This is a genomic window from Acinetobacter sp. GFQ9D191M (assembly GCF_011174875.1).
Classification (GTDB): domain Bacteria; phylum Pseudomonadota; class Gammaproteobacteria; order Pseudomonadales; family Moraxellaceae; genus Acinetobacter.
The window spans coordinates 522-58,192 of the sequence record NZ_JAALGV010000077.1 but is presented as its reverse complement, the minus strand read 5'-3'; the positions used below and the strand labels follow the sequence as shown (position 1 = coordinate 58,192).

Annotated in this window: 45 protein-coding genes, 1 tRNA gene and 1 pseudogene (1 of these 47 only partly in view); 21 read left to right on the top strand and 26 right to left on the bottom strand. The window is 44.2% G+C overall.

What is annotated here, in order from left to right; genetic code table 11:
• From G5T77_RS12125 to G5T77_RS12105, 4 genes are all read left to right on the top strand, one after another.
• On the top strand, positions 1-91 hold the end of the coding sequence (locus G5T77_RS12125; protein ID WP_166134811.1) for a DUF2147 domain-containing protein. It extends 371 nt beyond the left edge of the window; only the last 91 of its 462 coding nucleotides appear in the window; its start codon lies beyond the left edge, outside the window; its stop codon occupies positions 89-91.
• 187 nt (positions 92-278) lie between these two features.
• The gene (locus G5T77_RS12120; protein WP_004781731.1) at positions 279-740 is read left to right on the top strand and encodes a DUF2147 domain-containing protein; all 462 of its coding nucleotides are present in this window, start codon (positions 279-281) and stop codon (positions 738-740) included.
• 511 nt (positions 741-1,251) lie between these two features.
• Positions 1,252-1,581 (top strand): chaperone modulator CbpM, encoded by a 330-nt coding sequence (locus G5T77_RS12110; RefSeq protein WP_004781729.1) that lies wholly within the window; start codon positions 1,252-1,254, stop codon positions 1,579-1,581.
• Positions 1,582-1,674: 93 nt separating this feature from the next.
• Positions 1,675-1,938 (top strand): YdcH family protein, encoded by a 264-nt coding sequence (locus tag G5T77_RS12105; protein ID WP_004781728.1) that lies wholly within the window; start codon positions 1,675-1,677, stop codon positions 1,936-1,938.
• A gap of 162 nt (positions 1,939-2,100) precedes the next feature.
• Here G5T77_RS12105 and pnp read toward each other — a convergent pair whose 3' ends face one another.
• The 5 genes from pnp to G5T77_RS12080 all read right to left on the bottom strand — a co-directional run bounded on the left by pnp (position 2,101) and on the right by G5T77_RS12080 (position 15,279).
• Complete coding sequence (gene pnp / locus G5T77_RS12100; RefSeq protein WP_171505581.1) at positions 2,101-4,188, bottom strand: polyribonucleotide nucleotidyltransferase; 2,088 nt, start codon at positions 4,186-4,188, stop codon at positions 2,101-2,103.
• Between the two features lie 249 nt (positions 4,189-4,437).
• Positions 4,438-4,707, bottom strand: a complete 270-nt coding sequence (rpsO, locus tag G5T77_RS12095) for a 30S ribosomal protein S15 (RefSeq protein ID WP_004637724.1) — start codon at positions 4,705-4,707, stop codon at positions 4,438-4,440.
• 893 nt (positions 4,708-5,600) lie between these two features.
• On the bottom strand, positions 5,601-7,373 hold the full coding sequence (gene recD, locus G5T77_RS12090; protein WP_166134808.1) for an exodeoxyribonuclease V subunit alpha: 1,773 nt from the start codon (positions 7,371-7,373) through the stop codon (positions 5,601-5,603).
• Between the two features lie 71 nt (positions 7,374-7,444).
• Entirely contained in the window at positions 7,445-11,569 is a 4,125-nt protein-coding gene (locus G5T77_RS12085; RefSeq protein WP_166134805.1) for a UvrD-helicase domain-containing protein, read from the bottom strand.
• Complete coding sequence (locus tag G5T77_RS12080; RefSeq protein ID WP_166134802.1) at positions 11,569-15,279, bottom strand: exodeoxyribonuclease V subunit gamma; 3,711 nt, start codon at positions 15,277-15,279, stop codon at positions 11,569-11,571. Before G5T77_RS12080 ends, G5T77_RS12085 begins: the two co-directional genes overlap by 1 nt.
• Positions 15,280-15,457: 178 nt before the next feature.
• Here G5T77_RS12080 and G5T77_RS12075 point away from each other — a divergent pair, with 178 nt between their 5' ends.
• Positions 15,458-15,961 (top strand): hypothetical protein, encoded by a 504-nt coding sequence (locus G5T77_RS12075; protein ID WP_159123426.1) that lies wholly within the window; start codon positions 15,458-15,460, stop codon positions 15,959-15,961.
• Positions 15,962-16,009: 48 nt separating this feature from the next.
• Here the strand turns inward: G5T77_RS12075 and G5T77_RS12070 are convergent, their stop codons facing one another.
• Positions 16,010-17,431, bottom strand: coding sequence for a phosphate--AMP phosphotransferase (locus tag G5T77_RS12070; protein ID WP_166134799.1), 1,422 nt, complete (start codon positions 17,429-17,431; stop codon positions 16,010-16,012).
• Positions 17,432-17,637: 206 nt separating this feature from the next.
• Between G5T77_RS12070 and G5T77_RS12065 the strand changes: the two genes are divergently transcribed.
• The 6 genes from G5T77_RS12065 (at position 17,638) to G5T77_RS12040 (ending at position 23,521) form a co-directional block, all read left to right on the top strand.
• Positions 17,638-18,342 carry a hypothetical protein gene (locus G5T77_RS12065; RefSeq protein ID WP_166134796.1) on the top strand — a complete coding sequence of 235 codons (705 nt, stop codon included), beginning with the start codon at positions 17,638-17,640 and terminating at the stop codon, positions 18,340-18,342.
• A gap of 260 nt (positions 18,343-18,602) precedes the next feature.
• The gene (gene ubiE / locus G5T77_RS12060; RefSeq protein ID WP_005232491.1) at positions 18,603-19,547 is read left to right on the top strand and encodes a bifunctional demethylmenaquinone methyltransferase/2-methoxy-6-polyprenyl-1,4-benzoquinol methylase UbiE; all 945 of its coding nucleotides are present in this window, start codon (positions 18,603-18,605) and stop codon (positions 19,545-19,547) included.
• Positions 19,548-19,561: 14 nt separating this feature from the next.
• Positions 19,562-20,275 carry a hypothetical protein gene (locus tag G5T77_RS12055; RefSeq protein ID WP_166134794.1) on the top strand — a complete coding sequence of 238 codons (714 nt, stop codon included), beginning with the start codon at positions 19,562-19,564 and terminating at the stop codon, positions 20,273-20,275.
• Positions 20,276-20,287: 12 nt separating this feature from the next.
• Positions 20,288-21,907, top strand: a complete 1,620-nt coding sequence (locus G5T77_RS12050; RefSeq protein WP_166134791.1) for an AarF/UbiB family protein — start codon at positions 20,288-20,290, stop codon at positions 21,905-21,907.
• Between the two features lie 158 nt (positions 21,908-22,065).
• A complete protein-coding gene (locus G5T77_RS12045; RefSeq protein ID WP_166134788.1) occupies positions 22,066-23,142 on the top strand; it encodes a patatin-like phospholipase family protein in 1,077 nt (358 codons plus the stop codon).
• Positions 23,143-23,203: 61 nt separating this feature from the next.
• Positions 23,204-23,521, top strand: coding sequence for a hypothetical protein (locus G5T77_RS12040; RefSeq protein WP_004781714.1), 318 nt, complete (start codon positions 23,204-23,206; stop codon positions 23,519-23,521).
• A 36-nt stretch (positions 23,522-23,557) separates the two neighbouring features.
• Here G5T77_RS12040 and G5T77_RS12035 read toward each other — a convergent pair whose 3' ends face one another.
• Together G5T77_RS12035 and G5T77_RS12030 are read right to left on the bottom strand one after the other, a co-directional pair.
• Positions 23,558-25,525 (bottom strand): DUF2075 domain-containing protein, encoded by a 1,968-nt coding sequence (locus tag G5T77_RS12035; RefSeq protein WP_166134785.1) that lies wholly within the window; start codon positions 25,523-25,525, stop codon positions 23,558-23,560.
• An 81-nt stretch (positions 25,526-25,606) separates the two neighbouring features.
• Complete coding sequence (locus tag G5T77_RS12030) at positions 25,607-27,958, bottom strand: Tex family protein (RefSeq protein ID WP_166134782.1); 2,352 nt, start codon at positions 27,956-27,958, stop codon at positions 25,607-25,609.
• 336 nt (positions 27,959-28,294) lie between these two features.
• On the opposite strand from G5T77_RS12030, the gene ompR reads away from it, so the two are divergent.
• From ompR to G5T77_RS12010, 4 genes are all read left to right on the top strand, one after another.
• Positions 28,295-29,059 carry a two-component system response regulator OmpR gene (gene ompR, locus G5T77_RS12025; RefSeq protein ID WP_004781707.1) on the top strand — a complete coding sequence of 255 codons (765 nt, stop codon included), beginning with the start codon at positions 28,295-28,297 and terminating at the stop codon, positions 29,057-29,059.
• Positions 29,060-29,369: 310 nt separating this feature from the next.
• Positions 29,370-30,830, top strand: coding sequence for an ATP-binding protein (locus G5T77_RS12020; RefSeq protein WP_166134779.1), 1,461 nt, complete (start codon positions 29,370-29,372; stop codon positions 30,828-30,830).
• Positions 30,831-31,035: 205 nt separating this feature from the next.
• Positions 31,036-32,553, top strand: a complete 1,518-nt coding sequence (locus G5T77_RS12015; RefSeq protein WP_004781704.1) for an acetyl-CoA hydrolase/transferase family protein — start codon at positions 31,036-31,038, stop codon at positions 32,551-32,553.
• Positions 32,554-32,754: 201 nt separating this feature from the next.
• On the top strand, positions 32,755-33,450 hold the full coding sequence (locus G5T77_RS12010) for a DsbA family oxidoreductase (RefSeq protein WP_005232505.1): 696 nt from the start codon (positions 32,755-32,757) through the stop codon (positions 33,448-33,450).
• Between the two features lie 60 nt (positions 33,451-33,510).
• Here G5T77_RS12010 and G5T77_RS12005 read toward each other — a convergent pair whose 3' ends face one another.
• The gene (locus tag G5T77_RS12005) at positions 33,511-33,711 is read right to left on the bottom strand and encodes a dodecin family protein (protein WP_005232506.1); all 201 of its coding nucleotides are present in this window, start codon (positions 33,709-33,711) and stop codon (positions 33,511-33,513) included.
• A 415-nt stretch (positions 33,712-34,126) separates the two neighbouring features.
• Between G5T77_RS12005 and G5T77_RS12000 the strand changes: the two genes are divergently transcribed.
• The 4 genes from G5T77_RS12000 (at position 34,127) to G5T77_RS11985 (ending at position 37,380) form a co-directional block, all read left to right on the top strand.
• Positions 34,127-34,294, top strand: coding sequence for a hypothetical protein (locus G5T77_RS12000; protein ID WP_166134776.1), 168 nt, complete (start codon positions 34,127-34,129; stop codon positions 34,292-34,294).
• Positions 34,295-34,550: 256 nt separating this feature from the next.
• On the top strand, positions 34,551-34,730 hold the full coding sequence (locus G5T77_RS11995; protein WP_004781696.1) for a hypothetical protein: 180 nt from the start codon (positions 34,551-34,553) through the stop codon (positions 34,728-34,730).
• Positions 34,731-34,739: 9 nt separating this feature from the next.
• Positions 34,740-36,158, top strand: coding sequence for a hypothetical protein (locus G5T77_RS11990; RefSeq protein ID WP_166134773.1), 1,419 nt, complete (start codon positions 34,740-34,742; stop codon positions 36,156-36,158).
• A gap of 94 nt (positions 36,159-36,252) precedes the next feature.
• Entirely contained in the window at positions 36,253-37,380 is a 1,128-nt protein-coding gene (locus G5T77_RS11985; RefSeq protein WP_159123437.1) for a hypothetical protein, read from the top strand.
• A gap of 70 nt (positions 37,381-37,450) precedes the next feature.
• Here the strand turns inward: G5T77_RS11985 and G5T77_RS11980 are convergent, their stop codons facing one another.
• The 6 genes from G5T77_RS11980 to G5T77_RS11955 form a co-directional block, all read right to left on the bottom strand.
• Positions 37,451-37,723, bottom strand: coding sequence for a hypothetical protein (locus tag G5T77_RS11980; RefSeq protein ID WP_166134770.1), 273 nt, complete (start codon positions 37,721-37,723; stop codon positions 37,451-37,453).
• 198 nt (positions 37,724-37,921) lie between these two features.
• Positions 37,922-39,841 (bottom strand): molecular chaperone HtpG, encoded by a 1,920-nt coding sequence (gene htpG / locus G5T77_RS11975; RefSeq protein ID WP_005232515.1) that lies wholly within the window; start codon positions 39,839-39,841, stop codon positions 37,922-37,924.
• Positions 39,842-39,995: 154 nt separating this feature from the next.
• Positions 39,996-40,340, bottom strand: coding sequence for a lysozyme inhibitor LprI family protein (locus G5T77_RS11970; protein WP_166134767.1), 345 nt, complete (start codon positions 40,338-40,340; stop codon positions 39,996-39,998).
• 174 nt (positions 40,341-40,514) lie between these two features.
• Complete coding sequence (locus G5T77_RS11965; protein ID WP_166134764.1) at positions 40,515-41,159, bottom strand: OmpW family outer membrane protein; 645 nt, start codon at positions 41,157-41,159, stop codon at positions 40,515-40,517.
• 335 nt (positions 41,160-41,494) lie between these two features.
• Positions 41,495-42,862, bottom strand: a complete 1,368-nt coding sequence (locus tag G5T77_RS11960; RefSeq protein ID WP_159123440.1) for a Na+/H+ antiporter NhaC family protein — start codon at positions 42,860-42,862, stop codon at positions 41,495-41,497.
• Positions 42,863-42,960: 98 nt separating this feature from the next.
• The gene (locus tag G5T77_RS11955; protein WP_166134761.1) at positions 42,961-43,842 is read right to left on the bottom strand and encodes an alpha/beta fold hydrolase; all 882 of its coding nucleotides are present in this window, start codon (positions 43,840-43,842) and stop codon (positions 42,961-42,963) included.
• Positions 43,843-43,959: 117 nt separating this feature from the next.
• Here G5T77_RS11955 and G5T77_RS11950 point away from each other — a divergent pair, with 117 nt between their 5' ends.
• Positions 43,960-44,454: a DUF4442 domain-containing protein gene (locus G5T77_RS11950; RefSeq protein WP_159123442.1), complete on the top strand. Its 495-nt coding sequence runs from the start codon at positions 43,960-43,962 to the stop codon at positions 44,452-44,454.
• Between the two features lie 67 nt (positions 44,455-44,521).
• On the opposite strand, the gene G5T77_RS11945 is transcribed toward G5T77_RS11950, so the two are convergent.
• The 3 genes from G5T77_RS11945 to rpoB all read right to left on the bottom strand — a co-directional run bounded on the left by G5T77_RS11945 (position 44,522) and on the right by rpoB (position 53,591).
• On the bottom strand, positions 44,522-44,887 hold the full coding sequence (locus G5T77_RS11945) for a DNA transfer protein p32 (RefSeq protein WP_034170980.1): 366 nt from the start codon (positions 44,885-44,887) through the stop codon (positions 44,522-44,524).
• Between the two features lie 259 nt (positions 44,888-45,146).
• Positions 45,147-49,346 carry a DNA-directed RNA polymerase subunit beta' gene (rpoC, locus tag G5T77_RS11940; protein WP_004781676.1) on the bottom strand — a complete coding sequence of 1,400 codons (4,200 nt, stop codon included), beginning with the start codon at positions 49,344-49,346 and terminating at the stop codon, positions 45,147-45,149.
• Between the two features lie 156 nt (positions 49,347-49,502).
• On the bottom strand, positions 49,503-53,591 hold the full coding sequence (gene rpoB / locus G5T77_RS11935) for a DNA-directed RNA polymerase subunit beta (protein ID WP_166134758.1): 4,089 nt from the start codon (positions 53,589-53,591) through the stop codon (positions 49,503-49,505).
• Here rpoB and G5T77_RS11930 point away from each other — a divergent pair.
• Positions 53,585-53,836, top strand: a complete 252-nt coding sequence (locus G5T77_RS11930; protein WP_034170979.1) for a hypothetical protein — start codon at positions 53,585-53,587, stop codon at positions 53,834-53,836. The genes rpoB and G5T77_RS11930 overlap by 7 nt on opposite strands.
• Positions 53,837-53,899: 63 nt before the next feature.
• Here the strand turns inward: G5T77_RS11930 and rplL are convergent, their stop codons facing one another.
• The 8 genes and pseudogenes from rplL to G5T77_RS11890 form a co-directional block, all read right to left on the bottom strand.
• Positions 53,900-54,268, bottom strand: a complete 369-nt coding sequence (rplL, locus tag G5T77_RS11925; protein WP_004781672.1) for a 50S ribosomal protein L7/L12 — start codon at positions 54,266-54,268, stop codon at positions 53,900-53,902.
• 48 nt (positions 54,269-54,316) lie between these two features.
• Positions 54,317-54,823, bottom strand: coding sequence for a 50S ribosomal protein L10 (gene rplJ / locus G5T77_RS11920; protein ID WP_004781671.1), 507 nt, complete (start codon positions 54,821-54,823; stop codon positions 54,317-54,319).
• Between the two features lie 305 nt (positions 54,824-55,128).
• Positions 55,129-55,824, bottom strand: coding sequence for a 50S ribosomal protein L1 (gene rplA, locus G5T77_RS11915; RefSeq protein ID WP_004781669.1), 696 nt, complete (start codon positions 55,822-55,824; stop codon positions 55,129-55,131).
• A gap of 3 nt (positions 55,825-55,827) precedes the next feature.
• Positions 55,828-56,256, bottom strand: a complete 429-nt coding sequence (rplK, locus tag G5T77_RS11910) for a 50S ribosomal protein L11 (RefSeq protein WP_004781668.1) — start codon at positions 56,254-56,256, stop codon at positions 55,828-55,830.
• Between the two features lie 117 nt (positions 56,257-56,373).
• The gene (gene nusG, locus G5T77_RS11905) at positions 56,374-56,907 is read right to left on the bottom strand and encodes a transcription termination/antitermination protein NusG (RefSeq protein ID WP_005232530.1); all 534 of its coding nucleotides are present in this window, start codon (positions 56,905-56,907) and stop codon (positions 56,374-56,376) included.
• 7 nt (positions 56,908-56,914) lie between these two features.
• A complete protein-coding gene (secE, locus tag G5T77_RS11900; RefSeq protein ID WP_034704481.1) occupies positions 56,915-57,355 on the bottom strand; it encodes a preprotein translocase subunit SecE in 441 nt (146 codons plus the stop codon).
• Positions 57,356-57,431: 76 nt separating this feature from the next.
• A tRNA-Trp gene (locus tag G5T77_RS11895) sits at positions 57,432-57,507 on the bottom strand.
• A 46-nt stretch (positions 57,508-57,553) separates the two neighbouring features.
• A pseudogene (locus G5T77_RS11890) lies at positions 57,554-57,671 on the bottom strand (elongation factor Tu); the annotation flags it as partial.

Here is a 57,671-nt window from a genome sequence, read left to right as displayed (position 1 = left end):
CCGCCTGAAAAATAATGGCAGGCATCTTGCCATTCATAGTCGTGCTGAAGGTGCACCGGTCGGACGCAATATGACCTGGATTAAAAACTAGTTTCGAATTCAGATTATTAAGAAAAGCTCCTTAGGAGCTTTTTTATTTTAGGTCATGTGATAATTCACATGTATTCATTAATTTTATGCCAATCTCATCACAATTTATACTATTGATTTTGTTACATTTTATAAATAAATTAGAGTAATAAGTCTAATACGAATAATCATTGATCAACAGGCATGTTATGAAGAAAATTTTAAGTCGCTTAATGATGGGGATCACATTGGCAACAGTAGCAGGTTTAAGCCTTGCTTCTGAAGATCCACTACTGGGAAAATGGAAGACTATCGATGATCAATCCGGTTATTCTCGTGCTGATGTCGAAATCCGCAAAAAACCAGATGGTAGCTATGAGGGAATTATCGTAGAAACCCGCAGCCTGCCAGGTGCAGAAAAACTGGGAATCTGTAGCAAATGTCCAGGACAGCTTAAGAATAAACCATTTATTGGCTTGCCATTTATCTGGGATTTTAAGGCAGACCCAAAAAAACCTCGCGAATTCCATGATGGCAAGGTACTTGATCCAATCAGCGGTAAAGTTTACAAAGGTAAAGCGCGTTTAAGCGCCAATGGGAAACGCCTAACCCTGCGTGGTTATGTAGGCGTTTCGGTTATCGGACGCAGTGTTACCTGGATAAAATACTAATTTTTGTCAGTTTTCCATGCCCCTGTTTCAGGGGCTTTTTTAATGGTTATGATTTGAAACAATTAAGTACAAATAAAAACTGTTTCCTTTAACCCAAACTCATAATAATGAATTGAAGACGGTTATTTTTTATTCACACAATGATCTATCTTCAGCTGCAATTCAATCTGCTAAGGACTCTGAAACGGAGTATTCATGCGACATGTATTCCTCAATTCATAGGTATGGGTAAATGTGTGTTGCAAACAGCGGATGGTTTGCAAATGACAGATAAAACTATAAAAACAGATGCCCGCCTAGATCTTTGTTTCCCTGATCAGACTGAGCTGTTCAGGTTCAAGCAGGATTTCCATAGGATAGGAGTTCCTCTTCTAGGCAGGATGCTGGTTCAACTAGCATCCCATACCGTTAGGGCACAGCGCAGCGGCCATAAAATATTATGGCATTCCCCTACTTCAGGACGACCTTCCTTTCTGAATGTCTCAAGCCTGGCTGTTTAAGGAGTAGAGCTATGACTACAATTCAATATAGAGAAAACTTTTCCAACGGTTATATCCCCTCTGAAATCATGGATGATCGTACCTTTGATTTGTTCCACTTTTCTGAAGCATGTGGCCAAAGTCCGGAATGGGTGATGCAACTCATTGAACATGGAATTTTACCGAACCGTTCTAAAACGCATCCTGGTACCTTCCTCGGGGAAGATATCACCCGTGCACAACGCGCTTACCGTTTGCAGCGTGATTTTGATGCTTCCTTTAGTGCCGTTGCCATGATGCTGGATCTCATTGATGAAGTGCAGGAATTACGTCGTGAGGTGAAACATCTGCATTTCAAGTAATGCCTTTTAATGTCCGGTCTGCTTGAGTTAGATCAATGCGGACTAGGGCATATTTTGCTTTTTTCTTTTATTTTTTGAGTGATAAATATCCCTATGAAAACCAAAGACTGCAATAAAAAGATCAAATATATGTTCCCAGAATACCGTGATTTAATTGTGCAATTACGTGAGGAAAATCCGTACTTTGCCCGACTGTTTGAGGAACATAGTGAATTGGACAAACAGATTAGTCAGCTTGAACTCGATCCAGTCAATCATATCAATGATGATATCGATGCGATTAAACGCAAAAAACTAAAACTGAAAGACGAGATTTATCGCATGCTGAAAAACTCTGAAGCCGATCCGCTTACCTAAATGAGAACAGCTTTCTCAACCAAGAATGTTTCAATATAAGGTTTAATCATCCGTTTTATCTACAATGTGATTATTAAATGATTTCGGTTCTTAAATAAAGAATCTGTCCAAATAAAAAAGCCCGCATGATGCAGGCTTTTTCAGACTTAAAAAGTCATCGAATTATGCTTGTTCGATGTCTTTCATGGTCAATTTAATACGACCACGGTTGTCAACGTCAGCAACTTGTACTTTCACTTCCTGACCTTCTTTCAATACGTCAGCCACGTTGGCAATACGTTCGTTAGAGATTTGAGAAATATGAAGCAGACCGTCAGTACCTGGCAGGATGTTCACGAATGCACCGAATTCAACGATACGAATCACTTTACCTGTGTAGATTGTGCCTGGCTCAACTTCAGCAGTCAGTGCCTGGATTTTTGCAATCGCAGCCTGTGCAGCAGCTTTAGTTTCACCAAATACGCGTACTGTACCGTTATCCTCGATGTCAATCGCAGCTTTAGTTTCTTCAGTGATTTGACGAATCGTTGCACCACCTTTACCAATCACGTCACGGATCTTGTCAGGGTTGATGTTGATCACTTGGAAAGTCGGCGCGTGCATAGAAATTTCTGGACGAGCACGTGAAATTACTTGGTTCATCGCGTTCAGGATGTGCATACGACCTGCATAAGCCTGGTTCAATGCAACTTCCATGATCTCTTCAGTAATACCTTCGATCTTGATGTCCATTTGCAGCGCAGTAATACCGTTGGCAGAACCCGCTACTTTAAAGTCCATATCACCAAGATGGTCTTCGTCACCCAAGATGTCAGAAAGAACTGCGAAACGTTCGCCTTCTTTCACCAGACCCATTGCGATACCCGCAACTGGTGCTTTAAGTGGAACACCGGCATCCATCAATGATAGAGAAGCACCACATACAGACGCCATTGAAGATGAACCATTAGATTCAGTAATGTCAGATACGATACGGATCACGTACGGGAAGCGGTCAGCTGCTGGAAGCACAGCTTGAACACCACGACGAGCCAGACGACCATGACCGATTTCACGACGTTTAGGACCAGACTCACGACCTGTTTCACCTACAGAATATGCAGGGAAGTTGTAGTGAAGCATGAAGTTATCAGTTTTAGTACCGGCCAGGGTATCTACCATCAACGCATCACGAGTATTACCCAGAGTAGTAGTTACCAATGCCTGAGTTTCACCACGTGTGAATAATGCAGAACCGTGAGCGCGGTCTAATACGCCAACCTGTACATCAAGGGCACGAACAGTTTTAGTATCACGACCATCAATACGTGGTTTACCAGACAGGATGTTGTCACGTACGGTACGGTATTTAAGATCTTCAAATAATTCGTTTACGTCATCAGCAAGACCAGTTTCGTCGCCTTCTGGAACGAACTGAGCGAGTGCTTCTGCTTGAAGTGCATCAAGTGCTGCATAACGGTCTTGTTTCACCGCAATGGTATATGCTTCAGAGATTTTCGCTTCGAATGCTTCTTTCAGTTTTGCACGAAGGTCTTCGTTTTTCTCAGGAGCCACCCAAGTTGATTCTTTCGCACCAGCTGCGGTCGCGAATTCTTTGATTGCTTGGATCGCGATTTGCATTTCATCATGACCGAACAATACTGCACCCAGCATTTGGTCTTCTGAAAGTTCTTTCGCTTCTGATTCAACCATCAGTACTGCAGATTCCGTACCTGCAACGACAAGATCAAGATCACTTTCTTTCAATTGTTCAAAGCTTGGGTTTAGAACGTATTCACCGTTGATCAGACCCACACGTGCCGCACCGATTGGACCACGGAATGGTGTACCTGCAATCGCAAGTGCTGCAGAAGTACCCAGCATTGCTGCAATGTCAGCTTCCATAGTCTTGTCAGAAGACACAACAGTCGCAGTCACCTGGATTTCGTTATAGTAACCTTCTGGGAACAATGGACGAATTGGACGGTCGATCAGACGTGAAATCAGCGTTTCAGCTTCAGATGCACGGCCTTCACGTTTACCGTAACCACCAGGAATACGGCCAGCTGCGTATTGTTTTTCTTGATAGTTAACAGTCAGTGGAAAAAAGTCTTGACCTGCTTTAGCAGTTGGTTGAGCAACAACAGCAACTAATACAGTTACGCCGCCCATGGTAATCAATACGGTATTGGCTTGACGCGCAACACGACCTGTTTCTAGGACAACCTGATGTTGGCCAAATTGGAATTCTTTACGAACAATATTAAACATCGACATGTTTTATTTTTTCCTGATTTTATTCTAGTGGAGACCCCTAAGGTTTGGCATTCACATCCAAATGGACGGGTAAATGACAAAGCTTAGAAGCCGACCTCACCAGAAATAAACACTATTTTTAAACACAAAGAAGGAGCGAACATTCGCCCCTTCCCCTGATCTAGCCAAAGGCTAAACCGACTTTAGTTTTCAGTAATAAAGCACAAGGCATGCAATAGACCCGAAAATAAAGTTTAAATCGAATTAACGACGTAAACCTAAAGCACCGATCAATGCAACATAACGACCGTGGTCTTTACCATTTAGGTAGTCAAGAAGCTTACGACGTTGGTTAACCATACGGATCAGACCGCGACGGCTATGGTGGTCGTGTTTGTGCTCTTTGAAGTGACCTTGTAAGTCATTGATTTGAGCAGTTAAAAGAGCTACTTGAACTTCTGGTGAACCAGTGTCGTTTTCAGCGCGAGCAAATTTAGCAATGATCTCTGCGCGATCTGCGTTTGTTAAAGCCATTCGATTTCTCCGAGATGCTTATATATCTTGATAAAAATCAAAGTAATGAGAATTCAATACATTGACTGCCGTGCATCACTACAGCAAGTTGCATATTTTAAGGGAAATTGCGTCAGATTGCAAAAATAGATCATGAATTTTGAGGGTGTCGGCTACCAGCTGCCTTGGATTATTTACTGATATGAATAAATTCCATATGGTTCAATTTACACATAATTTCAGGAATTGGACTTGATCTGGCTTATGAGTAGCTGTTTAGATAACTGCAGAAATTAACTGATCTTTTTATATTTAAAATATTTCTGGTCGCGCTTAGAAATAAATGATAAAAAAAAGCCCGAGTAAACTCGGGCTTTTTCGCGCTGTAGTTTCTTCTATTATTATTTTTTATTTATTGTTTTTTTAGTGCGTTTTACGCTTTATTATTTTCAAATCTTCCTGACTAAAAATAACTTCCTTGTGTGGTAGATTTTGCCATATTGTCGAAATGCTCATAGAGGCATTTATCCTCACTCGCTGTAAGCCATTGCGTACAAAATTGTCATCGAAATTTGCAAAATATTACACTTATATATCTTTTAATTACACTATTTACTTAAATTTACTTATTCTGCCAACTTAATTGAACTATAAGATTACGGCAAAATTCCATTAACGGCAGATATAAAAAAGCCTTGTAGTCTCTCCCAAAACTACAAGGCTTAGCGGCTGTAAGTTTCCTCTTTCACTTACTTCACTGTAAGTTCGCTGTCTGGTGACATTCTTGTTCTTATTATGCGATTTATACCCAACTTTCCGTGTTGAGTTCTTTTGTGTGACCAATCTTCTCAAAAACCGAGTAAAAGCTCCATGCGCCAATTTCCTGAATCCATGTAAGCATTTACCTACAACAATTATTTATTTTTTGCCAATAGATTGTTGCATTGTTCAAGTATTTTTTCGCTTAAGCCACTCTTTCGTGTGGTTCTGACGCATAGCGCTTGTGTAAACGCGTCGCGATCTACCAGTAAGCTCACAACTTTTTTGGCCCGGGTAATCGCTGTATAAATCAGTTCCTTACTCAGCAAATTTTTGGCCTGTTGATCGAGTACTACAGCCGTATGAGTAAATTCTGAACCTTGCGATTTATGAATCGTCAAAGCAAATGCCGTTTCGATACTTTTCGGTAAGCGGGTCGCCAGCACCCATTTTTCTAAGCTCGGGAAATACACTTCAAATTGTGACTGTCCTTCTTGTTCTCTCCAGAAACAGATGCCAATATCACCATTGGACAGACCCAGCTGATAATCGTTATAAGTCATCATCACTGGTCGACCGGTATACCAGTCGCCCTGTTTTAACTTGCCTACACTAGCCAGAAAACGCTGTTCAATCTGCTGATTGATTTTATTCAAACCCAGATCACCATGCCGGATTGCGGTGAGAATCCGGTAATGATCAAAGTGCTGAATTGCCTGCTGCACATATTGATCAAAATCAGCCTGATCCTGAGCCAGCTTGATCGCATCTGCATAAGCCTGATAGCCATACATCAGTTGACCATAATATTGGTCTAACTGGAGACCTGTAGTTGGGTTTATTTCTGGCAAATATTGCAGTTGCAGCTGGTCAATCTCTACCTGGTCCAGTGCAATTACTTGCAGCTCACTCGCAGCAACCACTTGCTGTTCAAACTGGTTTAAAACTGATGCTGGAACATGCTCCTGCTGGATAAAGTGTGCCATCGCACCAATTCGGGCGCCTGAGGCAAAACGGCGCGTCGTGATTAAATTGACCCGGTTATCTGCCAGAACAGAAGTCTGCTGCAAGTCTGCCAGTACAGTGCCGACATCCACGGAGGCCAGTTGGTCTGCATCGCCTAACAGAATTAAGCGGGCTGAATCTGGCACTGCAGCAAGGAGCATCTGTGACAGGCTTAAGTCCAGCATGGATGCTTCATCGACCACGATCACATCATAAGGCAAAGGCTGCTTGGCATGAAACCGGGGGCGTCCCAACCGCCCCAAGCCCAGTAAGCGGTGCAAAGTAACAGGTTGAACCTGCTTTAAAGTCTCCAGCTCAAAAGCTTGTAATTTTTCACTATGTAAAGCTTTCTGCAAGGCTTCCTGCATCCGCTGCGCCGCTTTACCCGTCGGAGCGGCCATCGCAATCCGGATATTAGGCAAGGCTTCATGCAGTACAGCAATCATATGTGCCAAGGTGTAGGTTTTACCAGTTCCTGGTCCACCGGTAATAATATTCAGCCCCTGCTTGGCGACCATTTCCAGCGCTTGCTTTTGCTGTGGATCTGTCAGGAGATTACGATCACGCTCATTTAAATCAACCGGCATGATGGCTTGAGACTTGATCCGGGCGATCTCTGTAGCGACTGCCTGCTCCAGCTGCCAGTAGCGGTATAAATACAACTGCTGGTTTTCAAAAATAAAAGGTGCAATGCCTTGAGCCTGCTGGCTACGATCCAATACCAAATGATGCAATAGAGCGGTTTGCTCGGCACTGGCCGGAATACAACTATTACCCTCCTGCATCGCTTCAAGGAGCTGCTGAATCAGCAATTTTGCGGCAGCATCAAAGGTCGCCGAACTGAACGGTGGCTGACATAGATAGTCAATCCAGGCCATTAAATGGGCTGATTGCTGAGACACGTGAATTTGCTCATTTTCCACACAGTTATCCTCAAAGTTATCCACAGGATAATCTTCTGTTTAAGCTCTTAAAATTTTATAAATCATCAAAATTATGCTGATTTTTTCTGCTCAAAATAGCCCAAAATTTCATCTAGTTTCAGAATAAATTCCAGACCAGGCTGCCAGTGATAAGCGCCTTGTTCAGCCTGACCATTCATACCGCGCAAATACAGATAAGTCGCCCCACCCAGATGCTGCTGCATGTCATATCCCTGCATGTTCACGCTTAGATAACGATGCAATGCCACCAGATATAAGGCCGCTTGCAGCCAGTAACTGAAGTGGGTCATATTCTGCTGGATGGCCTCGGCCGTGTAATGCTGCTGATCCGGCCCGAGAAAATTGCTTTTATAATCGGCAATATGATAACGCTGGCCATCAAAATAAACCAAATCGATAGAACCGGTCAGATAGCGTGCCGATTTTGCCTCATTAAAATCAGGCATGAGAATATCATGCTCGGCAAACAGTTGCTGGATCTGACGAATCTGTAACGGCACATCGGTTAAAGACAGGTAAAACGGGAATTCAGACAAATAAGTACCTTGCTGCAACTGCTCCAAGCTGAAGTCTTCCTGTAGGGGTGCAGCCAGAATTTCTTTGAGCCAGTCATGAACCCGATTGAGCAGAAGATCTTCAATCATCTCATCAATGAAATGATCGAATGCCTGCTGAAAAACGGTTTCTACATCCAGTTGCGCTGGTGTCTCAGCAGGCGTCATCTGCGCCATTTCCTGTTCGAAAAACTGGATAAAAGGTTCATCATCCAGTTCTGTAAAATAGCACTGAAACTGTCCTAAGAAGTTCAACCATTCAGAGTGATCGAATGTTTGAGCTGAACGGAAAAACTGTTGCCATTCCTGACGATAAACTTCACTCTGATCATGCAGGCGAATTCCGGTCAGGATTTTATAATTCAGGCTGGAGAGTACTTTTTGCATACTCTGCTGCAATTTCTCCGGCTGCATGTGACCTTGACGAGCCACCTGACTGAACAGGGTCTGTAAATTCACACAGGCCGTCTGATAGCCCGAAGTAAATGCCTGCTGTAACAATGAATGAACATGAAAGGCCTGATGAAATTTCTCTTTCAGTTCCTGCCAGATCTGTGGCGCTGTATTTTTAAAACGGCGACGGATTTCCAGATTCCAGTAACTGCGATCCTGAAAATCGATATGCTCAAAAATACTGTGCAGGAAGGTTCCGGCTACCGTGCCTTTTGGAAAATTTAGCTTGATCCAGTCCAGTGGCTGACTGGCTGCCTGCTGTTCCAGTTCCAGCAGATTCATTTCATCTGCGGCACTGTCTGAGCGTTCAGAAGCGATGACCAGATCATCCTGCAATATTGTCTGATGCGGGAGATGCTGTGACAGTGCAGTAAAACTGGTTTTGGTCCGCGGATAGAACTGTCGCTCCGGTAAAGGATGAGCCTGCATCTGTAACGGTGCTTCTGTCTGTTTTGCCACAATTCTAGGCGGCTCAGAAGCCAGAGGTGGTTCAAGCAGACTTAAGGCATGCTGAAAGACCGCCTCACCTTGTCCACGCCAGAACGCCAGACCTGAATCCGCTTGTCCGCTCTGATCTTGCAGCATGGCATAAACCCGGTGACTGGCCCGGGTCAGTGCCACATACCAAAGCCGGTGATTTTCTGCGGCATTCCGAGCCGCATTTTGCAAAATCGCCTGCTCATGCAAGTCCTTATGATTAACTGCAATCACCCGGGATTGTTCCAGTACATTTTCTGCAGCTGACAGGGAAAAGTTCAGATTTCCCTTATTTACATCAAAAGATGCATCGGCACCCAACAGGAACACGACTTTAAATTCCAGACCTTTGGAAGCATGGATGGTTAAGAGCTGTACCCCATGATCGCCAGAGAGTTTGCGCTCTTTTTCGTTGTCCTTGCCGGAAGGTGATTGCAACTGACGCAGATACCAGTGATACAGCTTTTGAGCACCCTGATAATATTCGCTTTGCTGGCACAGAATTTCGGTCAGATGACGTAAATTCACCACAACCCGTTCATTGTCCAGACTCTGACTTGCAACCAGATTAGTCCAGACCTGAAACAGGTTTAAGGCATAATTCCAGGCAGTCAGGAATCCTTTTTCAAACCACATTTCCCGGATGGCATCAAAGTCGGCAATATAACGACTCAGACCTTCACTCTGCTCTTGCAGTTCGATTAGCTTTTTCAGGTTAAAGCCTAATAAGCGGGTCAATAAGGCACGTTTGACTTTGGCCTCGTTAAAAGGCTCCATGATCGCGGTCAGAACAGCTGCAACATCCTGAGCCACCGGGCTGGCAAAGACGCTCTGCTTGGATTCCTTATAACAGGGAATACCCATGCGTTGCAGACGCTGCTTGACCTGTTCCAGCGCATAATGGCCAAAACTGAGGACTGCAATATCATCTGCTTTTAAGTGCTGAACGTTGTCGCCCTGCTGGAAATATAGTTGCTGCTGTTCAGACTGATTTAATAACTGGCGAATTTTCCAGACCACCTGATCGGCTTCAACGTCCTGTTCACCGAGCTGAATCCAGCGTAGTGGATACGGATTACTCAGCGTTTTATCGATTAAATCCGGATGTGGCCGGCTTCCCGCCTGAATCAGGGTGTAATGCACCTGTTCACCAAAATCCATCTGGCGTTGAAACAACGCGTCCACCACCTCGACCAGAGGTTTTACCGAGCGATGGTTCTGGATCAGAGTATATTCACGGCCCTGCTTTTGCAGCACATCGGCACGCGCCTTGTTATAGGTCAGCATGTCGCCGCCACGGAAACCGTAAATCGCCTGTTTCGGATCACCCACCATGATCATACAACCGGCTTTGACCCGATTCGGATCACGCCAGATTTTAGCCAGCAGATCATCCTGATCCTGATTGGTATCCTGAAATTCATCGACCAGAATGAGTGGATAACGTGCCTGTACAAACTGGGCAAAGCGTTGACCTTGCTGTCCCTGTAAAGCTTCAGCCAAGGTTCGAATCTGTTGGGAAAATGTGGTTTCACCCTGTTTTTGCAAGGTTTGCGGCAGACGGTTCTGCACACTGCGAATAATATGATATTCAAGATAGGTGGTCAGCTGCTTCAACTGTGCATCCATCTTCTCTTTGACTTCGCACAATCCATCAATGGCCTGAATCAGGCTATGTTGCAGAATCTTCTGCTGCTCTGCTTCCGGACAGCTTTTGTTAAATACTTGCTTCATTGAGACCGGTTGAAAATCGGTTTTCTTGCGGCGCAAATAACACAGATTCAATAAGATCGCATGCAGTTCTGGATCAAAAAAGCTCATCACACCTTTAGTTTTGAGTGCCGCCATCCAGGTCATAAAGTTTTCACAGACATCGCTTAATCTGGTGAAAAAACTCTTATGAAAATACTTGGGAGAATTCTGGCAATACTCCCGAATGATCTCAATTTCATGTTCATGTACATCGAACAGGCGCTGAATGCAGTGCTCTAGTTCAGCTAGATCCCATTCGACGTTTTCTACCTTCTGAAAGTATTGCACACGGAAATTTAGAGCATCACGAACTAGTCCAATATAATGTTCTACTGGTTTCAACAGGTTTTGCAGATATAGATGATTGACCATATATTGCGGCTGCTGCTGGATCCATTCCCGCAGCACATCATGAATCAGCTGCTGGATATATAGGTCCTGATCTTCAGTCAGTTCGGCCCGCTCAATCTTGCCGCTTTCAAAAGCAAATTCACGTAATAATTTCTGGCTAAAGCTGTCCAGTGTCCCGACAAACAGCTCATCTAGCTGGTTCAGTACCAGACGCAGACGGCGCCGGGCATAGTCCATGCGTGAGCCATAATCTTTTAATACCTGCTGAAATAGTGGATCGGATTCAGTCTGGATTTTGGCTGCGATTTGAACCGAATTGAGTTCCTGATGGCGCTGAATGAAGGCCAAGGTTTCTTCAACCCTGAGACGCACCCGGTTTTTCAGTTCAGCTGTGGCTTTACGGGTAAAAGTTGTGGCAATGACCTGATGCGGATAATACTGATCCAGAAAAATCCGTACCATCAAACTGGATAAGGTATAGGTCTTACCCGTCCCCGCTGAGGCTTCAATCCAGTGTAGGCCGCTAAAGCGCATGTCCTGAATCGGATTGGTTGAAATCTTTTTGTTCTGGTTGGGTAACATGGTCATTATTCTTTTATCCATTCCAGATGTTCATGAATCGGTGCATATAGCGCATGGGCAAAATCATGGCAACAGCGTTGCAAGGCCAGATCCGGGTCCTGATCCTGCAAAATAAACTGCCAGTCCTGATGTAGCTGGCTGGATTCATCGCTGGCCAAAGGCTTGGCACTTTCATAGCTGTTGTTCCAAGCCTTTAGCAGTTCCTGCATCTCGGCAATGGTGATCTGTCCCTGTTCATTTTCGGTCCATTCCCAGGCCTTTTTCATCAGCAATTCGGCAGGCAATACCAGCGGCTGGGTCTGTCCGATTTCCCAGGCTTTCAACCAAGCCTGTAAATGATGACGTGCCTGACTAGAACGCAGCCCGGAGAACTTCAGGGTTTTATTACTGAAAATGACAATCCGTTCCAGCTGCGGAGACAGTTCATCATTGTTCAGATAGGCCAGCCAGAGCAAATATTCCAGCCAGACCTGTGCCCGACGTTTTTCTGAGGCCGAAGATGACTGCATGCTGAGCCAGTAACTGCTGTGCGGCACTTGTGGCAAGGTAATATGGATCAGCAACTCAGGATTATATTGCCAAGTTTGCTGCGTTACAGGTGTCAGCTCTTTATTCAGCTGCAATAAACGTTCTTTTAGCGATTGCTGTTCCTGCTGACTGCTGAGCCAGGTCGCTTCCTGAGTTTTTCCGACCGGCAAGCGGTCCAGCATCAGCTGTGGCTCAATCTCTTGATCCTGTTGTAATAGGAAATCACGGACCTGATACTGTTCCAGTTTATTCAGCAATAAGGGTTCTCGTGAACTTGGCAGATCGGCATATCTCACACTGGAAACACCGATACTTTTCAGGAATAGACGTGCTGGGAAAATCATGTCACGAATCCACTCATCCCCTTTCAGCACCCGGATTTCTTTCTGCATCAAGGCCGGATAATGGGCATTGATCCAGCTGCTGCGCTTGCCCTCTGCACTGCGAATATATTCTGCTACAGCAAACCACTGGGTCTGATAACGTGGAGTATGAGATTCGACGTAACCGATCGGATCGAACGGCTGTAGTGGATGCACATGATAGAGCTGACGGATATGCTTGGCCACGCTCAAACCATTCATCTCAACCGTTTCATCGACTTCAGCATCGGGCTGGTCTGACTGGCAAATCAAGGCAATATGCTGGATCAGTTCCTGCAATGAAGTGGATGGATCACGCGCTTCACCATCATCAACATCAAAGCCATTATAGAACAGCCATAAATTGTCCTGTGCCAGTAGCAATGCATCCAGAAAAGCGCCTTGGTCATCATCCAGACGGGAACGATCCCCTAACTGCGGCTTCAGACTGTTCATCAGGTCAAATGGCACCTGCTGATTCCGGCTCGGAAATTTACCGGTATCCAGATTCAGCATCACCACCAGCTTATACGGCAACGGACGGATCTGGCCGATTTGACTAAAGGTAATTTGTCCGGTCGGCTCGGCCTGATCCAGTTGCATCTCCAACGTATTCTGAATTTCTTCCAGTACATAAGGCAATGGCAGACTTAAGGCGACCAGCTCCTGGCTGGCCTGCGGATCATCCTGATCATGGTAATCGGCCAACGTCAGCATCCGCATCTGCTTGTCAATGATTTCTGCGACCGTCTTTAAGGACTCAACCCCGGCTTCACGGAACTCATTCAAGTCTTCACGCAGATATTCCAGCCAAGTTTTTACCGGGGTACGTTGTCCCTGTTCATGCAAAATCAGCCAGTCACGGCGCTGTACCAGATCCTGATAAATCTGGATCAGAGTCGAAATGAGAGGAAAATCACTACTCAAGACCCGAGCATAGCTTAAGGTATCCTGAAACAGGGCATGTTCCGGAACTGCAAGCCCGAGTGCCAGCCGATCCAGCGCAAACTTAAAACTGAAGCGGTAGTCTTCATCACCGGCAGTCAGGCTTTGCTGTAAATGCTGCTGATCCAGACCGCGTTTAAAGCCCGCTTCGCCCAGTAACTGCAACATGCGCTCAACTTGCGCGTAGTCCAGCGCATATAGTTGCTGGGTCGCATTCAGGCTGAGCCAGTCGGCAAAATCTTCGATACTGAAACGTCGATGCACCAGCTGAATCCGGCCCAGTACCGCGCGCCAGGCATTGCTGACATCGAGTCGGGACACCCCGGCAATCTGGATTGGCAGATATAGGTTGTCTTTTTGCAGACGCTGGCTATGGCCTTCCCGTTCTCGCGGTGGTGGTGCAAAGACACTCCGGATCGCCGGCTCCAGCTCTTTCAGGTTCGGGGCCAGCACCAGAATATCGCTCGGCTGACGTGGGGCATCTTCCGTGCCTTGGGCCAGCCAGTGAATCATCTGTTCTTTTAAGACTTCCAGCTGGCGCAGTGAGGAATGACAGACATGAATCTGTACCGAATCATCGTCGGGTTTGAGCGGATACTGGTGTTTTTCCGGTTCCAGCAGGTACAAAATATCCGACTGGATTTTGGCCAGTAACTTATCCTGATATTCATCCACGAAAGCATCGGCCCAGAGACCTTCTTCACCTGAAGACAGTTTGGACAATAACGAGAAATGATCACGTGCCTGCTTGCCAAAGCGGGTCAGCAAGGGATGACGCGATTCTCGGTCTTCGGCATTAAAGTTCAACTGAAAGGCTGCAAAGAAATGCTGGATTTCGGTATCAGTCGGCAAACGTCCCTGAGATTTTTCAAATTTCTTGATGAAACGTTCCTGCACGCCAAGGTCATAACGTGCTTTCCAGTCTGGATCGACACTATCGGCCCAGTATTCCTGTGACGGGTTAAAGTGGAAAATATAAATATCGATGTATTGACCGAGACGGCGCAAGAAATCCAGCTGACTCGGTGGCAATTCTAGCAAGGTAAAGACCACGACCTGTTGTGGTAAGCGTTTTAAAGCATGTGCCTGGGTATCTTCATTTTCCAGACGTTCCCAGTACATCTGTTCGATGTCCAGAATCTTGGCATAATCATCCTGAAAGACATGCTGCCACAACCAGCGCTGCCAGGCTTCCAGTTCGCGTGCCTGAATCTTGACGAAGTCTGCCACCGGAATTTCATGGCCATTTTCATCTTTAGGAATATAGATCATATGCTCAACATCGAGCGCAATATCCTGCCCCCAGGACGCCAGCCAGTTAGTGGGACAACGACATTCCTGTGGTGGGCAATTCCGCGCGCAATAACCACGGTAATCCATATAATGGCTAAACAGGCGCGAGACCTGTTCGGATACCCAGTACAGCATGCTTTGTTTTTTCAGCTGCTTCTCTATGCCCTGTTCCAGACGATCTGCGCTGTCATAAATCCGTTTGATAATCGAATACAGTGGATGATCGATCTCTAATGGAATCTGCTCAGGCAAAATGCATTTACGTAATGCCTGAAATACCCGCCATTTAATAATAATTCGGGGAATATTGGCTTCACGAACCTGTTCGACTTCTTTGGGATTATTCAGCACCCACTGATAGGAAGTCCACTGAAAGGCACGGATCCGATGATGAAACTGGGTATTGGCACTGATGCCCTTTTTCTCGGCAATTTTTTGGGTCAGCCAGGCCTCGACTGCAGGAGATGGCACAATAAAATGCCGCGGCTGTAACACAGCCAAGGGATTTTTTGCGCTCTGATTAACGATACGCAGCATACTATCCAAAAGCACATCAATGCGTTGACTCTGAATAACATGAATTGCCATCGTTTCCCCTGAAAAATGAGATGGAGCAGTACTACAAAATGATAAAGATTATTTACTATACTTACCGAACTGTCTATGTCACTTTAAAACTCATACTTCAGTCAAAAAAGTTCTTTGAAAAAAGCATCTTATTGATGTTTGAACAGAAAAAAACAACATCTAGCTTTAGGTAATGCCCATGAAATTAGACAAAATTCCAGATCGTATCGATCCAAGTTTAGATTTAGACAGAATTCGCAACGAGTGCTTAGAGCTAACCAAAAAACGTGCCTATTATTCTGCCGGAGCAGCTGTGATTCCGGTGCCATTTCTGGACGTGGTCATTGATGTCGGCATTCTGTCGCAACTGATCCCGGAGATCAATGCCCGCTTTGGTCTAGCCCCTGAACAGATCAGTGTGTTTGATCCTGCAACCAAACAGGTGCACTGGAATGAACTGCGTAAACGCGGAATCGAGTTTTCCGGTCTGGTGGTAGCACGTACAGCAGTCAAAAAATCTTTGAACAATGTTGCAGCGAAAGTGATCACAAAGCAAGTCACAAAATTCATTCCACTCGGTGGTCAACTGGTAGCCGCGAGCCTTGGTTATTTTGTCATGAAAAAAATTGCTGAAGCGCATGTTGAAGATTGTTATCGCACAGCAAAAAATATCCAGCAAAAACAGATTGCTCAAGGCAAATAAATTTCCCGCCCCATTTTTTATCCCCAAACTTTTCAAAACTCAGGCAGATTAATCTGCCTGAAGCTGCTTTAAAATTGTTTTTAAAATTTCGACCCGAGCGGTGTTTTTATCATCAGTGGCGATAATGTGCCATGGTGACTGTTCTGTCGACGTACGTTCAAACATGTCGGCGGCCGCTTTTAAATAATCATCCCAACGTTCCCGGTTACGCCAGTCCTCATCGGTGATTTTAAAGCGCTTATGTGGGGTATCTTCACGCGCCTTGAAACGGGCCGCCTGCTCTTCCTGGGAAATCGCCAGCCAGAATTTAATAATTACGGTTTGATGGTTAATCAGGCTCTGTTCAAATCGGTTAATTTCATCATAGGCCCGCTGCCATTCTGCCGGGCTGGCAAAGCCTTCTACCCGTTCTACCAGCACCCGACCATACCAGGAGCGGTCAAAAATACAGATATCATCATCAGTTTGCAGCTTGTTCCAGAAACGCCATAAATAAGGTCGATTCAGTTCATATTTTTCCGGCGCCCCGATGGTCTGGATTTCATATTCACGTGGATCCAGCTTTTTCACAATCCGCTTGATCGCTCCACCCTTGCCCGCTGCATCCATCCCTTCAAACAGCAAAATCACATTGCGTGGGTCTGAGCGCAGCGCCTTGGCCACCTGAGGAGACAGTTTTTTCAGCTCCGCCTTATAGTCCTCTGTCTTGGCAAGTTCTTGCGAAGGATGCTGCAATAATTCTGGAATTTTGGCCTGTTTCCATCGTCCTTTGGCCCGAACCGGATGATTGGGACAATGTTTTAGCGCCTGCAAAATATACTGTGCAAACTGCTGGTCACGCTGTTTTTCATCTTCCCCGTCAATGATCAGCCAGTCTTCGTCTTTAGTAAACCGCTCTCGCAAACGTTGCACGGTGTCGTACTTTTTTTTGTCGCGCCAGTCCAGCCCATGCAGTTTGTGCCATTGCATTTCACTCGGATCAATCTGATCCAGGCGTTTTTGTAGCGTTTTCCAAGGTAAGTCGAACCAGACCTTGACCACATCAACATAGTTATTTTTTAGATCCTGCTCAAAGACACGCATATCTTCCAGATAGGCATCAAACTGGGCATCATCAATGGCACCAGTCTGCATGGTGGTTCTGAGCAGATCGCTGTACCAGTTACCAAACAAGACCATGATCTGGCCTTGGGCAGGAATAAACCGTGTATAGGGTTGCCAGAAGGTCTGTTTTTCTCCTAATACTTGCGGCTGATCGGCCTTCACCTGCAAATAACGAGGATCTACCCATTCACGTAACTGTTTGACTGCTTCGCCCTTACCTGCCAGCTCGATTCCATTGACCAGAACAATCAGGCTTTTGCCATTTTTCTGTCCCTGGGTTTTTCTCAGATCATACTGGGCATTGATCAGCGCAAGGGATAACTGGTCTTCATCCATTAACTGGAAACTTTGTTCTTCTGTACGCATGGAGATCCCTCATCTTTTATTCTTGTGGGCAGTATAGCGAGGAGTCTGAAGGCAAAAATAGCGTTAGCAACGTTTTTCACACGATTAGATTGTCTGTTTAAACAGCAAATTGACATTCAAATAAGGAATCATTGATCAATTTGTCATAGCGAGATTGCGCCACACCCTCTAAGATTCTGAGATCGAAAAATCATATTTGAAAATACATGTCCAAACTTGCCCGATTAGATGAACTCTTAGAACAGTATTATCAGCTGAAATATCATACTCAGCCTGAAATTTTAAGCCGTTTACAGGATGTGCAGGCATGGCAAAAGGCACGGATGCAGCGTAGCCATCATCAGCATTTTTCTGAAAAAAATAACCAGCTGATGGCCGAATATTTCCTGAACCGGCTCTACGGCGGCTCGGACTTTGATGCACTGGCCGAGCAGATTGCTCGACTGATGAAATATGCGCACAAGGCAGAAAAAATGATTCCGGAAAATGCCCTAAAAACCGGAACCTCAGGCGTAGAACTGGCGATTCTGGCGGTACAACTGGATGAACAGGTCGCAATCCAGCTTTTAGAGGATTACCCTGCCAACGCACCATTGACCGATGAAATGATGCGTGTGACTTATCTGAAACTGGATCAGGGGGAAGCACGTTTGAAACAGCTGGCATTGCTGGATCAGCTGGGTGTCAGTCTGGATAAATATATGCGTTCCTTTGTGGTTTATACCGCCTTCAAGATGTGTAAAGGCGCAGCCAATAAATATCATTTTCAGGTGATGTATGAGTTTATGCAGGACGGTTTCCAGGCCATGAAACCGTTAAAATCGGCAGAAAAATTCGTGCATGACTTTACTGCGATTGAACGCGGTATTATTGATAAGGTGCATTCAGGTGATCCAACACCATTCCAATAGTAGATTCCTTTCCCATCCATGATGAGGAAGGCTTGCGGTCCTGCCTGATCCTGATATTTTCAGGTCTTTAGGGCAGGCCATCGCCAATGATAAATCATATGAATTATTCGATCACTGGCAGTGAAGATTTCCGCCCATATTCCTATTTTTCTGTATATTATTCATAACAATTGCATCATGATTGCTGAATAACATCCAAGAATCTGTCATTATGCAGGCAATGCAAGATTAACCCGATTGATATGTTAGGAGTGACTCCAATGTCGAATGAAAATCAAACGCCTACCCCTACACCCGAGTCGGCACAACAGACAGACAAAGTGAGCCCATTCTTAACCACTCCGCTTCCGCAAGGCGCTCCACAAGGTCAGCAACAATCTCTAGAACAACGCCTGACCGATACGCCTGTGACTGGAACTGTCCCTAAATATAACCTGCCACGCGGTGCCAATACCGGTAACGTCGGTCCAACCACGCACTTCGGCTACAAGACCGTGAGCAGTGACGAAAAAGCCCAGAAAGTGGCTGAAGTATTCCATTCGGTGGCCAGCAAATACGACATCATGAATGACCTGATGTCATTCGGCATTCACCGTCTGTGGAAACGTTTTGCGATTAATATGTCAGGCGTGCGCCGTGGCCAGCATGTGCTGGATATTGCAGGCGGTACAGGCGACCTAGCCAAAGTATTTAGCCGTGAAGTGGGCCCTACCGGTCATGTAGTACTGTCTGATATTAACGAATCCATGCTGAATGTTGGCCGTGATCGTCTGATTGATGCCGGCTGTACCAATGTTGATTTCGTTCTGGCGAATGCAGAAACTCTAGAGCCATTTGCCGACAACAGCTTTGACCTGGTAACGATTTCTTTTGGTCTGCGTAACGTCACCGATAAAGATGCTGCACTGGCAGCCATGTATCGTGTGCTTAAGCCAGGTGGTCGTTTACTGATTCTGGAATTCTCTAAACCAGTTTTTGAGCCATTCTCAAAACTGTATGACCTGTATTCATTCACCGCTTTACCAATCATGGGCAAAATCGTGGCAAATGATTCAGAAAGCTATAAATACCTGGCTGAATCAATCCGTATGCATCCAGACCAGCGTACTTTAAAAGGCATGATGGAAAATGCTGGCTTCCAGAACTGTGATTATCACAATCTGACCGGCGGTATCGTTGCCGTTCACCGTGGCTTCAAGCTTTAAGGGTCGTACCCGATATGTGGTCACTTCTCGCTCTCGGTGCTGTTGAACGCCTGATTCATCATATGATTGATCTGGATGCGATTACCCGCATTCAGATCAATGCTTTAGCCGGCAAAATGTTGCGGCTGGTCATTGCCTCACCGCAACTGTCCGTCGATGTCTTCTTTGATGAGGGCAAGGTTCGTCTGGAACCAACGCCAACCGGTCATACTGAAGAATCTTCGATTTTTGAACAGCGCCCTTATGAAGCCAATAGTACTCAAATTCCTGAAGCAACGGCGACGCTACAGGTGAATAATGTCGTAGAGCTGCTTAAGCTGCTGCTTGCTGATGAAGTCGGTAATATTCCATTGCAAGGTGACTATAAACTTCTGCAAGAAATCCAGCGTATTATGCAGCAGGCTGAACCTGATCTGGCGGCGCATTTGAGTCCTTGGATTGGCCCTGCTCTGGCACATGAAATTGGCAAGTTGCAGCTGGCTCCGAAGCATTTAAAACGCACTTTGCAAAGCCAATTATTTTTCGCTAAAGATGCCCTGAAAGAAGATAGTGGCCTTTTTGCCCCGCGCTGGCAAATGGATGACCTGAATCAGGATACTCGTATCCTGAACCAGAATTTAGATCGCGTCGAAGCCAAAATCCGTCAGCTTCAGGCTCAGATTGAATCTGACGATTCTACTGATCAGCCATTTACTCCTGCTACACCTCATATTCCTTCTCAATACTAGGTACACCGCTTTATGATTCCGCATGTTTCACGTTTACTCGAACTTTGGCGCATCGCCGCGCACTATAGACTCGACACGTTGTTTCCTGCGGAAGAACTTCCTGAAAAAGCCCGGCACATTTTATCTTTGATCCGTATGCATCCGGCAGCCTGGTCCAGCCGTGAGCGCAAGAATTCACTTAAGCTGAAACTGGCACTGGAAGAAATGGGACCGCTAGCGATCAAGCTGGGTCAGTTACTTTCGACCCGTCGTGACCTGATTCCGCCTGAAGTGCTGCAACAACTGGTTCTATTACAGGATCAGGTTAAGCCCTTTGATAATGATGTCGCCAAGATGCGTATTCAGGAATCCTTAAAAGCCGATGTAAATACCCTGTTCGCCCGATTTGATGTTCAGCCGCTGGCAGCCGCCTCGATTGCACAGGTGCATACTGCAGCCCTGCACGATGGCCGTGAAGTGGTGGTCAAAGTGACCCGTCCGAATATTCGCCAGCAGATCTTGCAGGATTTTGAGATTCTAAGCTGGCTGGGTGATTTTCTGGAAAAGCGTCTGGAAGCAGCGCGTGCCCTACACTTGTCTGAAATTATTCAGGACTATCGCCAGATCATTCTGAATGAGCTGGACCTGACGCTGGAAGCGGACAATACCCGCCGTATGCGTCATTACTTCACTGGCTCCAGCATGATGTATGTGCCTGAAGTCTATATGGACAGTAAGGACGTGCTGGTGGCAGAACGGATTACCGGTGTTCCGATTTCGGATATTGCCACCTTTGATGAACTGGGTATGGACCGTGCAGATCTGGCGCGTAAAGGTCTGACGATTTTCTTTACCCAGGTCTTCCGCGACAATTTCTTCCATGCAGACATGCATCCAGGCAATGTCTTTGTCGAAACTATCAATCCGGCCAATCCGCGCTTTATTGCGCTGGACTGCGCGATTATGGGAGAGCTGTCCAAACATGACCAGATGACCGTGGCACGTATGCTGCTGGCGGTCATGAACAGCGACTTCATGCAGCTGATTCAGATTGTGCATCAGGCAGGCTGGATTCCACCAGGTACCGATCAGGACGCGCTAGCACGCGAAATGCGTCGCACTGTGGGCCCAATGGTGTCCAAACCGATGCATGAACTGGATTTTGCCGGGATTCTGATTCAGGTCATGGACATCGCCCGTCGTTTCCATCTGGAAATCCCGCCACAGCTAATGTTGTTATTGAAAACGCTGGTTCATGTAGAAGGTCTGGGAACAGACTTATATCCTGAGCTGGATATCTGGAGTCTGGCGAAACCCATCCTCACCGATTGGGTCAAAGCCCAGATGAATCCGCAAAAGAATATCAAGGAACTCGGACAAAAAATCCCGGATCTGCTTTTGGGCGCGCAGGACCTACCGACCCTGATGATCGACAGCCTGAACGGTCTGAAAAACCAGTCCGCCTGGCATGCCAAGCAGCTTAATGAATTGCAAAGCATGCGCCTGCAAATGGAACATCAGCAAAAGCGTAGCTGGATTTTTGGCAGCATCATGGCTATCCTGCTTTCAATTGCGATCATTTCACCATGGTTTGTGTCAGTGATTTTGATCGTACTGGCAAGCGTACTCGCAGTCTGGCGGATTGCAAAATAACTGAAATAACCTTCTTAAAAGACCTGACATTGTTCAGGTTTTTTTATTTCTCTCCTTCCCTATGACTGCAAAGTCACCTTAGGGTATATCTTGCCATTGGGCTTTGTGACCAGATGCTTAAAATATGTCCTCATTGGTCAAATATGGGTTGAACCTTTATGCAGATTTTACAAAAACATGCGCCTGCTCTGAAAATCCGCGCTGGGCATCAGGCTCGTGAGCTGATTCTGAAAGAAGGTTTACAACCCGAACAGGTCGATATTGTGCCGGGTGCTGCAGGTGGACCCAAAGGTATTGGTATTCAGGGACTGGATCAGGCCATTTTTGGCGAGTTTTTCCCACGAGCTCCTCAGCGTAGAACCTTAGTCGGCTCATCCATTGGTAGCTGGCGTTTTGCCAGTGTCGCGGCATGGGGAGCCAAAGCAGGCACTGAACGTCTTGCCGACTTGTATACCCATCTGTACTTTCACAAGAAAATGACCCGTAAGGAGGTCAGTGACGTTTGTCGTGGCATGCTGCTGGATCTGGTACAAGGCAAAGAAACTGATCTGGTGAATCATCCAGATTATCATCTGACGGTATTGTCGATTAAAGCCCAGCATATTTTTCAAAGTGACAAGGCGCTCCCCCTACTCGCCTCTGTGGCCGGCATTGTCGGAACTACCGCTGTGGCGCGCAAACATAGTCGCCATTTTATGCAACGTGTGATCAGCCAGCCGAATACCGGTGAACAGTTTAAAATTGCCGATGATGGATTTACTACACATTATCACGCCTTGACTGAGCAAAGTGTTTTGTCCTGGCTGATGGCTTCTGCCTCTATTCCGGGCGTGATGGCAGCAGTCAATAATATTCCGGATGCACCGCAAGGTTATTATCGCGATGGCGGTCTGATTGACTATCATATTGACCTGCCTTTCCAGAGCAAAGGCATCGTGCTGTATCCGCATTTTACTGACAGCATTACTCCCGGCTGGTTCGATAAACTGTTTAAACGCACGGCACGCCCGGAAAATCAGGCACGAACTTTGCTAATTTCACCCTCTCAGGAATATTTGCAAAGTTTGCCTTTGGGTCGTTTACCGGATCGTAAAGACTTCACTTTGAAAGGTTTGGATCAAGCTCAGCGGATTCAGCTCTGGAAGCAATGTATTGCTGAAAGTCAGCGCCTGGGAGATGAATTTCTGGAACTGGTCGAGAAGCAGAATTTTGCCGATGTGATGCAAAGCCTGTAATGGGCACAGCCTGTCCGAATTGTTTGTATAATTGCCTTAATTTTTTGAACTGTTGAGATTTATGCAGAAATTTTTAGTGATCCTGCAATATGCATGTATAGCCTTTGGACTTTATCTAATTTATAGCGTTAGCATGTCGCTGTATACCCAGCAATTTGAGCTGATGGAACTGGTGGCAGATATTGGCACCATTCTGATCTGTCTGGATTTGGGTGTGTTCTTATATACCAGTAAAGGCAAACAAGGCATCACCATGGAAGAGTATGCCAAACAGCTGGAACAACCACCGTCTAAACTGGTTTATGTGACACGTAAACTGGGACATCTGGGTATTTTATTGATTATTACCAGCTGGATTGTTCCGATTATTAATAGTTAATCCAAAATAAAAAACCTCCCGATTGGGAGGCTTTTTTTAAATTTCTTTGAGATGACAGGCTTTTAAAAATTGATATGTTGAATCATACAATTCACTCGGTCTGGTCCAATCATTATCATCTACATTCGGTAGGTAAATCACCACTCCTTGACGCGCACGAGTCAACAAAACACGATAAGTATTCAGTAGATATTTTTGCTTTTCCATCTGATTGATGTTCTGCCATTTTGTTCCTTTAAATGCTTGATAACACCAACCATCCTTAAAGTAAAAATTAATATCCCACGCAACACAGCAGTAATCTAATTCTAATCCTTGAACATCAAATTCTGTGGCGACATCTTCTAAGTAATATGAAGAACGTACATCAATTGTAGAATTCAAAAACCAATCAGATGGTGTGATTTTATTTTTAACATCAATCCCCTCTGCTTTGAGTCTTCTTGCGCCTGAGCTCGCAACCATGCCGTAACGCTCTGTCCCTTTAGCTTGTTGTTTTAGCCACGACTTGGCTCTTTCCAAGTTCCTTGTTAAAACAATTGGATAGGATTTTATAACTTGGCTATAAATATGTTGTGCTTTCGTCGCATCCCCATCTAAAATTGCTTGGACAAGTTCAGCAACTCTTTCACTTCTAAACGACCTTACTGATACCGCCAAATGTAAATCAGGTTCTTTATTACCATACTGAATTAAATGATGCTTTCGGCTTTGATCTTGTATATAGACACGATCCTCTAAAACTTTCTCAGAATAATAAATCTGCCATTCAGGATAATGCTGTTGTAAAGCATCTAACCATTCGATAACCCCTGCTTCTCCAGTGTTAATCTCTTGACCGCCACCGATCAAACAAATAATCACACACCAATCTGTGTGCCGATCCATTACCTCAATCAAAAATTGTGGTTCAGATTTATCAAAGCTCTGAATTCCCTTTTTTTGCTTCATAAAGTTAGAAACTTGTTCTTTGCGCCAAGCTCTTTGTGCCTCATCAAATACTACCACCTTTTCAATAGGAGCTTCTAATGACCTTAAGTACTCATCTCGAAAGTGATGGATATTTTGAATAAAAGCTTTTGCTTTTCTTTCAGCACTTGATCTGGTTTCAAGTTGACCTTCAGTTTTTGCTGTTTCGACTGTTTGTCGAATCAGCGCTTCCCTTAGCACATCAACAAGTGGGCCATTGCCCGAGAGAAAAACTGAATGTTCTGATTCGTCTTTTTTTAGTCGCTGGTTAGCAATATTCAGCCCTGCTAATGTTTTTCCAGCACCCGGGACTCCTGTAAGAAAACAAATTGCCTTATGTCGTTTTTCTTTTGTTGTTTCAATAATATGTTCAATACGTGCTGAAGTTATTTTTAAATTAATCGCCCCTGCATCACTTCTGGAAATATCTTCAACTTGATGTCCTTGATAAAGTGCTTTCGCTGCTTCAATGATTGTGGGTGTCGGTCTATAGCTGGCTTGATTCCACTCTTGGATATTAATGTCCATACCCACATCATAATGCGCAAGAGCCTGTAGAATCATTTGGTTTAAATTGTACTGATGACAACAAATGGGTGCTCCAAGATCATCTACATCCTCCCAAATGATCTCTTGTGTATCCGCTTCAGTAGCTATAAGAATTGGAATAATTTTTTTATCATGACTTTGTGAATGAAAATTCTTTAAATCCAAGCAATAATCAATCACCTGATTTTTTGCAGTTGTAGAGTAAAAACTTTCCCCAACCTTAAACTCAATAACAAAGATTAAATTACGAATAATCAGAATATTATCAGCACGCTTCCCCATTCGAGGAATGCTGTACTCAAAGTAAAGATGACCCTTTGCTATACCAACTAAATTTGCTTTTAAAATATCTATTTGTGCTAACCAAGCATTTTTCTGTAAATCTTCAAGTGCAAATTCATGATGCTGTGCCAAATTACCTAAGATTAAGTCATTTGAGCTAGATAAAAAATCTTGGATGGAACTTTGATAATAACTTCTTAGCATTTTTAGATTCTTTGAGATTTTTTAATATTGTCGATACGAAAAACCTCCCTTTTGGGAGGTTTTTCGTTTAGAGCCTAAAGATTATTTCGAACCTTTAATCCCGGCTTGAAGTAATAGTGCTCCTAAACCACCAATTTTATTTTCTTGTGGTTTAGCCGCTTGAGGTTTCTTGCCATGCGGGCGGTCACCTTGTGGACGTGCATGCTGTGGACGTTTGCCTTGTGGCTTGCGCTCACCGCGTTGCTCATTGTCACGACGTGGTTGACGTGGTGCTTTCGCTGGCGCTTCCGAACCTTCAGGACGCATCGACAGATTGACACGGTTACGTTCCACATCAACGTTCAGTACATGAACTTGTACGATTTGACCTGGTTTTACCACTTTATGCGGATCAGCCACAAATTCATTGGCTAATTCAGAAATATGTACCAAACCATCCTGATGTACACCGACATCCACGAAAGCACCGAAGTTAGTGACGTTGGTCACTACACCTTCCAGTTGCATGCCTTCAGTCAATTGAGCCACTTCAGTAATATCATCACGGAATTTTGCGGTACGGAATTCTGGACGCGGGTCACGGCCAGGTTTTTCCAGTTCAGCCAAAACGTCCTGAACGGTTGGCAGCCCGAATTTATCATCCACAAACTCTTCAGCATTGACCTGGCGAATGATTTCAGTATTGCCAATAATATCTTTTACAGTCGTTGCTTTCGCTTCAACAATTTTAGATACCAGTGGATAAGATTCAGGGTGAACTGCAGACGCATCTAATGGTTCTGAACCTTGCTGGATACGCAAGAAACCCGCTGCCTGTTCAAAAGTACGTTCACCTAGACGTGGCACTTTTTTCAGGTCCTGACGGTTGTCAAAACGGCCATTTTCCTTACGGAAGGCCACGATTTGCTGCGCGATTGATTTGTTCAGACCTGCGATATAACCCAAAATCGCAGCAGATGCAGTATTCACATCCACACCGACCGAGTTCACACAGTCTTCAACGACTGCTTCAAGAGTTTTTGCCAGACCGGTCTGGTTTACATCATGCTGGTACTGACCTACACCAATGGACTTAGGATCGATTTTCACCAGTTCTGCTAATGGATCTTGCAGACGGCGTGCAATTGATACTGCACCACGGATCGATACATCCAATTCAGGCAATTCCTGAGAAGCCAGTTCAGATGCTGAGTAAACAGAAGCTCCCGCTTCTGAAACAGAAACACGGGTCAATTTCAGGTCGCTATTTGCAGCCATCATTTCAGCAACCAATGCTTCAGTTTCACGGCTGGCCGTACCATTCCCGATTGCAATCAGGTCAACATTGAATTCGCGGCAAAGACGCGCCAATTCAGTCAGTGAACCTTCTTTATCATCTTTCGGTGCAAATGGGTAAATGGTGCTATGTGCCAGTACATCGCCAGACTCATTCACCACTGCCAGTTTAACGCCGGTACGGATGCCAGGGTCTACACCCAGAGTTGTACGGGCACCTGCAGGTGCAGAAAGCAGTAAATGACGCAGGTTTTCAGCAAAGACCTGCATTGCTTCAGCTTCAGCAGCCAGACGTTTTTCAGTCAATAATGAATGTTCAATCGTTGGACGAACTTTACCAAGCCAGAACAGTTTCGCAGTTTGCTTTAAGAAATCCTGACGAGATTGCGGCTGAATGGTATCCAGGTTGTATTCAGTTTCAATACGTGCCAATGGTGCATCATCTTCACCATCTACTTTAAGGCCCAGTACATTTTCCTGGCGGCCACGTAGCATTGCCAATAAGCGGTGTGAAGGTACCTTGTTCAGATTTTCAGAGAAATCGAAGTAATCACGGAATTTTTTACCAACTTCTTTTTTCTCTTCGCTGGCGACCAGACTTTTCAGCACAGCAGTTTTAGCAAACATTGCTTTAAGTTCAGTGGTCAACGCAATATTCTGTGCCCAGTCATCAATCAGGATGTGCTGGATCGCATCGAGCTGGCTTTCCTGATCTGGATAATCTTCATGGCTAAAGCACGCCAAAGCTTCTGCTGGATCCACGGCTTCAGTAAAGATTTTTTCTGCAATCGGACCTAAACCGGCTTCTTTCGCTTTAAACGATTTGCTGGTACGTTTTGGACGGTATGGTGCGTAAATTTCTTCTAGGGCATTTTTAGTTTCTGCCGTATTCACCCGCGCCAATAAATCATCAGATAATTTATTTTGTTCTTTTAGTGATTCGATCACCTTTTCACGGCGTTCATACAAATCACGCAAATACGATAAACGTGTATCGAGCTGGCGTAGTTGCGTATCGTCTAAGCCCTGCGTTACTTCTTTACGGTAACGTGCAATGAAAGGAACGCTGGCACCCTCATCAATCAGTTTGATGGCAGCTTCTACTTGATTTGGACGTACGGCAAGTTCTTTTGCCAACTGCTGAACTAAGTCAGTCATCGTGTTTGATCCCACAAGGATAAGTACTAAATGGCATGATTATAAAGACCAGGTCTATAAAATCCACCATTGTTTTTATTAATTTATATAAGCTTCAGATAACCGTATACGATCGTTTTCCAGTTTTTCCGCTAAAGTTTGCATGAACTTTGCATTTTATTCTTGTTCCGGGACGATTTTTTTCGCATATAGATGTATATATTTGGTATCTATGTCTTGATTTTAACTGCAATATTTGATGCTTTAGAGCATAGTCAATTAATAGTAATGAATCGTATACTCAAAGCATATTTCATTTTTTGTTTATGACGACAATAAAGAATAAAGGAGCACCTCATGAGTTTAGTGGTACCTGCTGAAAAACCCGATGCTGTACATACCGAAACCGACCGGGTCGAGCGCATCCTGGTTGTCGATGATGATGTGCGTCTGCGTACCCTGTTACAACGTTTCCTTGAAGATAAAGGCTTCGTCGTTAAAACTGCGCACGATGCCACCCAGATGGATCGATTATTACAGCGGGAACTGTTTTCTCTGATTGTGCTCGATTTTATGTTGCCTGTAGAAGATGGCCTCAGCATCTGTCGTCGCCTACGCCAATCGAATATTGATATTCCAATCATTATGCTCACCGCACGTGGCAGCGATTCAGATCGTATTGCAGGTCTGGAAGCCGGTGCAGATGATTACCTGCCTAAACCATTTAATCCAAATGAATTGCTGGCACGTATTCGTGCAGTTTTGCGTCGTCAAGTCCGTGAAGTTCCAGGCGCTCCTAGCCAGCAAATGGAAGTGGTATCCTTTGGCCCATGGTCACTGGATCTGTCCACTCGTACTCTGACTCGTGAAGGACAGGTCGTCACCTTAACTACCGGTGAATTTGCCGTATTGAAAGCCTTAGTCCAACATCCACGTGAACCTTTAACTCGTGACAAGCTGATGAATCTGGCACGTGGCCGTGAATGGGGTGCGATGGAACGTTCAATTGACGTTCAGGTATCACGCTTACGTCGACTGATTGAAGAAAACCCTGCCCGTGCGCGTTATATTCAAACCGTCTGGGGTGTCGGTTATGTGTTTGTTCCAGATGGTGCTGAATAATTTTCTTATTAGAAGAAAGTAAAATATTCGTCCGTCTATAAATCTAGTTTTGAATTACGTGACAAATTCATTCGCAACTGACTGAGGCAGGAGGTATTCATCTCTAATGTTTCTGCGATAAATTGATTACTTGCCGCAATTTGACGAGTTTTGCGAATGAAAATGGTTTTGCCTACTTTTGCCGAAACAAAAGTAGGTCGAACCGAAGGTTTCAACCTATATCTAAATTACAGATGGTTTGACTCCGGTGTGATAAGGCCTTTTAATCAACTCATAATAATTTGCTGAAGTCATAGCACAGGATTGCTCAGTGAAACTCGACCCCATCGACCCACAAAAATTTACCGATTTTGTCAGTTATTCAGAAAAAAAACGCACCCCTTGGGAACGCTTTCTGGACAAGATCAAGCCGCGCTCCGCAGCGATGCGAACCACTGTGCTGGTGGTCTTTGTGGTCTGTTTCAGCCTGTTCATGTCAATCTGGTTTTTCTGGCGCACACTTTATTTACCTGAAATTCAGCAACATGCACGTTATTTGGCTATGGAGCTGGAAATTCTCAATAATCCGGACCTGCGTCTTTATCATAAAGAACAGGAAGTCGATATTGATACCTGGCTCAAAAACCGGATCGGAATCGAATATGTCACCAATCCGGCTGAATATCCGAATGTAAAAGACAAGGTCATTGCCGAATTCTTTACTAACCAGATTGAAACCAAACTGGCCAAAGAATTAAGAATCGAACAGGCAACCGTTTATTTCCAGTTCAAGCCAAGTCCACGCATCTGGATTCAAACTCCAGAAATGAATGGCAACTGGGTACGTGAGCCTCTTAAAACCTATGCCAACTATAGTCCTGAACTGATTCTAGGCTGGCTGTTGGGTACGCCACTCATTGCTGGCATTATTATCCTGACCCTGGTGCGTCAGCTAAACCGTCCTTTACGCCGCTTGCAGAATGCAGCAAATAGCTATAGTAAAAATGGTTCCGCCCCTTATCTGGATACCAATCATGGTCCGCTGGAAATCCGTCAGGTGAATCATGCCTTTAACCAGATGATTTATACCCTGGATCAAACTGAACGTGATCGTCGAATCATGCTCGCAGGGATTTCACATGACCTGCGTACACCGTTGACCCGTATCCGTCTTAGCGCAGAAATGATGCCGGATGAAGACTTTCTCAAGGAAGGCCTGATTTATGACGTCGAGGATATGGATGCCATTCTGAACCAGTTCATTTCCTATATGCGGGATGGCTCCGATGAAGAACTGCAAGAAACCAATGTTAATGTGCTGTTGCAGGAACTGGTCAAGCAGTTTAAGCCACTCGATATTCGCTTTACACCTCAAGAGATACCCCTGGTTGAGGTACGCAGCATGTCGCTGAAACGTCTGATTGGTAATCTGATCAACAACTCGAAACGCTATGGTGCCGAACCGATCGAGCTGGCTGCCTATGTGCAGGACCATAAACTGATGATCAGTGTGGCCGATCATGGTGAAGGGATTCCAGAAGACCAGATTGAAGCGCTGATGCAACCCTTTGTTCGTGGAAATTCTGCGCGTACCGTACAAGGCAGTGGTCTGGGTCTGGCAATTGTCAAGCGTATTGTTGATATTCACTCAGGTGAGCTGCATATCCAGAATCGGCCTGAAGGCGGTCTGGAAGCCATTATCGCCTTACCCCTGAAAACAGCAGATTCCGAGGCACCCGCTGCCCCAACCACCTTAGATAAAATTCGTCAAACGCTCACTGATCACTTCTAGTAAGTGATCATAAAAGCAACAAACGACTTTTTAGTATTTCTATATAATTCATTTTAATTTTCAATAATTCAATAATTTAAAAAACATCATTTTTCATTATACCTACATTTAGCTAAAAAATTAGACCTTAGCCTAACACCTATGCAAAATACATTTTTTGATCGGTACAATCCGTATCATTATTTAAGAATTTATGAGAGTTGAAATGTCTTTAGATCGTATCCGTTTAGCCTCCCTACACAACAAAGTCATCAGCCCTGAACAAGCTGCTGAATTCATCGAAGATGGTATGACTGTGGGTATGAGTGGCTTTACTCGCGCTGGTGAAGCGAAGGCGGTTCCTTTAGCTTTAGTACAACGCGCAAAAGCAAATCCATTAAAGATCACGTTAATTACTGGTGCATCACTAGGGAACGATCTAGACAAACAATTGACTGAAGCTGGTGTATTGGCACGCCGTTTACCGTTCCAGGTCGATAACACTTTACGTAAAGCGATCAATAAAGGCGAAGTGATGTTCATCGATCAGCATTTGTCTGAAACAGTTGAACAGATGCGTAACCAGCAGTTGAAAAAACCTGATGTAGCGGTAATTGAAGCAGTTGCGATCACTGAAGATGGCGGCATCATTCCAACAACTTCTGTAGGTAACTCTGCAAGTTTTGCAATTTTTGCTGAAAAAGTGATTGTAGAAATCAATACGAATTTAAGCCCGGCATTTGAAGGCTTGCACGATATCTACATCCCGACATATCGTCCAACGCGTCAAGCGATTCCATTGACTCAAGTGGATGAGCGTATCGGTACGCATGCGATCAATATCGATCCATCTAAAATTGTTGGTATCGTATTTAACAGCGAATTGCATGACTCTCCATCTACTGTGACCGCACCAGATGATGAGACTCAAAGTATTGCCAACCATTTGATCGCTTTCTTTGAAAAAGAAGTGGCTGAAGACCGTCTACCGAAAAACCTCGGGCCTCTTCAAGCAGGGATTGGTTCAATCGCAAATGCGGTATTGACGGGTCTGAAAGATTCAAACTTCGAAGACTTGATCATGTACTCAGAAGTACTACAAGACTGTACCTTTGAATTGATCGACGCAGGTAAGATGAAGTTTGCTTCAGGTTCTTCAATTACACTTTCTGCTAAATATGGCGAGAAAGTATTTAACAACCTTGAGCAATACAAAGACAAACTGGTATTACGTCCACAAGAGATCTCTAACCACCCTGAACTGGTACGTCGTTTAGGTATTATCGGGATCAACACTGCGCTTGAATTCGATATCTACGGTAACGTGAACTCAACTCACGTTTGTGGTACTAAAATGATGAACGGTATCGGTGGTTCAGGTGACTTCGCACGTAATGCGCACTTGGCAATCTTCGTGACCAAATCAATTGCGAAAGGTGGCGACATCTCTTCAGTAGTACCATTCGCGTCTCACGTAGACCATGCTGAACATGATGTAGATATTCTGGTAACTGAACAAGGTCTGGCAGATCTTCGTGGTCTGGCGCCACGTGAACGTGCTCGTGCGATCATCGATAACTGTGCCCACCCAATGTACCGTGATGCATTGAATGACTACTTCGACCGTGCATGTGCGAAAGGTGGCCATACACCTCACCTGCTTCGTGAAGCATTATCTTGGCACTCTAACTTTGAAGAAAATGGTCATATGCTTGCAGTAGAAGCTGCAGTCAAAACTGCTTAATTGACCGATTCAGAAAACGCCCTACGGGGCGTTTTTTTATGGAAAAATAAATAAACAAGGACAAATCCATCTATAAAAATCTGATCAGATTAACTTCTTAAATATTTTGAATGATTAAACTGCACTTAGTTTGGATGCAGGGCTTTAAATTCCAGTTCTTCACCCTCATACTTCTACCAAGACAAAGATTAGAGACATGACATGCGCGTAGATATTTGGTCAGATGTGGTCTGCCCTTTTTGCTATATTGGTAAAAAACGTCTGGAAGCTGCTGCAAAGGAAAGTGGGATTGAACTTGAAGTCCATTGGCATAGTTTTCAGCTAGATCCTGAAGCACCAGTCCGTCAGGAAGTTTCCAACTCTGAGCGTTTGGCACAAAAATATGGCCGCTCAGTGCCAGAAGTTGAAGACATGCAGCGCAATATTGCAGCCATGGCTAAACAGGAAGGCATTGAATTTAACTGGGAAGGCGCCAATTCTGGCAATACCTTGAATGCGCATCGCATCATTCACCTGGCACAAAGCAAAGGTCTAGGCAATGAAGCTCAGGAAGCCTTTTTCTACAGCTATATGACGCAAGGCCTGCCAATTGGTGAACGTGAAACGCTGGAAGATGTCGCAGCGCGTATTGGCCTGAACCCGGTTGAAGTAGATGATTTACTCGACTCGGATGAATTTGCGGATTTTGTTAAATTTGACCAGGAAGTAGCGCGTGACCAGCTCAAAGTTACCGGTGTACCTTTCTTCGTTTTTGACCAGCGTATTGCTTTGGCAGGTGCTCAGCCGAAGGAAGTTTTCTTGCAAGTCCTTGAAAAGGCATTAGAGGAGCCACAGGAACAGCCAGCAGCTGATCAGTGTTCTACAGATGCTTGTGATGTTCCGGCAAAGCCTGAATAAAAACTAAATCAAATCAAAAAATCCCCATTCAAGATGGGGATTTTTTATGGATGATATGAATTATTCAACCAGAAAACTAATCTTTAGATTGACACGATATTCGGTAATTTTATTGTCATTAATGACGACTTTCTGTTCATTGATCCAGGCACCTTGAACATTTTTAATCGTCTCTGTGACTTTCGCGATGCCAGTCTGAATTGCATCCTCAAAGCTTTTACTACTGCTTGAATTGACTTCTACCACTTTTGCAATTGCCATGATTCAACACTCACTCTGTGAAGATAGAAGCATTCATCTTAGTTGATTTAAATTTCTCTACAGCTCTTAGCAAACAAGCGATAGCAAAAACTTACAGGGAATGAACAAATACTAATCTGTCATTACTGCTTTAAAAAAATTTAAATCTAGTTCTCTATTTTCGATAATCAACAAATAAATGTTTGCTTAAAAGCTTCTAAAACATCTAAAAAATGTATAAAAAACAATCCAAAACCGTCTAGAGTAAATATTCTAATACATTGTTTTATAGAGTATTTTATCTAAATTTAGTTGCTTTTCTTGCCGATTTGATCATTTTTTATTAATTGCCATTTGATATTATTTTTCACGTGATTTAAGACTAATTTTTTCCTTGTTCAAGCTCTTGAACATCCAGATATCAAAAGGTCATGTTATGAAAACTGTTAAATTTTTATGCGCAGCAACTGTGATGGCTTTTTCTCTACAAGCTTCAGCACAAATGGCTCAAGTGGTTTATCTTCCAGATTTCCCTGTGAGCAAAGCTCCAGTTAAAACTGTAGCTACAGATACTGCAACTGCAGAAACTGAAAAAGCGGCTTAAGTCTTTAAGCAAAATCTCCCAGCAGGCTGAATTATTCAGCCTGTTTTTATTTCAGGGCTTCGAAAATTTAACTTGTTCTTCTATTTAAAGAGCATTAAAAACCTCATTATTTTTTATTTTATTTTGATTTCGTTCACTTTTTATTCAAAAAAAACCACCAAATTCGCTTAAAAAATACTCAAAATAATCAAGTATTTTTTCAATCAGATGCTTATAATCAGAACCTGATCTTTTATGGATTTCAGACTTTCTTGTTATGAACCAGCTTCAAGCATTAATACAGGGAAAAATTTCTCCGCAGGCAATTTCTGTGGATTTTTTGATTGAAATGGCTGAGCGTTATCCAGATCCCAACTCTACCGAATATAAATTGGTAGAACTTGCGGTCAATATGATCATGGCCAAGTCACTGGATAAAGCACTCAAATATATCTAGAGAGCTAAAATGAATGCTTTAGAAAAAGCAAAGTTAATTAAAGAATTAAATGAATTGGGGCAGCAACTAGAACATAAATCCCTCAGTTTATATGAAGCCGCCCGAACCAAAAAACGGCTCCAGGATATTTTTCATCTCTGTGATGAACCTGTTTTTAAAAATCAGATTTTAAGTTTTAAATCCCGTGTCCAGCCTGAGCTGGCAGCACATCAGTTTGCGGCGAGCACCGAGTTTCATCACTGTTATCGCGGTTATTTTAAGAATCCTGTCCAGCTGCAACAGGCACTCACTGCACATTCAGAAACAGGCTGGGCCTTTTTGCATCAGCCACAACAAGGCTGGCAAATCTGGCTGGGTCCTGTAGAGCAAACTGATTTTTTACATAGTGAATGGGATGAATTAGCAAATTGCCATCACTGGCTTTTGCAGCAACAGCAACAAGACGCATATTTTCCTCTCGATCCCCAACTGGATATTCCGGCTTTATCTGTTCAGGATGCCGAATTCAATACGCTTACCCTAGAAATCGCGCGTTATCATCAGGGCAGTTTGCAGATCCAGACCAAGATCACTGCACCTCAATTGTCTAAAACAATTAAACCTGATTTAGACAGAGCAACTAGCGAAACAGAAGAAGCTAAAACAGCTGAGCTGTCTATAGAAATAGACAACACGGATAGTTCATCCTCTATTTTGATAATAGATGAAAATATTACTTTCCCTGAATCTATACAGCTAGGTGAATTCTCTGCCCTGCTGCATCCATTAGAACATGCTGGAGCGACTATACGGCGCCTCTGTGCCCTAGAATTACAACCGACTGTCTCCCAACCGGCCGATCTGGAAATAGCGCTATATTATGCCGAGGAAGAGCACTGGCAGGCACGTCCTGTTTATCTCTCCATGCAGACCGATCAGCAAGGGCAAGGTCTGAAATATCTGATGCTCTTAGGCGCACCGAGCCTCTTGCAGGCCAATTCCTGTATCCAGCACTGGGGCACGCAACGTGGACGGCGTTGTATAGAGATAAAATCCATATCATGGGCAGCTTTAGGTGCCTGTCTTGATCAGATAGATCTTTTCAGTGAAATATATCTGCAACAAGCCGAAACGGTCTGGATGCCTGAGGAAAGCTATGCCTATATTCCGGCTCGGTGTATTCATCAAAAGAAATTTATCAATTTTGAGGAAGCGCCCGCTGATTTTTCTACTCCAATTTTATTGCTACAGGAACATCAGAAAATTCGGGTGATTCATGGAGAACGTCGCCTGACATTGTCCAATCAGGAAATCGCTTATCCTTATTTAATGCTCAAACGTGATAAGGATTTGAATTGGCAAAAAATTCATCAAATTGTTTTAGGATTGTCACAGCCGGTACAGGTTTTAGATCTTTATATGGCAATTCAGGCACAAATCATTAAATAATTGATGTAGTTATGTAGTTTATCCTTGCTTTTTTTCCTTATTTTTTAGAAAACTAGCGCAGTAAATAAAATACGATAAGAGCAAGAATCAACTCATGCGAATAAACCAAATTACTCGAATCTTATTGCTATCACTTGGCGTGGGATTAAGTAGTAGCCCAGTTTGGGCAGAAGCATCTCCTACAGAACCTGCAGAAACAGAACAGCCTACAGGTACAGGTACAGGTACAGGTACAGGTACAGGTATTTTAGATCAGATTCCACGCTTGATCGATGCCACGCCTACGATTTTACCTGAACAGTCAGACGAAGCGATGGTGCCCACCACCGAAGAAACAGAAGATAAATCTTGGGCTGACAAAAAGCAGAAAAGAATCCGTGAATGGGCAGACCGCACCGCACATAAGATTGATAACTGGTTTGGCCAGACCAACCCGGATGAGCCAGCAACTGCGACTTTGCGAATCATCCTGGATAATAGCTGGGACAAATATGAAAACTATGAAATCAAGCCGAGGATTCGAGGAAAAATCAAGCTTCCAACCTTGGAACAAAAGTTAAGTCTGGTCTTTGGTGATGACAGCCTGGATAACGAACTGGATAGCAATGTCGCAATTACCAATGAAAATCCTGGCAATGCCCGGGATAAAAATCTGGATATTCGCCGTACCCGTGAAAACAACAGCTCGTTTGCACTACGCTGGTCAGAATTTTCAAATGGCCTACCTTTCGATAGCGATCTGGATCTGGGGGTACGTTCTGGGGATGATATCTATGTACGGGCCAAAATCAGCAAAGACTGGGCGATGCAGAATGACTTCTCTTTTCATGCCGAACAGATTTATCGCTATGGATTGCAGAGTGAAAATTATTTGCGGACCAACCTGGAACTGATCCATGCTCGTCCCAATGAGGCCTTTTTTTCCAATCAGTTAAGTTTAACCTATGCAGATGAGCAGGAAGACGATTTGACCTGGGACAACTATACCTTCAGACAGCATCAATTTTTCCAGGGCAACCGCTTTAACTATGGCATCTATACGGGCGGCTATCTGGATGATAAAGATTTACGCTTAAATCGCTGGGGACCTTATGTGTCCTGGAGACAGCCTTTCTTACGTGAATGGTTCTTTGTGCAAGGCGACCTGAACTATCTGAATGATGACCGACTGGACCGAAGCCATTATCTGGGTGCGATGGTACGTCTTGAGGCCATTTTCTAAATTTGAACAAATCCGGAACTATAAAAGCCCATAAAATATGGGCTTTTTAATGTCTGAATCCAATAAGTTTTTATTGGCGGTGCTCAACCGTTGTAAAGGCAATTCGATCACTACGAATCATACGTTTTTGCTGCAAAGAAGGCTGTTCCATCTGTGGCATATTCCATACCGCGCGGTCGGTACGCTGCATTCGTTTTACTTTTGGCGCTTCTTTTTTCATGGGTGCCTGAAAACTAATACGATCGCTACGAGTCACTTTTTTGGACTCAGTATCGACCATTGTGGCTGCGCTCATTGACATCAGAATGACTGTACTCAGACTCATCATCAGTGATTTTTTCATGGGAGAATTCTCTAAACTTAATAATCGCTATTATAAATTAATATATAAAATATTATCTATTTTTCAGATTTAAAACTTAAAGGTATTTTTTTATTCTGGCTATCGCTTTTTTAAATCATTAAAGGGGAATCCAAGTTTTAAGCGCTAAATTCAGAACATAAAAAATCCCTCCGTAGAGGGATTTTTGAAATATAAAAATTAACCCAACAATAGACTGTTAATACGTTTTACATACTCAGCCGGATTTTCTGGTAGACCACCTTCTGCAATCATTGCCTGATCAAAGATCACATTGGCCAGATCATCAAACTGGGCAGAACCTTCCAGTTTTTTCACCAATGGATGTTCCGGGTTAATCTCCAGAATCGGCTTCACATCCGGTACAGGCTGACCTGCATCTTTCAGCATACGGATCAGTTGTGGAGAAAGCTCCCCTTCCCCTGTGACCAGACAGGCTGGTGAATCAACCAGACGAGTCGTTACACGTACTTCTTTGGTTTTGTCTTTCAAAGAATCTGTCAGCTTTTCAACCACAGGTTTGAACTGTTCAGCAGCAGCTTCCAGTGCTTTTTTCTCTTCTGCATCTTGCAGATCACCTAGGTCGACTGCACCCTTAGATACGTTTTGCAATGGGGTACCATCAAACTCATGCACGAAGTTCATTGCCCATTCATCGACGCGTTCTGACATCAGCAATACTTCAATGCCTTTTTTCTTGAATACTTCCAGTTGCGGTGAGTTTTTCGCAGCATTCAGGCTTTCAGCGGTAATGTAGTAAATCGCTTTCTGGCCTTCTTTCATGCGTGCTTTATAGTCTGCCAATGAAGTGCTCACCTCATCATTGGTCGAAGTTGCATAGCGCAGCAGTTTCAAGATACGTTCGCGGTTACCGAAATCTTCACCCAGACCTTCTTTCAGCACCGCACCAAATTCGCGGTAGAAAGTTTTGAAGTTTTCCTGATCTTTTTCATCTTCAGATTTTGCCAGATTATCCAAAGTGGTCAGAATACGGCGAGTGTTACCTTCACGGATGGTTTTCACATCACGGCTTTCCTGCAGCAATTCACGGCTCACATTTAATGGCAGATCGGCACTGTCTACCACGCCCTGTACAAAGCGCAGATAGTTTGGAATCAGGTTATCCGCATCATCCATAATGAAGACACGTTTCACATAGAGTTTGATGCCGGCCTTGGCTTCACGAGTGAAAATATCCTGTGGCGCTTTGCTTGGGATATAAAGCAGTTGGGTATATTCAGTACTACCTTCAACACGGTTATGCGCCCAAGCCAATGGTGCAGCAAAATCATGGGTTAGGTTTTTATAGAATTCGGTATATTGCTCTTCAGTAATCTCAGATTTATTCCGAGTCCACAGTGCGCTGGCCGAGTTAATCGCTTCCCACTCATCGGTCTTCACATATTGACCGCCTTTTGGTGTTTCACCTTCAGCAGCTTCTTCTTCCTGCCAGACTTCTTTTTGCATCTGGATTGGCAGGCTGATGTGATCTGAGTATTTGTTGATGATCTGTTTGACTTTATAGCTTTGCAGATAATCCAGTGCATCTTCACGCAGATGCAGGATAATATCGGTACCACGACCTTCTTTAGTGATCTGTTCAACTTCGAATTCACCAGTACCGCCACTGATCCAGCGCACCCCTTCTGAGGTATCCGTACCGGCACGACGTGATTCTACAGTAATCTTATCAGCCACAATAAAGCCTGAGTAGAAACCGACACCAAACTGGCCAATCAGCTGCGCATCAGCTTTCTGATCACCCGTCAGTTTTGACATAAAGTCTTTGGTCCCTGATTTGGCAATCGTCCCCAGATTTTCAATGGCTTCTTGCTGACTTAAACCGATCCCGTTATCTGAAATGGTAATAGTTTTATTTTCTGGATCGAGGCTGACACGAACGCGAAGGTCAGGATCATTTTCATAATATTCAGGATGGTTGATCCCTTCAAAACGTAATTTGTCACACGCATCTGAAGCATTAGAAATTAATTCACGCAGGAAAATTTCAGGATTTGAATAAAGCGAATGGGTCACGAGGTGCAGTAACTGCGCTACCTCAGCCTGGAAACTGTGTTTTTGTACGCTTAAATCGCTCATGAATCACTCCTATTATTTTAGATACAGATGTTAACTGTTGCCTATATGAATGGAGTGAGTTCAATAATTTTCAATAGCCTCAAAATAATTTTTTCGCAAAAAATATTTTTATGGCTTTCATTTTTATCAGTCTAATTGATGGGATGGACAAGACTTAATAAGGCCCCATTTTATAGATACGATCAAAATGCAGATCCAGCTGCTGCTGACGCATGTTATAGACCTGACTCAAGCAGGATATGGATTCCTGGCAACGGTCACGAAACTGCAGCCATTTCACCTGATCGCGTTGAATCACCGAACGTGTTCCCATCGGCACCATACGGCGCAAGATGTTATAGCTGGTACTCATTTTGACATCAGCATCATTCAGCAAACGATGTTCACAAATTGTTTTCTCAGTCGCGGTTGTCGCTTTCTGACAATTAAAACTGGCAGCATAACTCTGTGAAATAAACAGCGTGCTGAAGATCAAAAGACTCTTCGACAAAAAACTCATGCTTTGATCTTCCTTATTATTAAGTCGTATTCAATTAATATTTACTTTATTCGTTTTAATATATTTGAGTATTGCCAATCTGCTCAATTTCAATACGTTATAAATCGTTGTTATTTTGAAAAAAAGCCCCATTCAGGATGAGGCTTTTGGAAAAGTGAACCAAAAAATTGGAGCTTAGAATTTATAGCTATAACCGATCGTATAAACCCAAGGATCGATTCCAAATTCACCTAAATTAATTTTTGTCCCATCAGCAGTCTTTGCTTCCAGATCTGTATCTAAGTCTGCATAACGTGCATCAACAAAGACACCCCAGTTTTTTGCATCCGCTGGCTGGAAGTTAAAGCCGACTTGGCCAGCTACCCCATAAGCAACATCTGCATCAAGCTTTGCTACATCTAATGCACCTAATGCGTCTTTTGCAGTTTGGCTAAATTCTTCATCCCATGGAATGAATACTGTAGCACCTACACCGATATATGGAGTAAAGCGGCTTGAATTTTTAAAATTATATTTGGCTGTAATCGTTGGTGGTAGATGTTTTAATGATGCAATTTTCACATCACCCGCCATCTCAACATCATGTTTAAATGGGGTAGCCAATAATAATTCGGCTGAAATATTGTCATTGAAGAAATATTCGACTGAAGGAGTAAAATTGAGTTCGCTACTTGCTTTAGCATCTTCAACTACACCAGGAATCAGGTCAGTTTCCTGAGTAGGCGCTAATACAGAAGCCCCCACTTTCACTTGCCATTGCCCTGCCATCGCAGATGCTGAAAGACCCATTAATGCAATAAGAGCTACTTGCTTTAACATTTTAAAATACCCCCAAGGGAAGAATAATTATTAAGAAAATATTTCTTAATTAATAATAAACATGGCTTAAATTATTATGCAATAGAGATTATAAAAATAAATTTTATTTATTATTTAAGTATATGTAATTATTATATATTTATTTTAAATTGACCATATTGGTTGGTTTTAAATACCCAGTAATTTAATCAGATTAAAATAATAATATTCAGAGTAAAATAATCAGGTTTATATTAATTTTTTATTTAAATATATATTTTAAATACATCTTATAATTTATTTTAAATCTAGGCAAATCTGCTCCGATTTATATCAGAGCAGATTATAAAAAGGACTTACAGAACCATGGCTGCAATCCAGCCAAAAATGATAAGCGGAATATTAAAATGAATGAAGGTTGGAACCACACTATCCTTCATATGGTCATGCTGACCATCCATATTCAGACCGGATGTTGGGCCTAAAGTTGAATCTGATGCTGGAGAACCGGCATCGCCCAAAGCAGCCGCAGTCCCAATGATCGCAATAGTTGCTGCAGGACTAAAACCAAATTGAATACAGAGCGGTACATAAATAATCGCCAGAATCGGAATGGTAGAGAATGATGAACCGATACCCAGAGTAATCAGCAGACCAATCAACAACATTAAAAAGGCGGCAAGTGCCTGGCTATTACCAATCCAGTCAACCGACGCTTCAACCAGCGCAGGAACCTGTCCTGTTGCCTCAATCACGGCAGCAAAACCTTGCGCGGCAATCATGATAAAGCCAACCAGGGCCATCATACGCATACCGGTGATGATCACATCATCTGCTTCTTTCCATTTAAAGATTCCGGCACAACTCAAGATTGCGACACCGACCAGACCGGCAAGAATCATGGAATCTGAATAGAGCTGTACCACAAGAGTTGCAATCACCGCGATCGCTGCCATCCAGATGGTCAGTTTGGCAATTTGCGGTTTCGCTGATTTTTGTTCTACACCCAGTTCAGCAGAGATACTTTGCTGCTGTTCCACATGGATATCTTTATAGAGACGCGGCTTACGGTAGCTGATAAACATGGCCACCAGCAAACCCACGAACATACCTGAGACCGGAATCGCCATCGCAGCGGGAATCTGGTCATAAGTAATCTCAAAGCCATAAGGTTTACCAAAGGTATTGATGTTATGGCCCAGAATATCATTCAGGAAGATGGCACCAAAACCGACTGGAACCAGCATATATGTTCCCACCAGACCAAAGGTCAGCAGACAGGCCACCAAACGGCGATCCAGCTTCAGATGGTTAAATACCAGCAATAATGGTGGAATCAGAACCGGAATAAAGGCAATGTGTACCGGAATCACGTTTTGTGAGAAAACGGCAGCCAATGCGACGGTACAGAAGATCAGATATTTAACCTTGTTCTGTGCCTTTTCTGATGCCTCACCTTTTAAGGTGGTAATCATTTTATAGGCCAGCAAGTCAGGCAAACCGGAACGTGCCAAGGCCAAAGCAAAAGCACCCAAGATGCCATAAGCCAAGGCAATTTTAGCGCCGCCGCCCAGACCATTGTTAAATGCATCTAAAGTTCCCTGGAGGCCAAGACCTGCCAGCAAACCACCCGTAACAGCACCAATGACCAGGGCAAAAACCACAGGTACACGTGCCAATGAGAGTCCAAACATGACTCCAATAGCAGCAAGAATTGCGAACATAATGAATTGGGAATGAGAGAAAACGGCTATTTTATCAGAAAATCCGGATAAAAATTCTTCCACTTATCCCTTGCCGAGTCACGTTCCCAATCTCCGTATCAGATGGTCGCTGTTAATTTCTGCTGAATAAAATTATGAATCAGATGAGCCACCTGTTTCGGCTGGCTTAGGATAGCCCAGTGATTGGCATTCAGTTCTACCCGGGAAAAATCTTCCACCCATTTTGGCATTTCATCAATCAGATCCGGGCCAACAAACTGGTCCTTTTTGAGCACAATTGCCTGTACCGGACAGATCGCAAAACGCTGTCTAGGTCGAGATAAACGTGGTAGAAAGTTCGCCCGATACAGATTGACGCCATATTTGCCGTCTTTGACAATATTCTGGTTTAGCGGCAGATTTTCCTGCTGTTCCAGCTGACTGATCATTTTGCCCCAACGTTCTGCATTAAAGAAATTCCATGCTGTAGGTGCTATAAAAGGTAGCTGGAATACCGCGATATACCAAGACTTGGTCATCTGTTTAAAAAACTTGGCCTTATACTGTTTAAACTGTTCACGCATCCAGAAAGCAGCATGATCCAGACATGGACCTGACATGGTGCTAAAAGACAAAATCCGGCCTTTAAATTTAGGTTCGGTGACTGCTTCCCAAGCCTGGATTGACCCCCAGTCATGAGCCGCAAGGTGGAAAGCTCGTCCTGGCAAGACCTGATCGACCACTTGCTCTAAATCTGCACACAGACGTTCCAGACGATAATCCCGAATTTTCTTGGGAACGCTAGAGTCTCCTGCTCCGCGTACATCATAGGTCACCACAAAATAATCCTGAACGAGGTGAGAAATCACCGCTTCCCAGACATCCTGATGGTCAGGATAACCATGAACCAGCACCAAAGCCGGTCGCTCAGGCTCACCCCAGGTTTTCACATAGAGACGTTGATGATCGCTGGTATCTACCCACTGGCTATGTCTTTGCATAGATGTATCCTTATTCGCTGATTGACTCTTTTATTGTTGAAATAGGCACGATTTATCAATGCCAGCTTATTTTTGTTGTTCTAGTATGCATACAAGACCAGAAAAAAGAATATCCGCATGAGCCTATTACGAAAAATTCAGCAACTGCCTTTATTATCCAAATTTATCCTGAATCGCTATGCCCCTTATCGTGGAGCAGGCATTGTCATTGATGAAATGGACTTTGCCAATTATCACGTTCGCGTGAAAATGCCACTGACTCGCAAGAATCAGAATATTGTGGGAGTACATTTTGGTGGCAGCCTGTATTCCATGGTCGACCCTTTTTATATGTTATTGCTGATGCATCATCTTGGTCCGAAATACATTGTTTGGGATAAAAGCTCTACCATTCAGTTTCTGGCGCCAGGACGCGGAACAGTCTATGCTGACATCCGGATTTCCAAGCAGGAAGTACAAACAGTAAAAGAACTGGCAGCTAACCATAGTCCGGTTTATCGCCAGTATCAGCTTAATATTTATGATGATTCCGGTGTGCGTATCGCTGAGGTACAAAAGACCGTTTATATCCGCCTTAAACAGAGCAAAGGCAAGCCTCGAGAAGCTAAATAACGAAATTGAATAAACTAAAAGCGCCATTGAGGCGCTTTTAAATCTATCTGGAGGATCGTTCTGTCGATTAACGACGACGGTTATTCTGCTCAATCGCCGCACCAGCACCACCACCGATGGCACCACCAATTGCAGCACCACCTGTACCGCCAAAGATGCTTTTACCCACTGCAGAACCTACAGCACCACCGACACCACTATAGGTCGCATTACGGTTTGAACCACCTTGAGCTTTACTGCCGACTGCTGCACCGGCACCACCGCCAACTGCTGCACCAACACCACCACCCACTCTGTTACCTACACCACCACCCACTGCACCACCGAGCGCAGCTGCGCCAATACGCTGATCTTTAGCAGACATATTTTCACAGCCTGCCAACATAAAAGTGGAGATAGTTGCAACAGCCATTACGCTCATTAACTTTTTCATGATCTTGGCCTTCCTTCGTGCTTTGACTTAAGATTAACCTGATTTTAAGGAGCGATTCATAACAAGATGTTAAATCTTGAAACCCTCATGATTTATTTTGTAAAGAGCTCATGAAAGATCATGTTTTGCTGATGATTTATCTATATTTAGGACAAGTAACTTCCAGACAATCTGACCTTTTCTAGCGATATAAATATGTATAATTTGAGAAATAAAAAAGCCACCCGAAGGTGGCTTTTTAAAATGATTTAGCGGCTAATTACAGACCGTTAAATTCATCGCTGAATGCTTGGCTCAACGCTTGATCTACATCAGAGAAGTCATTGTGCAGTTCAAATTCTGCAGCTTCTGCTTCTTGACGACGACGCTCTAAGTGGTAAGCGAGACCTGTACCCGCTGGGATCAGACGACCTACAACTACGTTTTCTTTCAGACCGCGTAGATCATCTTCTTTACCTGTTACAGCCGCTTCAGTTAACACACGAGTAGTTTCCTGGAACGATGCAGCAGAGATGAACGAGTCAGTAGAAAGCGACGCTTTGGTAATACCCATCAATTGACGTTCAAACTTCGCAGGGAACTTGTTCTGCGCAAGAACAGCTTGGTTCTCTTGCATCACACGGATGTAATCCACTTGTTCACCTTTGATGAAGCTTGTATCGCCACCATCAGTGATATCAACTTTACGCAGCATCTGACGTACGATCACTTCAATATGCTTGTCGTTGATTTTTACACCTTGCAGACGGTAAACGTCCTGAACTTCGTTCACGATGTAGTTGGTCAACGCCACTTCACCTTTCAAACGTAAGATGTCATGCGGGTTCTGTGGACCATCAGAAATAGTTTCACCACGGTTCACATGTTCGCCTTCGAACACGTTAATGGTACGCCATTTCGGAATCAGCTCTTCGTAGATCTCAGAACCATCATCCGGAGTAATCACCAGACGGTTTTTACCTTTGGTCTCTTTACCGAAACTTACAACACCTGAAACTTCTGCAAGGATTGCATGTTCTTTCGGTTTACGCGCTTCGAACAAGTCAGCAACACGTGGCAGACCACCGGTAATATCACGAGTACGTGAAGATTCTTGTGGTACACGACCAATTACGTCACCCACACCAATGGTTTCGCCATCACGGACAGAAAGAATGGTGTTTTGTGGCAAGAAGTAGAACTGTTCGCCGCCATCTACTGTGTCAAGCACAACAGCTGGACGTAAATCCTTACCAGAAGCAGGACGTGCTGTTACAGGCAAAATTTCAACAGTAGTCATACCAGTTGCATCATCAGTTTTCGATGTTGCAGTTACACCATCAGCGATCTGGCTGAAGCGAACTTTACCAGCTACTTCTGTTACAAGTGGATGTGTATGTGGATCCCAAGTCGCTACGATACCGCCTGCTTCTACAGCTTCGCCATCTTTCAGCAAGATAGACGCACCGTATGGCAGTTTGTAACGTTCACGTTCACGGCCTAAGTCATCTGCAATACCGATTTCACCTGAACGTGAAGTTGATACCAAGTGACCTTTGGCATGTTGTACAGTTTTCACGTTGTGGAAACGTACAGTACCTTTGTTACGAACTTGTACGCTATTTGCAGCAGAAGTTCGGCTCGCAGCACCACCTACGTGGAACGTACGCATGGTTAACTGTGTACCCGGCTCACCAATCGACTGAGCAGCCATAACACCTACAGATTCACCTGGGTTTACCAAGTGACCGCGTGCAAGGTCACGACCGTAACATTTCGCACAAACACCGAAAGTAGATTCACAAGATACGACTGAACGTACTTTAACTTCATCGACACCTTGCTCTTCCAGGTAGTTTGCAAGTTTTTCGTCGATCAATGTATTACGCGGCAGAATAACTTCTTCAGTACCCGCACGTTTCACATCTTCAGCAACTACACGACCCAGTACTCGAGTACCCAGGTTCTCGATCACGTCACCGCCTTGAATGAACGGAGTCATGACAAGACCAGACAACGTACCACAATCCGGCTCAGTGATGACCAAGTCTTGCGCAACGTCTACCAGACGACGAGTAAGGTAACCAGAGTTCGCTGTTTTCAGTGCTGTATCGGCCAAACCTTTACGTGCACCGTGTGTTGAAATGAAGTACTGAAGTACTGTCAGACCTTCACGGAAGTTCGCTTTAATAGGCGTTTCAATGATCGAACCATCCGGTTTCGCCATCAGACCACGCATACCAGCCAACTGACGAATCTGAGCTGCGGAACCACGGGCACCAGAGTCAGACATCATGTAAATGCTGTTGAATGATTTCTGTTTCTCGTCTTCACCCTGTTTGTTCTTAACAGTCGTGAATGACAAGTTGTCCATCATCGCTTTTGCTACCTGGTCGTTTGTACGCGCCCAGATATCGACAACTTTGTTATAGCGTTCGCCGGCAGTTACGAAACCTTGTTCGAACTGTTGTTCGATTTCACGAACTTCAGCTTCTGCTTTACCGATAATCGCCTGTTTTTGTGGTGGAATGACCATGTCTTCCATACCAACAGAAACACCAGAACGAGTCGCTTGACGGAAGCCAAGATACATCAATTGGTCAGCGAAGATAACAGTGTCTTTCAAGCCCAGTTTACGGTAGCAAGAGTTGATTAACTTAGAGATGTTCTTTTTGGTCATCTCAACGTTAATTTGCTGGAAGTCCATACCTTCAGGCACAACTTCCCAAAGCAGACAGCGACCAGGAGTCGTATCTACGATAATCGTTTGCTGTTCACGTTCGCCGTTTTCGTTGATCACGGTTTGGTGTACACGTGCTTTCACACGAGCGTGCATATCTACCTGACCAGTCGCAAGCGCACGGTTCACTTCGTCAGTGTCCGCGAATACCATGCCTTCACCTTTGGCATTTACCGCATCACGAGTGATGTAGTAAAGACCCAAGACAACGTCCTGAGACGGTACGATGATTGGCTCACCGTTCGCTGGAGACAGAATGTTGTTGGTCGACATCATTAACGCACGAGCTTCTAACTGAGCTTCAAGTGTTAATGGTACGTGTACCGCCATTTGGTCACCGTCGAAGTCGGCGTTGAACGCAGCACATACGAGTGGGTGAAGACGGATCGCTTTACCTTCAATCAGAATAGGTTCAAATGCTTGAAGACCTAGACGGTGAAGGGTCGGCGCACGGTTCAACATTACTGGATGCTGACGAATCACAGAGGCAAGAACATCCCAAACTTCTGGAGTTTCACGTTCAACCATTTTCTTCGCAGCTTTAATGGTTGTTGCTTGACCAGATGCTTGCAGCTTCGCAAAGATGAATGGCTTGAACAGTTCAAGCGCCATTTTCTTAGGAAGACCACATTGGTGTAAACGCAAGCTTGGACCTACGGTAATTACCGAACGACCAGAGTAATCGACACGTTTACCCAACAAGTTCTGACGGAAACGACCTTGTTTACCTTTGATCATATCTGCCAAAGATTTAAGCGGACGTTTGTTCGAACCTGTAATTGCACGACCACGACGACCGTTATCCAGCAATGCATCTACAGATTCTTGCAACATACGTTTTTCGTTACGTACGATGATATCTGGAGCCGCAAGGTCAAGAAGACGTTTCAAACGGTTGTTACGGTTGATCACACGACGGTAAAGGTCGTTCAGGTCAGAAGTCGCGAAACGACCACCTTCAAGTGGTACAAGCGGACGAAGATCTGGTGGAAGTACAGGAAGTACGTTCATCACCATCCATTCTGGCTTGTTGTTCGAATCGTTGAATGCTTCCATCAATTTCAGACGTTTAGAGGCTTTTTTAAGCTTAGTTTCTGAAGTTGTATTTGGAATTTCTTCACGAAGACGCGCAATTTCAGCTTCAAGATCGATATCTTTAAGCAGGTCTTGAACCGCTTCTGCACCCATTTTCGCAGTGAATTCATCACCGTGTTCTTCTAACGCATTGAAGTATTCTTCATCGTTAAGAAGTTGGTATTTCTCAAATGGAGTCATACCTGGGTCAGTTACAACGTAAGATTCGAAATACAATACGCGTTCGATATCACGTAGCGTCATGTCTAATAAAAGACCGATACGGCTAGGCAGTGATTTCAGGAACCAGATGTGTGCAACTGGAGAAGCTAGTTCGATGTGACCCATACGCTCACGACGAACTTTCGCAGTTGTTACTTCAACGCCACATTTTTCACAAATGACGCCTTTGTATTTCATACGCTTGTATTTACCACACAAGCATTCGTAATCTTTTACTGGACCAAAGATTTTGGCACAGAACAAACCGTCACGCTCAGGCTTGAACGTACGGTAGTTAATGGTTTCTGGCTTTTTAACTTCACCATGAGACCACGACTTAATCATTTCTGGTGACGCAAGACCAATACGGATGCGATCAAACTCTACTGGAGCATGACCGTCGGAATCCGTCTTTTTGCGCATGATATCGAGCAAGTCTTTCAATTTTTTTCTCCGTGTGTCGAGGAGATTTTCACTTCCCGACTGGGTCACAAATATTGTTTTTTACTGAAATTCGGGAATCTCAAGAATCCCCCTAAACCCCCTTTATAAAGGGGGACTTTCTCCCCTCTTTCTTAAAGAGGGGTCGGGGGAGATTTCTTAGTCACCATTTTTCAGTTCAATGTTGATACCTAAAGAACGGATCTCTTTGGTCAATACGTTGAACGATTCAGGCATACCTGGGTCCATATAATGGTTACCATCTACAATGTTCTTATAGATACGGGTACGGCCTTCAACGTCATCCGACTTCACAGTAAGCATTTCTTGAAGCGTATATGCTGCACCGTATGCTTCCAGTGCCCAGACTTCCATCTCACCGAAACGCTGACCACCGAATTGTGCTTTACCACCCAGCGGCTGTTGCGTTACCAGAGAGTAAGAACCAGTAGAACGCGCATGCATCTTGTCGTCAACCAAGTGGTTCAGTTTCAGCATGTACATGTAACCTACAGTTACAGGACGGTCGAAACGTTCACCAGTACGGCCATCATACAATACAGTTTGACCCGTACGTGACAAGCCAGCAAGCTCAAGTAATTCTTTGATCTGACCTTCTTCAGCACCATCAAATACTGGAGTTGCCAGAGGAATACCTTTACGCAAGTTACCAGACAGTTTCAAGATTTCTTCATCAGTCAGGCTGTCAAGATCTTCTTGCTGACCGCCAACCTTATTATAAATCTTGTCTAGGAAATCACGCAGTTCAAGAACTGTACGCTGTTCTTTCAGCATCTTATCGACTTGATCGCCAAGACCTTTAGCAGCCATACCCAAGTGAGTTTCCAGAATCTGACCGACGTTCATACGTGATGGTACACCGAGCGGGTTCAGTACGATATCTACTGGTACACCATTGGCATCGTGCGGCATGTCTTCAACAGGCAGGATGTTAGAAACTACACCCTTGTTACCGTGACGACCCGCCATCTTATCACCAGGCTGGATACGACGTTTAACGGCCAGGTAAACCTTAACAACTTTCAATACGCCAGTTGTCAGTTCGTCACCTGTAGAAAGTTTGCGTTTTTTCTCAGCAAATTTCTCATCAATTTCAAGGCTCTTCTCTTTTAAGAACACTTGAATTTGAGTTAAACGTTCAGCAATTGCTTCATCACTTGGTTGGATATCAAGCAGATCAACCAGCTCTAAACCAGATAACAATTCTTCAGACAGTTTGTCACCGCGTTTAGTAGTACCGCCACCGTTAGATTCCTGACCTTTCAACAGACGAACAATACGTTCGCGTGCTGCTTCTTCGAAGATTTTGTATTCTTCTTTCAAGTCTTTACGGTAAGCATCAAGCTGAGCTTTTTCAATTGCCTGAGCACGTTCGTCTTTCTCAAGACCGTCACGTGTAAACACTTGAACGTCGATCACAGTACCTTTAGTACCCGATGGAACACGTAAAGAAGAGTCTTTTACGTCAGCCGCTTTTTCACCGAAGATTGCACGAAGCAGTTTTTCTTCAGGAGTTAACTGAGTTTCACCTTTAGGCGTTACTTTACCTACCAGGATGTCACCCGCGGTCACTTCAGCACCGATGTAAACGATACCTGACTCGTCCAGTTTAGAAAGCGCTGCTTCACCCACGTTCGGGATATCGGCAGTAATTTCTTCAGCACCCAGTTTGGTATCACGTGCAACACATGAAAGTTCCTGGATGTGAATAGACGTTAAACGGTCTTCTTGAAGAACACGCTCAGATAACAAGATCGAGTCTTCGTAGTTGTAACCGTTCCAAGTCATGAACGCTACACGCATGTTTTGACCCAATGCTAGCTCACCACCATCAGTTGATGGACCGTCAGCCAGAACGTCGCCACGACCTACTTTATCGCCCAGGTTCACAAGAACTTTCTGGTTGATACAAGTGTTCTGGTTAGAACGTGTGTATTTGATCAGGTTATAGATATCTACACCTGCTTCGCCTGCAACCATTTCGTCTTCGTTGACACGAATCACGACACGCGAAGCGTCAACAAATTCAATACGACCACCACGTTTCGCGATTACACATACACCAGAGTCATGTGCTACGTTCGCTTCCATACCGGTACCAACCAGTGGTTTGTCAGCGATTAACGTAGGAACAGCCTGACGTTGCATGTTCGAACCCATCAATGCACGGTTGGCGTCATCGTGCTCAAGGAACGGAATCAGTGATGCTGCTACAGATACAACCTGTTGAGCAGATACGTCCATATGCGTCACTTTTTCAGGAGGCATACGTACGAATTCACCTTGGTGACGTACAGAAACGAATTCTTCAGACAGGTTGCCGTCTTTATCTACTGCAGAGTCGGCCTGTGCAATCACAGTACCTACTTCTTCAATCGCAGACAGGTATTCAACGTCATCAGTTACGCGGCCATCAACCACTTTACGGTATGGAGTTTCCAGGAAACCGAAGTTGTTACATTTGGCGTAAACAGACAGAGAGTTGATCAAACCAATGTTTGGACCCTCAGGGGTCTCAATTGGACATACACGACCATAGTGAGTTTGATGTACGTCACGTACTTCGAAGCCCGCACGTTCACGAGTCAAACCACCAGGCCCAAGTGCTGATACACGACGCTTGTGTGTAATTTCAGACAACGGATTGTTTTGGTCCATGAACTGAGACAACTGGCTTGAACCAAAGAATTCTTTGATTGCAGCAGCCACTGGCTTCGCATTGATCAGGTCTTGCGGAGACAGATTATCAGTTTCAGCTTGAGACAAACGTTCTTTAACAGCACGTTCTACACGAACCAGACCTACACGGAATTGGTTCTCAGTCATTTCACCCACAGAACGAACACGACGGTTACCCAAGTGGTCGATATCGTCGACTTCACCTTTACCGTTACGGATTTCTACTAATGTTTTTAATACATCAGTGATATCTTCATTCGAGAGAATGCCTTCAACTTCGCGTGACTTCTGGTCAGTACCTACTTCGTAAGGACGACCCAAACGACGGTTAAACTTCATACGGCCGACTGGAGACAGGTCATAACGCTCAGAAGAGAAGAACAGGTTATTGAACAGGTTCTCAGCAGCTTCTTTTGTTGGTGGCTCACCTGGACGCATGACTTTGTAGATTTCTACAAGCGCTTCATCACGGCTTACTGTCGTATCAGCACGTAATGTATCCGCAATGAACGGACCACGGTCGATATCGTTAGTGAACAGGATGTTGAACTGTTTCACACCGCCTTCTGCAATTTTCACCATGATTTCATGGCTCAGAACAGTATTGGCTGCAATCACATCACCATCTTTCAGTGGGATATCTTCAGCAGTGATACGTTCGTACAGGTACTCATCAGGAACAGAAAGCTTCTCAAGACCAGATGCTTCCATTTGACGTACATGACGTGCGTTAATACGTTTACCTTGTTCAACAATGACTTTACCGTCTTTGTCAGCAATATCGAATTGCGCCATTTCGCCGCGCAGGCGCTCTGGAACAAGGTCAATCTGGTAGCTACCCATGTCCAGATACACAGGTACTTTCTCGTAGAACATGTCGAGAATTTGTTCGTTGGCATAACCCAACGCACGAAGCACCACAGTCGCAAGCAATTTACGACGACGGTCAATACGTACGTAGACCAGGTCTTTGGCATCGAATTCAAAGTCTAACCATGAACCACGGTAAGGAATGATACGAGCTGAATAAAGGACTTTACCGCTTGAGTGAGTCTTGCCTTTATCGTGGTCAAAGAATACGCCCGGTGAACGGTGCAATTGCGATACGATTACACGCTCGGTACCGTTAATGACGAAAGTACCGTTGTCTGTCATAAGCGGCATTTCGCCCATGTAGACTTCTTGTTCACGTACGTCTTTGATTGATTTAGTTTCGCGATCTTTCAGGATCAAACGAATTTTTACGCGCATTGGTGCTGCATAAGTTGAGCCACGAAGGATACATTCGCGTACATCAAACTCAGGCTTACCAAGACTATACTCAACGAATTCTAAAGCAGCATTGCCAGAATAACTTTCAATAGGAAAAACTGAACGAAATGCGGCTTGGAGACCGATATCTTCGCGGTTTTTTGGTGATTTGCCATCTTGTAAGAATGTTCTGTACGAGTCGACTTGAATCGCGAGCAGGTACGGAGCATCCATGACGCTAGGCAATTTACCAAAATTCTTACGGATCCGTTTCTTTTCGGTATATGAGTATGCCATCTGGAGTCCTCGGAAAGTGTAAACCAAGCCCGCCTGCAGAACGGGCTCAGAAGGAATTACGCTGGCCGATATGGCCACCACTCTTTACAAATGCTGCAATTTTTAGTGGTATTAAAACGCTTAACAATATTTTTTTAATGAAAAATATTGGTAAGCGTTTGTTCATTATGTTTATTTTTAATTTGTATGAATTTTATATCATGCAAACAAAAATCGAGCCGATTATTGTAACGCAAAAAGGCTGATGACCCAAGAGCCATCAGCCAATTTTTGGAGCCGATTATAAAAAAACCAGCTCCTTTAAGAAATTACTTAAGAGTAACTGTAGCACCAGCTTCTTCAAGTTTTTTCTTAAGCTCTTCGCCTTCTTCTTTAGAAACGCCTTCTTTAAGAACTGTAGGTGCGCCTTCAACCATGTCTTTAGCTTCTTTCAAGCCAAGACCGGTAGCTTCACGAACTGCTTTAATTACAGCAACTTTGTTCGCACCGAAAGAAGTCAACTCAACGTTGAATTCTGATTGTTCTTCAGCAGCAGCAGCAGCGCCAGGAGCAGCAGCTACAGCAACAGCAGCAGCAGATACGTTGAATTTCTCTTCGAAAGCAGAGATTAGTTCAACAAGTTCAAGAACAGTTTTTTCTGCAACTGCGTTTAGGATTTCTTCGTTAGTTAAAGCCATGAGAATAACTCCAAATGGAAATTGAATGGTGTGGAAATAAATTTAAGCTTATGCAGCTTCTGACTCGTTTTTCTCTTTGAGCGCAGTAATAAGGCGACCCAATTTCGAAATAGGAGCTTGAAGAACGTTTGCAAGCATAGTAAGCGCTTTTTCTTGGTTCGGAAGGTTCGCGATTACGCTAACTTCAGCACCTTCGTAAACTTTGCCATCAAATGCAGCAGCTTTAAGTTCGAATGCTTTGTTAGTTTTTGCGAATTCTTCGAACAAGCGTGCAGCTGCACCCATGTCGTCTTCAGAAGTCGAGAAAGCTAAGATTGTTGGGCCAACAAGGCTGTCGTTCAAGATATTGAATTGAGTATCTTGAAGAGCGCGTTTAGCCAGAGTGTTACGCACGATACGTGTTTTAACACCTAGTTTACGAGCTTCAACACGAAGAGCAGTTAATTGCTCAACTGTTAAACCTTGGTAGTCAGCAACAACAGCGGCAAATGCAGTAGAAGCAATTTCACTTACTTCAGCTACGATCTGTTTTTTGCCTTCAATAAGAAGAGCCATTGTAAAACCTCCTAACGGTGATTTATGTGCCTGATCACAAGCACACTCCCAATTCGTGAATTCATCTCTGAAATCACACGCGGAGGATGAACAAATCACACCACCGCGTCTACGCAGGCTGGAGTATTAAGAGGAAAGCATAAAACTCCCCTCGCCTGAGGTCTTTGACGCTGATAAATTTACATTTATCAATTCAAAGTCTGCCTAAGTTCGCAAGTAGTCCGAAACCGGTTTCTTCTTGCGTAAGTTTTAAAGCAGTGCTTTAAAACTTACTCAGGGCTTTAAAATTCTGTATAAGTTAAAACTTATTTAGAAACGTTTGCTACATCAACGATCAGACCAGGACCCATAGTAGAGCTTAGAGTGATCTTTTGAATGTAAACACCTTTAGAAGTAGCAGGTTTTGCTTTCTTAAGGTCAGCTACAAGAGCTTCAACGTTTTGACGAACAGCTTCAGCAGAGAAACCTACTTGACCGATTGCAGCATGGATGATACCCGCTTTGTCTACACGGTAACGTGCTTGACCAGCTTTTGCATTTTTAACTGCAGTAGCAACGTCAGGAGTTACAGTACCCACTTTAGGGTTTGGCATTAATCCACGTGGACCAAGAATCGTACCCAGTTTACCAACAACGCGCATTGCATCAGGAGCAGCAATCACTACGTCGAAGTCAAGGTTTCCGCCTTGGATGCTTTCAGCAAGATCGTCGAAACCAACAACGTCTGCACCAGCTTCTTTCGCAGCTTCAGCAGCAGCGCCTTGAGCAAATACAGCTACGCGTACAGTTTTACCAGTACCTGCAGGAAGAGTAGTCGCGCCACGAACAACCTGATCAGATTTACGAGGGTCAACACCTAGGTTTACAGCGATGTCCAAAGATTCTTTGAATTTCGCAGCTGGAAGGCTAGTAAGAACTTCTACAGCTTCTTCTAAAGTGTAAACTTTCTGTGCTTCTACAGCAGCAGCAATGGCTTTTTGACGTTTAGTTAACTTTGCCATGTCTTATAGCTCCACTTCCAAGCCCATAGAACGTGCAGAACCAGCGATGGTACGTACACGCGCGTCTAAATCAGCACCAGTTAAATCTGGTTCTTTAGTAGTCGCGATTTCTTCCAATTGAGCACGAGTCAACTTACCAACTTTAGTTTTGTTAGGTACAGAAGAACCCTTCTGGATACCAGCAGCTTTCTTAAGAAGAACAGCAGCAGGTGGAGTTTTCATGATGAATGTGAACGACTTGTCGTTGTACACAGTGATCACGACTGGAATTGGCAGACCAGCTTCAACTTTTTGTGTCGCAGCATTGAATTCTTTACAGAATGCCATGATGTTAACACCACGTTGACCTAGTGCAGGACCAATCGGTGGAGATGGATTCGCTTTACCAGCTGGAACTTGCAGCTTGATATAGCCGTCAATCTTCTTAGCCATTTCAAATTACCTCTGGGTGCAAACGCCGCTAGGCTCCCCAATGATTTCAAGTAACGATACCGTTACAACAACAATGCCTGATTTGCACGCAAATCAGGCGTTTTCAACCCGAACAAATTAAACTGTTTTTTCGACTTGGCGAAATTCCAGTTCAACCTGAGTTGGTCGGTTAAATACGTTAATCGTCAGCGTTAAGCGTGACTTGTCGTAAAGCACTTCTTCCACCACACCTTTAAAGTCAGTGAATGGACCGTCAATTACGAGTAATTCTTCGCCTGGTTCAAACATGGTCTTAGGACGCGGTGCTTCACCAGTATTGCGTACACGTGCAAGGATTGCATCAGCTTCTTTTTGCGTAATTGGAGCCGGTTTTTCAGCCGTACCGCCAATAAAGCCAAGTACTTTTGGACACTCTTTCACGATGTGCCAAGTGTCATCGTTCATTTCCATTTCGACTAATACATAGCCAGGAAAGAACTTACGCTCTGATTTACGCTTCTTGCCATCCTTCATTTCTACCACTTCTTCGGTAGGAACAAGGACTTCACCAAAGCTATCGGCAACAGCGCTACGCTGGATTCGATCATTAAGCGAACGCATCACTTGTTTTTCATAACCTGAATAGGCATGAATAATGTACCAACGTTTCATAGCTCTCTTACCCGATAATAAACTTCATTAACCAGCCTAAAACATAGTCAAAGCACCATAGAACAATGGCTGCAATCACTACAACAGCAAGGACTTGCCAAGATGTGGTCACAGTCTCTTGTTTGGTAGGCCAGGTCACTCGACGTAACTCGATTCGTGCATCTTTAAGAAGACGAACAAAGCCTTTGCCTTGATGGGTGGCGTATAATAAACCGAATGCCACAACGATACAAGCCAAAATTACCCCAACGCGCACCCAAATATCATTCGCAGGCGCCCAGTATGCAGGTAAATATTGGTTTACCATCATAGCACCGACCAATAAAATCAAGGCGATAACCCATAGAGCAATGTCTAATGGAGAACCAGAACTTACATCTACAGCAGGATTATTTCTTTGAGGAATTGCCGCTTCGCTTAATGCGTCGCGTGATTTATCATTCGACATTTTTGTACTCGTCGTAGGTTTCGCGACTTATTATATGACCAGTTTTGCCGACATCAAGCGTCTTTTGAAAAAAACTTGGCAGGCCAGGAGGGACTCGAACCCCCAACATTCGGTTTTGGAGACCGACGCTCTACCAATTGAACTACTGGCCTGTAGATAAACTGGAGCCGAAACTCCAGCTTATTTTCTATTCTATGATTATGCAGTTACTTTAGCAACTACACCAGCACCAACTGTACGACCACCTTCACGGATCGCAAAACGTAGACCTGGGTCCATTGCGATTGGGTGGATCAGTTCTACTGACATTTCTACG

Excerpts from the sequence above, each read along its gene's own strand:
- G5T77_RS12005 (WP_005232506.1), bottom strand. The coding sequence starts at position 33,711 with ATGGCAATTGCAAAAGTGGTAGAAGTCAATTCAAGCAGTAGTAAAAGC.
- G5T77_RS12105 (WP_004781728.1), top strand. The coding sequence starts at position 1,675 with ATGAAAACCAAAGACTGCAATAAAAAGATCAAATATATGTTCCCAGAA.
- ompR (WP_004781707.1), top strand. The coding sequence starts at position 28,295 with ATGAGTTTAGTGGTACCTGCTGAAAAACCCGATGCTGTACATACCGAA.
- G5T77_RS11955 (WP_166134761.1), bottom strand. The coding sequence starts at position 43,842 with ATGCAAAGACATAGCCAGTGGGTAGATACCAGCGATCATCAACGTCTC.
- pnp (WP_171505581.1), bottom strand. The coding sequence starts at position 4,188 with ATGTTTAATATTGTTCGTAAAGAATTCCAATTTGGCCAACATCAGGTT.
- G5T77_RS12000 (WP_166134776.1), top strand. The coding sequence starts at position 34,127 with ATGAAAACTGTTAAATTTTTATGCGCAGCAACTGTGATGGCTTTTTCT.
- htpG (WP_005232515.1), bottom strand. The coding sequence starts at position 39,841 with ATGAGCGATTTAAGCGTACAAAAACACAGTTTCCAGGCTGAGGTAGCG.
- G5T77_RS11970 (WP_166134767.1), bottom strand. The coding sequence starts at position 40,340 with ATGAGTTTTTTGTCGAAGAGTCTTTTGATCTTCAGCACGCTGTTTATT.
- G5T77_RS12080 (WP_166134802.1), bottom strand. The coding sequence starts at position 15,279 with ATGGCAATTCATGTTATTCAGAGTCAACGCATTGATGTGCTTTTGGAT.
- G5T77_RS12010 (WP_005232505.1), top strand. The coding sequence starts at position 32,755 with ATGCGCGTAGATATTTGGTCAGATGTGGTCTGCCCTTTTTGCTATATT.
- G5T77_RS11985 (WP_159123437.1), top strand. The coding sequence starts at position 36,253 with ATGCGAATAAACCAAATTACTCGAATCTTATTGCTATCACTTGGCGTG.
- rplJ (WP_004781671.1), bottom strand. The coding sequence starts at position 54,823 with ATGGCTCTTCTTATTGAAGGCAAAAAACAGATCGTAGCTGAAGTAAGT.
- G5T77_RS12050 (WP_166134791.1), top strand. The coding sequence starts at position 20,288 with ATGATTCCGCATGTTTCACGTTTACTCGAACTTTGGCGCATCGCCGCG.
- rplA (WP_004781669.1), bottom strand. The coding sequence starts at position 55,824 with ATGGCAAAGTTAACTAAACGTCAAAAAGCCATTGCTGCTGCTGTAGAA.
- rplK (WP_004781668.1), bottom strand. The coding sequence starts at position 56,256 with ATGGCTAAGAAGATTGACGGCTATATCAAGCTGCAAGTTCCAGCTGGT.
- G5T77_RS12065 (WP_166134796.1), top strand. The coding sequence starts at position 17,638 with ATGTCCAAACTTGCCCGATTAGATGAACTCTTAGAACAGTATTATCAG.
- G5T77_RS12045 (WP_166134788.1), top strand. The coding sequence starts at position 22,066 with ATGCAGATTTTACAAAAACATGCGCCTGCTCTGAAAATCCGCGCTGGG.
- G5T77_RS12030 (WP_166134782.1), bottom strand. The coding sequence starts at position 27,958 with ATGACTGACTTAGTTCAGCAGTTGGCAAAAGAACTTGCCGTACGTCCA.
- G5T77_RS11980 (WP_166134770.1), bottom strand. The coding sequence starts at position 37,723 with ATGAAAAAATCACTGATGATGAGTCTGAGTACAGTCATTCTGATGTCA.
- rpoB (WP_166134758.1), bottom strand. The coding sequence starts at position 53,591 with ATGGCATACTCATATACCGAAAAGAAACGGATCCGTAAGAATTTTGGT.
- G5T77_RS11950 (WP_159123442.1), top strand. The coding sequence starts at position 43,960 with ATGAGCCTATTACGAAAAATTCAGCAACTGCCTTTATTATCCAAATTT.
- nusG (WP_005232530.1), bottom strand. The coding sequence starts at position 56,907 with ATGAAACGTTGGTACATTATTCATGCCTATTCAGGTTATGAAAAACAA.
- G5T77_RS12040 (WP_004781714.1), top strand. The coding sequence starts at position 23,204 with ATGCAGAAATTTTTAGTGATCCTGCAATATGCATGTATAGCCTTTGGA.
- G5T77_RS11945 (WP_034170980.1), bottom strand. The coding sequence starts at position 44,887 with ATGAAAAAGTTAATGAGCGTAATGGCTGTTGCAACTATCTCCACTTTT.
- G5T77_RS12120 (WP_004781731.1), top strand. The coding sequence starts at position 279 with ATGAAGAAAATTTTAAGTCGCTTAATGATGGGGATCACATTGGCAACA.
- G5T77_RS12085 (WP_166134805.1), bottom strand. The coding sequence starts at position 11,569 with ATGACCATGTTACCCAACCAGAACAAAAAGATTTCAACCAATCCGATT.
- G5T77_RS12110 (WP_004781729.1), top strand. The coding sequence starts at position 1,252 with ATGACTACAATTCAATATAGAGAAAACTTTTCCAACGGTTATATCCCC.
- G5T77_RS12075 (WP_159123426.1), top strand. The coding sequence starts at position 15,458 with ATGAAATTAGACAAAATTCCAGATCGTATCGATCCAAGTTTAGATTTA.
- G5T77_RS12055 (WP_166134794.1), top strand. The coding sequence starts at position 19,562 with ATGTGGTCACTTCTCGCTCTCGGTGCTGTTGAACGCCTGATTCATCAT.
- rplL (WP_004781672.1), bottom strand. The coding sequence starts at position 54,268 with ATGGCTTTAACTAACGAAGAAATCCTAAACGCAGTTGCAGAAAAAACT.
- G5T77_RS11990 (WP_166134773.1), top strand. The coding sequence starts at position 34,740 with ATGAATGCTTTAGAAAAAGCAAAGTTAATTAAAGAATTAAATGAATTG.
- rpsO (WP_004637724.1), bottom strand. The coding sequence starts at position 4,707 with ATGGCTTTAACAAACGCAGATCGCGCAGAGATCATTGCTAAATTTGCT.
- G5T77_RS11965 (WP_166134764.1), bottom strand. The coding sequence starts at position 41,159 with ATGTTAAAGCAAGTAGCTCTTATTGCATTAATGGGTCTTTCAGCATCT.
- ubiE (WP_005232491.1), top strand. The coding sequence starts at position 18,603 with ATGTCGAATGAAAATCAAACGCCTACCCCTACACCCGAGTCGGCACAA.
- G5T77_RS11995 (WP_004781696.1), top strand. The coding sequence starts at position 34,551 with ATGAACCAGCTTCAAGCATTAATACAGGGAAAAATTTCTCCGCAGGCA.
- G5T77_RS12070 (WP_166134799.1), bottom strand. The coding sequence starts at position 17,431 with ATGCGTACAGAAGAACAAAGTTTCCAGTTAATGGATGAAGACCAGTTA.
- secE (WP_034704481.1), bottom strand. The coding sequence starts at position 57,355 with ATGTCGAATGATAAATCACGCGACGCATTAAGCGAAGCGGCAATTCCT.
- G5T77_RS11960 (WP_159123440.1), bottom strand. The coding sequence starts at position 42,862 with ATGTTCGCAATTCTTGCTGCTATTGGAGTCATGTTTGGACTCTCATTG.
- G5T77_RS11930 (WP_034170979.1), top strand. The coding sequence starts at position 53,585 with ATGCCATCTGGAGTCCTCGGAAAGTGTAAACCAAGCCCGCCTGCAGAA.
- G5T77_RS12015 (WP_004781704.1), top strand. The coding sequence starts at position 31,036 with ATGTCTTTAGATCGTATCCGTTTAGCCTCCCTACACAACAAAGTCATC.
- G5T77_RS12035 (WP_166134785.1), bottom strand. The coding sequence starts at position 25,525 with ATGCTAAGAAGTTATTATCAAAGTTCCATCCAAGATTTTTTATCTAGC.